Consider the following 57,671-nt stretch of genomic DNA (forward strand, 5'->3'; position numbering starts at 1 on the left):
GGCGTCGACGAGTGCCTTGGCCTTGGCGCCCACGTCACCGTTCACACCGACCGCCGCAGCGACCCGGAGTGCGCCGCGCGCGTCGACTGCGGGGTCGTAGATGCCGGCACGGATCGCGCCGGTGCGGGTGAGGACGCCGGCAAGAGTCCCGTCTTCGTTGACGATGACCGCCAGCGGATCGTGCTTGGTTTCGAGCAGTTCGAAGACCTCACGCGGTGTGGCGGTGACCGGGGCCGTGACGAAGTCGGTGATCGCGACGGTACGTAGGCGAGTGAACCGATCGACATCCGCGCAGGCAGCCTCCGTGACGACACCGAGAGGCTTACCGTCCTCGACCACCACGACCGCGCCGTGAGCACGCTTGGGAAGCAGCGCCAGCGCATCGGAGACGGCGTCGTCCGGACTAAGCGTGACCGGCGTATCGGCGACGAGGTGGCGGCTCTTGACGAACGCCACGGTCTCGGCGACAGCTTCGGTGGGGACGTCCTGCGGAATGATGACCAGTCCGCCGCGGCGGGCGACAGTCTCCGCCATGCGGCGGCCGGCGACTGCGGTCATATTGGCGACCACGACGGGAATGGTCGTTCCGGATCCGTCGGAAGAATTGAGATCGACGTCGAACCGAGAGGTGACCTCGGTCCGGTTAGGGACGAGGAAGACGTCGTCGTAGGTCAGGTCGTATGGGGGGCGTTGCCCTTCGAGGAACTGCACGTTTCACGAGCCTACCGTCGATTCCGCCGTAGCGCCCTCGGTATCGCGCGCTTGTGAGCGGGAAAGGGCGATCGTGGTCATGATCATGACGGCGACGGCGCACCCGATGAGAGCAATTCCGGGACCGTCGACGCGGAGGCGTTCGTCGAGCACTGTCATCCCCAGGAAGATGGCCGCGATCGGCTCGCCGATCGTCAGGGCGGGTAGCGACGCCGACAGCGGCCCGACCTGGAACGCGCGCTGTTGCAGGTAGACCCCGATTGCGCCCGAGGCGATCAGCGCCCACGTCTGCCATGCCGAAATCACCCCGACGACGCCGTGGCCGAGTAGGTCGGTGACGTACTTGGTGAATGCGACGGCGACGCCGTAGAAGATGCCTGCCGCAGAGCCGAGAAGCAGTGCGCGCCAGCCGCCGTCGAGTTTGGACAAGCCGCCGACAGTTGCGGCCACGGCCACTGCGACCGTAATCGTCAGGGGCACAGCCCAATCCGACCATGGAGCATTGCTGTCTCCCTCGGTGGGATCGCCGACGACGAGGAAGATCGCCAAGGAAATCGCGAGCATGATCGCCAGTGACCACGCGGAACGGGTGATGCGGATTCCCGAGAATTTGGCCGAGAGAGGCAGCGCGAACAGCAACGAGGTCACGATCAGCGGCTGCACCACCAACACCGAACCCAACGACAGTGCAACGGCCTGCATGACGTACCCGCCGCCGTCACCGATCAGCCCGGCCCACCACCGAGGACTGCGAATCAACGACGCCACCAACGCCTCGCCCTCGGGAACCGCGGACGCCGCCCGTTGCTGAGCGACCGAAGCGCACGCGAAGAGCAGTGCAGCGAGAAGTGCGCAGAGAACCGAGATCAGTGGAAGATCACCCATTCCCTCAGTGTGCGCGCTTGCCCGCCCGATTTCCGGCAGACGGCTTTCCTGCGCCGGGTGCGCCGCGACGCGGGGTCAAGCCCTTGGACGCCAGACGCTCCGAACGGGTCGGGACCGGAGTGCCGTCCGCACGGATCTTCTTCACACTCTTCGGATCGGTGACGCGCCGCGAGGAGGCGGCGCGCTTGTCGCCGTCCTTCTTCATCCGGCCTCCGGCAGCGGTCCGGCCTGCAGTGTCGTGTTCCTGACGGCCACGCTTGGCGGTGTGCTTGACGGCAACCGTCGTATCGGGAGCCTCGACCGGAATTCCCGTCGGCTCCATCGCACCGGTGATGCGCGTGAGTTCAAGATCGTCAGGACGAACCCGCACACCGTGAACCTTGATGCCTGCCTGCTTGGTCAACTTCTCGACCGAATCACGTTCTTCGTCGGTGACGATGGTGACGACGACGCCCGATTCGCCGGCGCGTGCCGTCCGGCCGGCCCGGTGCAGGTAGTCCTTCGCCTCGGCCGGGGGATCGACGTGAACGACGAGCGTCACGTCGTCGACATGGATTCCGCGCGCGGCGACATCGGTGGCGACCAGGACCGGTGTTGTCCCGTCGGAGAACGACGCGAGGGTCTTGGTCCGATTGTTCTGCGTCTTGCCGCCGTGCAGAGCCCCGGCCGAGACGCCGATCAAATGCAGTTGCTGCGCAAGACGATCCACACCGTGCTTGGTCTTGACGAACATGATGGTCCGCCCCGCACGCGAAGCGATATGTGCGACAACGGATCTCTTGTCGTCGCGGTCGACGAAGAGCAGATGATGTTCCATGGTCGAGACGGTCGCAACCGGGGGAGCAGTCGAGTGCGACGCCGGATTGCGCAGGTAACCCGCGACCAGATCGTCGACCTTGCCGTCGAGTGTCGCTGAGAAGAGAAGACGCTGACCGTCTTTCGGAGTCGTGTCGAGAATCTTCGCAACCTCGTCGATGAAGCCCATGTCCGCCATGTGGTCGGCTTCGTCGATGGTCGTGATCACGACGTCGTCGAGAATCACCGACTTCTGCTCGAGTAGGTCGAGCAAGCGCCCGGGGGTCGCGATCAGCAGATCGACGCCGCGGGCAAGGATGTCGGCCTGACGCTTGATCGGAACGCCCCCGACCGCATTTGCCACACGCAAACCGATCTCGGTAGCGGCGTCGTCGAGTGCCTTGTGGATCTGGATCGCCAGCTCACGGGTGGGAGCGAGCACCAAACCGCGCGGACGATTCCGCTTGCTCGCCCCACCCTTGAGGCGCACCAGCATCGGAAGCCCGAAGGCCAGAGTCTTTCCGGAACCCGTCGCACCGCGCCCGAGTACATCCCGACCGGCAAGAACATCGGGGATGGTTGCCGACTGAATGGGGAAGGGGGCATCGATGCCGCTTCGGCGCAACGCGTGCACCATCACGGCGGGGATTCCGAGGTCGACGAACGAACGCCCTTCGGTCGAGGTGGGCGAGTCGATCGTCGATTCCTGCATTTGTCCAGGCTACCGGGTATCGGTAGACGCAGATGACCGCATCTACCGATACCCGCTGTGAATCAGGCCTCGATTTCGCTGCGGTCACCGCTCCACAGTGTGTGGAACTTGCCCGGCTTGTCGATGCGCTCGTAGGTGTGCGCGCCGAAGAAGTCGCGCTGACCCTGAGTCAGGGCGGCCGGCAGACGCTCCGCGCGGAGACCGTCGTAGTACGACAGCGAGGACGCGAACGCAGGTACCGGAATGCCGAGCATCGTCGCGGTGGCGACCACGCGGCGCCAGCTGTCGATGCCTGCCTCGATGGCCTCGCGGAAGTACGGCGCCAGAATCAAGCTCGGCAGGCTCGGATCGGCGTCGAACGCGTCCTTGATGCGGTTGAGGAACTGCGCACGGATGATGCAGCCACCGCGCCAGATCGTCGCCAGGTCGGCAGGCTTGAGGTTCCAGTCGTACTCGGCGCTGCCGGCAGCGATCTGATCGAAGCCCTGCGCGTACGCCACGATCTTCGACGCGTACAGCGCGGCCTGGATGTCGGCGGCGAACTGCTCGGCGTCAGCAGGCTTGTCGCCGAGAGAGCCGGCAGCCAGACCCTGCGCCTGAGCTGCGGCGCGCTGATTGCGGCTACCGGACAGTGCGCGAGCGAATACGGCCTCGGCGATACCGGTGACCGGCACGCCCAGATCCAGAGCGGACTTGACCGTCCAGCGGCCCGTGCCCTTCTGCTCGGCAGCGTCGACGATGACGTCGACCAAAGGCTTGCCCGTCTCGGCGTCGACCTGGCGGAGCACCTCGGCGGTGATCTCGATCAGGTAGGACTCGAGGGTGCCCTTGTTCCACTCGGTGAAGACGTCGGCAACCTGACCGGCGTCGTAGCCCAGAGCGTCGCGGAAGAGGTTGTACGCCTCGCCGATGAGCTGCATGTCGGCGTACTCGATGCCGTTGTGCACCATCTTGACGAAGTGACCGCTGCCGTCGGGGCCGATGTGCGTGCAGCACGGGGTGCCGTCGACGTGAGCGGAGATGGACTCGAGAAGCGGGCCGAGAGCCTCGTAGGACTCCTTCGGGCCGCCCGGCATGATCGACGGACCGTTGAGTGCGCCTTCTTCGCCACCGGAGATACCGGCGCCGACGAAGTGCAGTCCGCGGGCGCGGATCGCCGCTTCACGACGGATCGTGTCGGTGTAGAGCGAGTTGCCACCGTCGATGATGATGTCGCCGGGCTCCATGGCGTTTGCGAGCTCTTCGATGACAGCATCGGTCGGGGCGCCGGCCTTGACCATGATCAGGACGCGTCGCGGCTTCTGAAGTGCGGCAACAAACTCCTCGACGGTCTCGGTGCGCACGAAATCGCCCTCGGAACCATGCTCGGCGATCAGGGCATCGGTCTTCGCGATGCTGCGGTTGTGCAGGGCAACGGTGTGACCGTGGCGGGCGAAATTGCGGGCAATATTCGAACCCATGACGGCCAGGCCGGTGACGCCGATCTGAGCTCGGGGTGATTCGGTGCTAGTGGTTGACATGCTTACAGCTTTCCCTCTCGGTCCGCGGCTGTGAAATCCTGCGCTGTGCGCAGCCGAAAACGGTGCGGCCGCGACGCGCGTGAACATCAGACCGTGCATACAAAACACGGATGCAGATCACTTTAATTGCAGTGACCTGCATCCGTCTCGATACAGCTTCCGGCACAGCCGGAAGGTTCTCAGTGTTCAGTTGTCGAGCCGCAGCTCAGCGCAGGTATTACCGCTGATCGCGCTTCGGGCCGTCGAATCCGTCATAGCTACGACGGTCGGTGCGGCTGCGGAAGCCGCCACCGCTGGTCGAGGCTGCACGGTTGTCGCCGCCTTCGCGGTTTCCCTGGTATCCACCGGAGGAGCGGTTGCCCTGGTAGCCGGTCGAGGGGCGGCTGTCGCGATCGCCGTACGAGCGGTTGTTGTCGCGGTTGCCCTGGTATCCACCACCGGACGAACGGTTGCCCTGGTATCCGCCGCGGCTCTCGCCGTCACGGCTTCCCTGGTATCCGCCCGACGAGCGGTTGCCCTGGTAACCCGTCGACGGGCGGCTGTCGCGGTCTCCGTAGGACGGACGGCTGTCACGGTTGCCCTGGTAACCACCGCTGGAGCGATCACCCTGGTATCCACCACCGGACGAACGGTTGCCCTGGTATCCGCCGCGGCTCTCGCCGTCGCGGTTGCCCTGGTAGCCACCCGAAGAGCGGTTTCCTTGGTATCCGGTCGAGGGGCGGCTGTCGCGGTTGCCCTGGTAACCACCACTGGAGCGATCACCCTGGTATCCGCCGCGGCTCTCGCCGTCGCGGTTGCCCTGGTAGCCACCCGAAGAGCGGTTGCCCTGGTATCCACCGGACGAGCGGTTGCCCTGGTATCCGCCGCGGCTTCCACCACGATCACCGAAGGAACGCTCGCCACGAGAAGAGCTCTCGCGCAACGGTTCTCCGGTCGGCTTCTTGGCGCCGGTGATGCGAGCAAGTTCAGCAGAACCCGGGGTGACGGCAACGGCTGCGGCATTGACGCCGGCCATACCGGTCAGACGCTTGAACTGACGCTTCTGGTTCGGCAGCACGATGGCGACAACGGTGCCCTTCTCGCCGGCGCGAGCGGTACGACCAGCACGGTGCAGGTAGTCCTTGTGGTCGGCCGGGGGATCGACGTGAACGACGAGGTCGATGCCGTCGACGTGGATGCCGCGTGCTGCGACGTCCGTTGCGACGAGGACCGGGGTGCGGCCGTTCTTGAAACGCTCGAGGACGCGGGTGCGCTGGTTCTGTGCCTTGCCGCCGTGAAGCGACTCGGCAGCGATGCCGACTGCGCGGAGGCGGTCGGTGATTCCCTCGCAACCGAGCTTGGTGCGGGCGAACATGATGGTGCGTCCGTCGCGGGCACCGATCTCGGCGAGAACGGAATCCTTCTGTCCACGATCGACGAGGAGAACGTAGTGCTCCATCGTGTCGACGCTTGCGCGGCCGTCTTCGGTGGAGTGGGTGACGTGGTTGGCCAGGAACTGACGAACCAGCGACTGGACCTCACGGTCGAGGGTTGCCGAGAACAGCAGACGCTGTCCGTCTGCGGGGGTCTCACCGAGGATCGAGCGAACCTCGGGCAGGAAGCCCATGTCTGCCATCTGATCGGCTTCGTCGAGTGCGGTGATTTCCACCGAGTCGAGGATGCAGGTGCCCTGACGCAGGTGGTCGCCGAGACGACCCGGCGTTGCGACGAGGACGTCTACGCCGCGTCGGAGCTGATCGACCTGCTTGGCGAACGGCGTTCCACCGACAGCGGGACGAACCGTGAGTCCGAGTGCGCCGGCGTAGGAGTTGAGGGAGTCGACCACCTGGAAAGCAAGCTCACGGGTGGGGACGAGCACGAGTGCGCGGGGACGCTTGGCGGCCGGGCGATCTTCGTGGCGTGAGAGGCGGGTCAGCATCGGCAGGCCGAAGGCGAGGGTCTTGCCCGATCCGGTCTGTGCGCGGCCGAGAACGTTGGTTCCGGCGAGCGCGTCCGGGATGGACTGCGCCTGGATGGGGGACGGGACGGTGATGGAGTTGCGCGCCAATGCGGCAACAAGCTGCTCGGGCAGGCCGATCTCGGCGAAGGTGATACCCGGCTCGGTGGCGACTGCTTCTTCGGCAGCGGGGGTGTTGACGGTGGGGTCTTCGATGTTCTCGGAAGACGACATTTGGACAGCGTTGGTCACGCGGAAACCTCTCCGGACTACGGGCACGTCGCGGAGCGGAAGAAGCCATGCTGAAATACACGACACAGTTCGCAAAGGGACGAGCCAGGGCACATGTCACCTGGCAATCCGAACGCATACTGCGGGGAATTGGGCTGTGTGCCGTTATATGTTGACGGACCACGATGGTGGCCGTGATCCACTCTACGCCACCGGGGACACCGAAGTCAGGTAGCCCCGCCTGTGACCTGCACTACTACACGGGGTTACGCAGGTCAAGACTCAGTATGCGTTGAAAAGCAGTCGAAGTTCGGTGAGCCAGGGCACAGCCACCGCAACCGTGGGAACAACGAGAATCGCGACCGCCCCGAGATACGCAAAAACTGCGATGCGGGGATCTGCGTCGTCGGCCGAGAGGCGTTGCACTCGGATGAGCGTCGACGGCCCGCCCGCTGCCATTGCCCCGCGGGGTGCCGTCGATCCGGCACACGCGACAAGCGCCCGCGCGAGGGGAGTGGGACCGGTAGCCCGCACGGCTGAATCGTCGGCGAGCAACTCCACCAGTAGCTGCACCGATCCCAGGGCCGACTTGCTACGAACGAAACGGGGGAACGCGTGGTTGACGGCAGTGAAAGCCTCGAGGACCAGATCGTGACGAGCTCGCAGGTGGGAACGCTCGTGCGTCAGGATGGCTTTGACCTCGGCATGATCGAGGTTCTGCAGAGTGCCTTGACTGAGAACCACGCGTTGACGCAGACCTGGCAGGCAGTATGCGATCGGTTCGTCGACGTCCAGTACCCGCAGATCGGGTGTGCGTTCCACCGACGCGGGCATGGCGCAGTCGTCGAGAAGGTCCACCAACACGCGGTGACGTGCACGGCGACGTCGGGTTCTCACAGCGACCTGGATGATCGAGAAGATCAGCTTCGCGCCGATCAGAAGCGTCAGGGCAAAAACAACCACGTACAGAATCCACAGCGGGAGCCCGAGTGCATCGATTTCGGCGGTCGGGGCCGTCGTCGGCCTACCGTCAGTGCCGGGAACGAGCAGCTGGCTGGCAATGGCCAGGCCCGAGCTGAATGCCGACAGCACCGCAGCAATTGCGACGGCTTGCCACAGAACCAACGCCGCGCGTGGAGCGCGGTAAGGCCACGTGGAGCGGCTCAGGAGTGCGGGAACCGGACCGGCCAGCAACAAGGCAAGCAGTCCGAAAACCAGTGCAGTAGTGGCGTTCATGTCCTACACATCATGCACGACGAAATCAGTTCGGCCTAGAAATTCCGGGCTGCGCAGCCTTTTTCGCGGACTCGCGCACCTCGAGGGCAGCGAGCGCCTCGCGGAGAGCATCGGCTTCGTCAGCATTGACCTGTCCCACGAAGTGGACGAGCGCCGCAGCGCGACCGCCGGACTCCGGAGCCTGGGCCAGCGCGTCGACCATCAGACTCGCGACCAGTTCTTCGCGCTTATTGACGGGAAGATAGCGATGTGCGCGATCGTCACGCTGCTGAATCACCAGATGCTTCTTCGCCAGGCGCTGCAGAACGGTCATTACCGTCGTGTACGCCAATTCGCGATGCGTCGCGAGTGCTTCATGCACCTGTCGCACAGTTTGCGGTTCCGATGTGGACCACAAATGATCCATCACCGCGCGTTCGAGTTCACCTAGACCTGCCATTCTTCGATTCTACGGACTTCCACGACGAAATACGTACTACTGGTAGTAGTAACCACTTCGGTGGGGGTGTGGTATTGGCCATAGTGATCTGCGTGACGGTTACGGTGGTGTGAGACGACGAAAGTCCCGACAATGACGATGCCCGATAATTGCAAGCCAACAGTCGATCCGCAGAAAGTAGCCGCACGTAGATGACGATCGACAGTTCGCCGGGCACCGAAGAATCGACATCACGGGCGCGGGTAGTCACGCAGAAAGCTGCCGGCATCATCCGTTTCGGCATTCGCGACGCACCGTTGACGGTCGTTCTACTTCTCACCATGTGGATCGTGGGTGCCGCAACCGGCAGCCTCGTTCACGGACCGTCCCGCGATCTCGAGCACACGATCGGTGCCGGAATGGGCTCGATCCAGCACGGCCGCATCTGGACTCCGCTCACGTCCGTGCTGTGGGCAGGAAACCTGCTCGGGTACCTCGGCGCGACCGTGCTCCTGATCGCAGTCGCCGCACCCCTCGAACGCCGAATGGGAACGATCAAGCTTGCGATCGCCGGCGCAAGCACTCAAATCTTGGGAGTCCTGCTCGGGCTCGGCTGGGCGTCGTTTGCGAAGGTGTTCGATTCCAGTTGGGGATTCCGCCTCCACGTGGGCTCCGCGGTCGGAGCCAGTGCATGGATCGTCGGCGCTGCGATGGCCGCCAGCTCGAACATGGGCACCCTGTGGCGCCGTCGCATTCGCGTCGGAACTTTGGCGTTGACGATCACTTTGGCCTTGTTCAGTGGTCAGCTGCAAGACGTCATCCGATTCTTTGCCGCTGTGGTGGGTTTGGTGATCGGTCAGTGGATCGTCGGACGATCGGCGCGCGGTGAGCGCATCGCCGGGACACAGCGAGAGGGTCGCGTCCTGGTCGCCATCGTCGTCGCGGCGAGTGCGATCGGCCCGATGATCGCCGCGCTGTCCCCGCAGGCGGTCGGCCCACTCGCGGTCCTCCGTGACCTCTTCCGCGGAGTTCCCTGGACTGTCGCCGAGGTTCGAGAACTGTGCGAGGAGTCGTCGTCGGATCCGGACTGCCGACGAGGACTCCTCGAGCTCAGACTCTCCGGTATCGGCCCGACTCTGCTCTCGCTGATGCCGTCGATCTTCGTTCTCGTGTTGAGTGACGGGCTCCGTCGTGGCCGCAGATTCGCCTGGATTGCGACAGTGTGTGCTCAGGTAGTCCTACTCGTCCTCTCGATCGGGAACTTCGTCATCAGGTTCGTCGACGCCGTCGACAGTGACAGCTTGTTCTACGGAATCAGCGATCCGAACGTGTACCGAACTCTGGTGCCGTTCCTGACACCGCTCTTCGTACTGATCCTGCTGATCGCGACACGTCGATACTTCGACGTCGCGGCCCCGGCCAAGACATACCGACGTCTCGGTGCTGCGATCGTGACCTTGCTCGCGGTCCTCGCCGTGATCTACGTCGGCGGCGGAATGCTCGCCAGGCACGGGTTCGATCGCGAGCCCACTGTAACGATGTTGCTCGCGGACTTCCCTCAGCGCCTTGTACCGCCCGTGTACCTGCAGTTGATCGATCCGCGTCTGCTTCCCGTGGACATCGAGTCGACGTTGCTCTTCGAGTGGACCGGCGTCGTGTTCTGGGGCGTCGCCGCCGTGTTGGTGTTCGTGAGTTTCCTCAAGCCGGTCAAGACCGCCGATCCCAAAGCCGCCGAACGAGCGCGATCCATGTTGATCGCCGGTACCGGCAGCCCGTTGTCCTGGATGACGACGTGGAAGGGAAACACATACTGGTTCAGCGCGGACGGTTCGAGTTACGTCGCGTATCGCGTCATCGCCGGTGTTGCTCTCACAACCGGTGATCCGGTCGGTCCTCCAGATCGCATGCGCACGGCGATCGAGGAGTTTGCCGAGTTCGCTTCGTCGAACGGTTGGATTCCCTGCTTCTATTCAGTGACCGACGACGCCCGAAGCATCACTGATTCCATGGGCTGGAGTGGCCTGCAGGTCGCCGAGGAAACCGTGCTCGACCTCGGACAGGTCGCGTTCACAGGAAAGCGGTTCCAGGATGTGCGAACAGCACTGAACCGGGCGAAGAAGTCCGGGATCACGGCCGAGTGGATTTCCTTCCCTCATGCACCTCTCGCGATCAAGGATCAGATAGTTGCGATCTCGGAGGAATGGGTGGCGGACAAGGGGATGCCCGAGATGGGATTCACCCTCGGCGGACTCGACGAGGTCGACGACGAACAAGTGCGGTGCCTGATCGCCGTCGACGAGGATCGCACCGTGCACGGTGTCACGTCGTGGCTACCGGTGTACCGCGACGGCAAAGTCGTCGGGTGGACACTCGACTTCATGAGGCGACGCTCCGAAGGATTCCGTCCCGCGATGGAGTTCCTCATCGCCTCCGCTGCACTGAAATTGGAGGAGGAGGGCGTCGAGTTCCTCAGTCTGTCCGGTGCACCGTTGGCAACAATCGCCGGTGACTCCGAGAGGAATGCGAACGAACCGGAGGCCACGACTTTCTCGGCGATGATGGACAGCGTGCTCGACCTACTCGGTCGCACCCTGGAACCGGTGTACGGATTTCGTTCGCTGTTGGCCTTCAAATCGAAGTTCCAGCCTCGGTACGTGCCGATGCACATGACTTTCGCCGATCCAGCCGCGTTGCCGAGCATCGGGAACGCGGTCGGACGGGCGTACCTGCCGACCGTGACGATCGGTCAGGGATTCAAACTTGTTCGGACGATTCTGGGTCGCTGATTCGCGATCGTCACGCAGGCTTTGCCGGCCCGCCGACGGCGCCGAACACGTGCCGGGTGCCGATCGGAACGATCAGCGGCCGATCCGAGACGGGATCGTCGATGACCGCAGCTTCGAGACCGAACACCTCGAGCAGAAGTTCCGCGGAAATGATGTCCTTGGGGACACCAGAAGCGACGACGGCGCCGTCGCGCATCACGATCAGATGATCGCTGTATCTGACCGCGAGATTGAGGTCGTGCAGCACCATCACCACGGTGCGCCCCATTTCCTCGTGGAGTTGATCCACCAGGTCGAGGACTTCCATCGAGTGCGCGAGGTCCAGATAGGTAGTCGGTTCGTCGAGAAGCAGAATGTCGGTTCCCTGGGCGAGAGCCATCGAGATCCAGGCTCGCTGGCGCTGACCGCCGGACAATTGATCGACGGGTCGATCGGCGAGATCCGAGACACCGGTCAGCTCCAGCGCTTCGGCGACCTCGCCCTCGTCGTCCGCGGACCACTGCCTGATCCACGACTGGTGCGGGTGGCGCCCACGTGAGACCAGATCGGCGACGGTGAGTCCTTCGGGCGCAACTGGAGTCTGGGGGAGCATTCCGAGCACCCGTGCGACTTCCTTGGTCTTCATCGAACTGATCGCCTTGCCGTCCAGGACAACCGATCCGCCCTTGGGCTTGAGCAGACGACCGAGCGCACGCAGGAGCGTCGACTTGCCGCAACCGTTGGGGCCGATGACCGTCGTGATCACGCCGGTAGGGATCTCGAGATCGAGTCCGTCGACGATGATGCGGTCCCCGTACCCGAGCGTCAGGTTCTTGGCGACGAGACGCGAAGGAGTATCGGTGGACTGGGCGATGGTGGTCATGCTGTGACCTTCCGATTGTTACGAACCAACAGGTAGAGCAGGAACGGACCACCCAGTGCGGAAGTCACGATTCCGACGGGGAGTTCCACAGGCAGAATTGTTCGAGCGATGACGTCGCTGCCGACCACCAGTACAGCACCGGTCAGCGCGGACGCCACGATGGGCGGGCCGGCAGAGCGCACCAGACGCATGGCGACCTGTGGCGCAGCCAGGGCGACAAAGCCGACCGGACCTGCTGCGGCGGTTGCGATGGCGGCCAGCGCCACGGCGGAAAGCAACAGCTTGGCCTGGGAGGATTGCAAGCGAACACCGAGTGAGGTTGCGTTGTCGTCGCCCAACCGCAGTGCTCCCATGGTGAACGATGCGATCACCGCGTAGCCGCCGACTACTGCGACGGCGATGGCGACCGGCCACATCTGATTCCAGGTGGCACCGTTGAGTGAACCGTTGAGCCACACCTGTGCGCGAGAAGCATCGTTGATGTCCGCCGAGATGAGAAGCCATCCCGTCGCTGCCACGAGCATGGCGTTGATGCCGATGCCGATCAGGATGAGGCGGAATCCCTCGACGCCTTTTCGCCATGCCAGGGCGTAGATCACCACAGCTGTCAGCAGACCGCCACACAGTGCAGCCAACGGAATCCCCAGTGTGGCAAGCAGTCCCACGAACGACCCGCCACCGCCGAGCACGATGAGAGCAACCGCGGCTGCGCTCGATCCGGCCGTGATTCCGAGGATGTCGGGGCTGGCGAGGGCGTTGCGAGCGATCGTCTGGGTGACCGCACCGGCAATGCCGAGTGCCATACCGATGAAGAGTGCGGTGAGCGATCGAGGAAGTCGGAGGTCGAAGACGATCAGGTTCTGTGTCTTGCTTCCATTACCGAGCAGGACGGAAATGACATCGGGGATCGAGATCGGATAGTCGCCGCGTCCGATGTTGATGCAGAGCAGAAGGAAGAGTGCGACCGCGAGCGCAATGCACACCGACACCGCGAGTGGACGGTAGACCAGTGAGAATCCACCGATACGAATCGACTTACGTGAGGGGACGGTCCGGGGGAGTACCCGGAGTTCTTGCTTGAGCGTCACAGACTTGCCAACTTCCTGCGGCGTACGAGAGCGATGAAGAACGGGGCGCCGAAGAGGGCCAGGATGATTCCGACCTGCAACTCGCCGGGGCGCACGACTACGCGACCGATGATGTCCGCGGTGATCAGCATGACCGCACCGAGTAAGCCCGCGTACGGGACCAGCCAGCGGTAGTCGGGTCCGGTGATGGCCCGAGCCACGTGGGGGACCACCAATCCGATGAACGCGATAGGTCCACACGCTGCGGTCGCGGCGCCGGTCAGCAGGGTGATCGCGATGATGCCGAGGGTGCGACTGAACGCGATGTTCGTTCCCAACGCTTTTGCGACGTCTTCACCCAGGCTGAGGACATTGAGACCAGGCGTACTCGCCAGGGCGATGACCAAACCGAGTATCAGGAAGGGGAGGACCTGCCAGAGAACGTCGAACCCGCGACCGGACACCGACCCGACTACCCAGAAACGATAGGCGTCCAGGCTCGTCTGGTCGAGGATTATCACGGCGTTGGTCATGGCTTGCAGGAAGAACGCGACGGCCGCGCCCGCCAGAGCCAGACTCAGAGGACTTGCGCCGCCGTTTCCGATGGAGGACAAGCCGAAGACGACGATGCTGGCGACGAACGATCCTGCAAACGCGAACCAGAGGTACTGACTCGGGGCGGTGAAACCGAAGAGATAGATCGCCATGACTACGAAGAAAGCCGCGCCGGCGTTGAGGCCGAGTAATCCGGCATCTGCCAACGGGTTACGGGTGTGTCCCTGAATCAGGGCGCCGGCGATACCGAGTGCGATGCCGACGACAAGACCCAGGATGGTCCGCGGAGCGCGCAACGTTCGCACGATGATGTCCGTCTGGGTGCCGTCCGAACTGAAGATGGCGTGGAAGATCTCGGCAAACGTCAGCGGACGTGCGCCCACCGCGATGCTCGCGAGCATGACGAGCGCGAGAAGAACCGTGAGCACCGCGAGACCGATCAGCCGGCGTCGACGAGTTGCCCCGACGCTGTTGTCGCGCGCGAGTTCCTCGAACCCTTCTTCGCGCGCCGTGCTTTCACGGACCACCTCGATACCGGTTCGATCGAACGGCCTGCGCAGAGCTCGGCGAACACCGATGGGCTGCTTTGTCTTCGCGTCACGCGTGACCAGACCTACCCATCCCTTTCCCGAGGTCCGGCCTGTGGCACCTTCGCGGAATCCCAGGTTCCACACGAGGAGACCAACGGCAATGGCTATTGCCGTCCCACCGAATACTGCGCGGTCGGCTTCGCCGCCACCGTTCTCGTCTCGGAGCGACTGAACGACGTACCAGCCGACGAGCAACGGAAGCAGGAACACCCCCGCGTCGAAAATCCCAGCTAGAACACGCATTCGGACAGGAGCCGGGCCGCGCGGCACTATGCGCCGTCCGTACGTCTCGCTGGGTCCTCGGGGATGTCCGTTCCCGAGCGGTTTGATCATCGTCACTGGCGGTTCGAGCTCCTGGTCTTTGTGCGCAGGGAATTCGCATCTTAGGTTACGGAACCCTATGTGGGTGTGCTCCCTGCGGGGCAAGTTCCTGTGAATATGCGGTGCCCAGCGTCACAGTTCTTTACTCTTGAATTATGGTGAGGCTAACCTACATTAAGAACCACAAGACAACTTCGGCCGATTGGAGTGCACGGTGACAATCACCTTGACCACCCAGCATGCGGATGTTCGTGAATTCGAACTCCGGTCGAACGCATTGAGCCGCACCAGCGTTCGCCTACGAGCACTCAACCCTGACTACCCGCGCGTCTACGCGGTTGCCGCCATGTCAGGTGAAGGCAAACGGCGTTGGTGGCAGTTGAGTGAAGGCTTGTGCGGGGAGAGGGTGCATCAGATGTTCGCCCGCTCGCTCCAGGATCTCGACAGTGCCGAAGCTGCGGCGATACAGGTCGCAACATCACTGATTCACGCTGTGGTCGGCAGGGTTGCCGCATCGATCGTCTCCGAAGGTGCCGCTTGGGATCCAGGGCTCGAGAACCTGTTCATCCACATGGACAGCGACGGCGGTATCGACTGGGCCGGGGTGATCGACGAAACTCTGCGCGTTGCGCCGAACGGACGGGAGTCCGGCAGTGACGGCGTCGTCGACATGCCGTGCGAAGAAGCGCTCCTCGTCTGGACCGCGCACCGTTGCCTGACCTCGCTACGGGCGATCTACGACGCCGTCTCCAGGTGTGCGCCCGTCGACCAGTTCAGATTCTGGGGCTTGGTAGGGGAGTCGATCCTGGGCGCAGCGGCATATGTCCCCATCTTGGCCGGCGGGGGCGAATCAGCCGCTCAGCGCCGCGGGCAGGGGCTGCTGGACGCTTTTGTCGCCGCCGGACTGCCCGTGCGTGCACGCCGCAAGGTCTCGCTACGTCCTCGTTGGAACCAGTTCGACGAAGGTCTTGCTAAATTAGGTCAGCCTTGCCTATGATTGTGGAACACCGCGCGGAGAGCTACACCCCGCGAGAGTGACGAAACTGCCGGACCGCGCCGGAGTCCTGAGGGCTGCAGAGACTCCCGGTCCTTCCCACGGCGGGTTTCACATCGAATGATGTGAAACCCGCCGGTTCTTTTTCCAGACCTGATTCCAAGCTCGAGTTACCTCTCGTGTAATCAGGTAGGGAGTGGCAGCCACACCGGCGCCAGAGAATCACAGATGGAGATGGCATGGTCGACACTGCTGAGACCGCAGAGATGATGAAACGGCTCGGAACGGGCTTCGACGCCACCATCGGCCTGGAATACACCGAACTGAGCCCAGATTGCGTGCGGGCGCAATGGACCGTCAAGCCCACGCTGCACCAGCCCGCCGGGATACAGCACGGGGGTGTGTACTGCTCGGTGGTGGAGTCTCTCGCCAGCGTCGGTGGCACCGTGTGGCTGGGCGAGCGAGGACACGTGGTCGGAGTCAACAACAACACCGACTTCCTGCGCGCAACGCGGGAGGGCACTCTCACCGCTGAAGCCACCCCGATTCATCGCGGACGCACCCAGCAACTCTGGGAAGTTCGCATCACCGACGAGAACGACCGACTCGTTTCCAAGGGACAGGTTCGCCTCGCGAACATCACCGAGGTGGCGAAGATCGGAAACTGACCACGCGGCAGTCGATCGAATGACGGAGGGCGGCTGCGGAGTTGAACTCCACAGCCGCCCTCCGCCGGTCACTCAGGTGTTGATCAGCCGGCGGCCTTCTGCTGCTTGCCGGCAGCCTTCTTGGCTTCGCCATTCGAAGCGCTGCCGGACTCCGTCGCTTCCTTGTTTTTCTTCTCCAATTCGCCCATCGCGTTTCGCGCGAAGACCTGCTGCTCGGTGGACGCCATCTGAGCACGGCCACGCCCGAAGAACGTCACCGCCCATGACAACAGCGTCGAGGCACGGGAACGGAATCCGACGAGGTAGAGGAGGTGAATTGCCAGCCAGGCAACCCACCCGATGAAGCCGCTGATCTCGAGCTTGCCCACCTTGGCTACCGCGCTGAAGCGCGAGATCGTTGCCATACTGCCCTTGTCGAAGTACTTGAACGGAACTCGTTCCGACGGGGACTTGCCGTCCAGTGACGCTTTGATCTGCTTGGCCGCGTACTTGCCACCCTGCATGGCAACCTGAGCCAATCCGGGCAGCTTGTCGAGCGACATCATGTCGCCGATGACAAAGACGTTGGGGTGCCCGGGCAGAGACAAGTCGGGATTGACCATGACGCGGCCGGCGCGGTCGGTTTCTCCGCCGCTCTGTTCAGCGAGCTGCTTGCCGAGGGGACTGGCCTGCACGCCGGCGGACCACACCTTGCACTGCGACTCGATACGGCGAAGCGTGCCGTCCTTCTCCTTGATGATCAGACTGTCGTTGTCCACGTCGGTGACCATCGCGTCGAGCTGGATCTCGACGCCGAGCTTCTCGAGCGTCTCGGCAGCCTTGCGGCTGAGCTTCCCGCCGTACACGGGCAACACGGCAGGGGCGCCGTCGAGGAGCACGACGCGCGCTTCACGAGGATCGATCTTGCGGAACGCGCCGTCCAGCGTTCGACGGGAAAGCTCGGCGATCTGCCCGGCCAACTCCACGCCGGTGGGGCCGGCGCCGACAACGACGAAGGTGAGCAAGCGCGCACGCTCGGCGGGATCGTCCGACAGTTCGGCCTGTTCGAAGGCCCCGAGGATTCGTCCGCGCAGTTCGAGGGCGTCGTCGATCGTTTTCATTCCGGGGGCGAACTCCGCGAACTGGTCGTTGCCGAAGTACGACTGACCGGCACCGGCTGCCACGATCAGACTGTCGAACGGCGTAACAGTGACGCGTTCGAGCAGGCGCGAGGTCACGGTCTGATTCTCGAGATCAATGGTCTCGACCTCACCGAGCAGTACCTGTGCGTTCTTCTGCTTGCGCAGCACCAGTCTCGTGGCGGGAGCGATGTCACCGACCGAGAGGATGCCGGTCGCAACCTGATAGAGGAGCGGCTGAAACAGATGGTGGGTTGTACGCGCGATCATCGTGATGTCGGCATCGGCTTTTTTGAGAGCCTGAGTGCCGAACAATCCTCCGAAGCCGGAACCGATCACCACTACGCGGTGGCGGTGCGGTTCAACCGACTGGATGCTCATTCCGTACTCCTCGAGTTCTAGGCGACAGTCCTACGGTAGTCCCACCGCGGCCGAGCTTCTCTGCGAGCAGTCCGACGCGCGCCGGTGTGTCCGAATCGATCAAGCGGCCTCGAGGGTGATCACTCCCGAGGTGATCGGCTTGGCCGGACCCCGGGGTGATCACCACTTTGTCGAGGTGTCGGCTACTGGCGGACGGACAAGATGAACAGTGCGATGCATCCGCCGACGAAAACCAGGATCGACAGGGCCACCGAGGCATACCCGACACCCACTCCAATTGCTGCCCAGTCCATGTGCCCAACCTCTCTTACGGTGTAATCCGGGATTCAGATCACATCTGCCTAGAGACATCACACCTCATCTGTCCCAACTTTCGAAACCCGGCACGCCCAAGCGTTGACATGCAAGTAAATGCTTGCATATTGTGAAGTTGTGAACGACCGGATGAATGCAGCCTTCAAAGCACTGGCCGATCCCACACGAAGGCTTCTCCTGGACCGCTTGTTCGTAGCCAACGGTCAGTCGCTCGGTGAGCTGTGCGACAGCCTCGACATGAGTCGGCAAGCTGTCACTCAACACCTCACCATGCTCGAGGACGCCAATCTGATCAGCACGGTCCGACAGGGGAGGGCAAAGCTTCACTATCTCAATCCCGTTGCGCTCGAGGAGATTCGAGAGCGGTGGATCAACAAGTTCGAGGTACCGCGCCTTCGTGCGCTCAGTACCGTCAAAAAAATTGCGGAGGAAGCCATGACCGACAAGCCCAGTTTTGTGTACGTCACCTACATTGCGAGCACGGCGGACAACGTCTGGAAAGCGCTCACCGACGCACAGGCCACCGCAGAGTATTGGGGACACAGCAACGTCTCCGACTGGCAGCCGGGATCGACCTGGGAGCACCGTCGGATCGACGGTTCGAACATTGCCGATGTAGTCGGCACCGTAGTCGAGAGCAACCCTCCGTCGAGGTTGGTCACCACCTGGGCTGATCCGAACGGCGAACCGGGCGTCGACATCTCTCGGGTGAGTTTCGACATCGAAGCCTTCGGCGCGATCGTGCGACTGACCGTCAAGCACACCGATTTGGCGGACGAATCGGCTCGCATGGAGGTGGCCGGCGGATGGTCGGCGGTGTTGTCGAACCTGAAGTCCTACCTCGAAACCGGAAGCACTCTTCCGGTGGCGCCGTGGGAGATGCCGGCCGGCTGACGGTGATGGAACAGGACAAACGTGCTCCCTGTACTGGAGGGAATTGTCGTACTCCCGTCCGAATTGCCGGCCCAGTCCGGTCTCAACTTCGCATAAGAACCAAATTTCGGCGGGTTCAGTCTGTAAAGTTGCCGGAAGGATGCTAGCGTTTTGCCCGACATCGAGTGAGGACGACCTCGTCTCGGACGCATGGGAGAAACACTATGGGCGGCGACGCTTTTCAGAATGTTCCTGTTGATCGACGCAAGTTCGTCAAGACAGTTCTAGCGGCCTCGGCGGTAACTGTGCCTGTCGTGACGTCGATCAGCCTCGGTGGTGTGGCGCCGGCCTTTGCAGCCGGTGACACGCCGAATCTTTCCGGAGTGCCAAGTCGTGGCCAGCAGAATCCGAATCAACCAGGCGGCGAACAACCCGGCGGGAATCAGCCCGGTGGCCATACTCCGGGAGGGAACCAGCCGGGCGGAAACGAGCCGGGCAACCCCGGATCGTCCGGAAGTTCGGGGTCCTCGGGCAGTTCGGGATCGTCTGGAAGTTCCACAGGTTCCGGATCAACCGGTAGCTCTTCAGGTTCCGGTGGAACGACGACGGCTAAGCCGACCGGGCCGACTGTGCCGACGGAGCCGACCGTCCCGACTGTGCCAACCGTACCGACAGTGCCGACCACTCGCACCGAGCCGACCTTCCCGACCCCTCCGACCCAGCCGACGAATCCCACGGAACCTACGTAGCCGACACGACGCGACTGGTTCCGAGGGGGAACACCGACGATGACAGAGTTCGACGTCGCGCTACACCGCGCTCTGAAGAAGTTTCAGAGTGCGGGGTCGGTTCAGGTGCAGGAGACTCCACCGCACGGAGAACCGGCCGATCTGACTGTCGCGATCGCAACCTACGACGATTTCGACGGCGCGTACTTCACGATCCACTCGATCTTGGTCCATCATCGCGAGATTCTGGACAGAGTCGAATTCGTCTTGTTGGACAACAACCCCGAGGGGTTGCCGGCGCCGATGCTCGAATCGTTTGCGGGGTATATCGATCGGTTCCGCTACGTTCCGTTCACCGACGTTCGATCGACTGCGGTGCGGGACGTCCTGTTCCGCAAGGCAACAGGGAAGTACGTCCTGGTCCTCGACTCCCACGTGATCTTGGCACCGGGATCGTTGTCGGCGTTGCTGGCGTATTTCGATGCAAATCCGGAAACCGACGATCTGATCCAGGGGCCGATGCTCTCCCAGGATTCCTCGCACATCGCGGCCACCCACATGGACCCCAAGTGGCGCAACGGGATGTTCGGCTCGTGGGGAGTTGATTCGCGCGCGAAGCAGCACCCGGACGTGCCTTTCGAGATCGTCATGCAGGGCCTCGGCTCATTTGCCTGCAGGCGTGAGGCGTGGCCGGGACTGAACTCGCACTTCACCGGATTCGGCGGTGAAGAGGGATACATCCACGAGAAGTTCCGGATCAACGGCGGAAAGGTCGTCTGCCTTCCGACATTTGGTTGGCACCATCGATTCGAGCGCCCGGCCGGTGTCCCGTATCGAATAAACTGGGAAGATCGTGTTCACAATTACCTGCTCGGTTGGAGTGAGGTCGGTTGGGACATCGATTCACTCCATCGTCAGTTCTCCGAATACCTCGGTGATTCGTATCCCGAGATCCGTCTCCGTGCGGAGCTGAGCGTCCAGAGACCCGAGTTGGCCTTTGGTGGAGTGATCGTTCTCGGCGACGACCGCCGAGTCGCTCCGTGGCGTTCATGCCTGGCGGAGGCCGAGTCGATCGAACTGACCGTTCACCGTGCCATTCCGTCGCAGGACGACGCTCCGGATGTGTGGAGGACTGCGTCTGCGTTCGTCGCCGGAATCGACAAGGCCATTCTGTTGGCCTGGAAATCGGTAGTTTTTCTGGACGAGGCTCGCGTGATCGAACCCGCGGTTATGTACAAGCTACGGAACATCGTCGACGACCTCCCGGCCGAGGCCGATACGGCTGTCATCCACGCACACGGCGAAGATCTGGTCGGAGCTGCACTGATTGTTCGCGCGGCGACATACGGAACTTTGCGAGACGAACTCTCACGAAGGATCAACGGACCCGTGCCGTCCGACTTCTCACTGGCGGCTTATCTGCTCGAGCGAGGCGCAGTCGACGTTGTGCTCGATCGCCCACTGTCGCCTGTCCGCGTAGGGGGAGAACCCAACCCCGTTGTCGAGGATTCTGAGTCGGACCTCGGTGTTGCCGTCGTGAATCTCGATCTTGACATCGACAGATGGAAAGCGTCCTGGCATAGATTCATTCGCTTACCGCGCGTAACAGCGGTGGAAAGAGTGTCGGCTTTCGAGGACGCGATGAATCAGGACGCGGCCTTCACCGTCTCGTGGCGTCGTGCGCTCGCTCGGGCGACTGAGAAGGGCTGGGATTCGGTCCTCATCGCTGCTGACGACGTCAGTTTGCTGGATGCCGCCGCATCGATCCTTGGCCATGCCCGCGAAGAGTTGGATCACGGCGATTGGGATGTCGTCCACCTCGGACACGACCCGAAATCGAGGGACGGAGCTCTGCTCGACGGTTCGGCACTCTTGCGCACCAGTCCTGAGAACCGTGGAGTCCACGCCGTTCTCGTACATTCGCGCGCCTTCGAGCGAATTCTCGATGAGATTGCGGATCCGGAGTCAGATCCCGAAGCATTCGGACAATGGGCGGGTCACTACCGAACTCTGGGCGACTACCTGGTGGATGCGAGTGCCGGGGGAGCGCTCACGTGCCTGACGCTGTCGCCCGGAATCGCCTCCACACGCAGCCTGATTCGTTCGGGCGCAATCGAATCCGAATACTCACGACGCTTCGCACTGTGAGACCACCACCAAAACGAAATCGGATTCGCTGAATCAAGGAGATATCTTGACCGAACTACTCGAAGGTGTGAGACCGCAACGCTCTCAGACGGTGGAGAGCAACGATCTCACCGACGGTGTTGTGCTGTACGACAGCTCCAGCGAGGTTGCCCATCACCTCAACCCGGTCGCGACGTTGGTGTGGGAACTGTGTGACGGCCGGACCGTCAGCGAAATTGTCGAGGCCGTGGCAGAAGTGCTCGAGATCCCTGACGACGAGGCGAAGTCGGTAGTCAACGAGACGTACGGACAGCTGAGCACCTCTCGTCTGCTGGTGTGAGAATTCCGTGACAGGCAACCACGTACCACAATTCCGGGCGCACTACCTTTGGGTTGACGCGATTGTGCGCGGTTTCCGCATACCCGAGGTCGGTGTCGTCGAGCATCGGATTGCCAGCCCGTGGCCTGCGGACAACAACGTCGAAGTTCGGATTCAGCGGAATCGAGCGACATTCGGTCGCTGGGACGTCACCATCGAATCGACCATCGGCGGCAGCCATGAAACGCTGATCGGTCTGGACGGTCTCCAGCTCGCGGAGAGCGTGTACCGCACGGTGCACCGGGATGTCATGACGGCCGCGCACGCCCGACAGTGGACACGCCTGCACGCCGCTCTGGTCGACTGCAACGGTGTGAGAGTGGCGATCGCCGGGCATTCCGGGGCGGGCAAGACCACCTTGGCGCTCGCCCTTGCCCTGCGGGGTGCACAACTGCGTGCTGACGAAGGCGTCTTCATTCGTGGTACCGAAGCTGTGGGCTTACCACGGCGGGTTCACCTCAAAGCCGGTACGTTCGACGTCCTCCCGGAGATCAAAGCGCACGATTCGCTGTATCTTCCGTACGCCCCGCCGGTGTGGGCGTTGGACCCGTCGACCTTGCCTGCTGAACGAAACGTCAGCTCGGCGGTTCGCGGAATCGACCTGGTGCTGATCCTCGATGGATGGGACGAGGGGCCGACTCGACTCGCTCCGATGCCCGTATCCCAAGCGATACAGTCGCTGGCCGGGCAATCCGCACTGTGGTCCGACAATCACGGATTGACCCTGAGAAACATCGCTGCTCTACTCTCGAATGCCCCGTGCTACAGACTGATTCGACATCACGGCGACACCGGCGCCGACACCGTGGAGGAACTGGTGGCGTCATGCGTGACACCCGGTACCTGATTTCCATGTTGAAACCCGAGTGTGGGGCCGACGTCATCCGCTTGTGTTCGCAGCAGGATTGGCCCAGAGTCATCGACGCCGCTGTAAGGCACAAGGTATTGCCGCTGCTCGCCTCCCGAGCGGTCGAGGCCGGCTTCGCATCGGTCCTACCTGCGAGCTTCGCGGAAGTGCTGTCGGAATCCTCGGCCACCGCATCGAGTCCGGAACTGACGCTGAGCCTTGTCCATCACCGAAACACCATAAGGATCTCGGACCTCGACGCGCAGCGAGTGGAACTGCAAGAGTTGTTACACAGCAACGGATTTCCGACGGTTGCACTTAAGGGTGCCGCCCTTCTCGAGCGAAAAATCTGGCCGAACCCGGCAGCTCGACGGATGACGGACATCGACCTTTTGGTCGTCGACCCTGCACATGCCGTTCCGGCCAACGACGCGATCCTCGATTTCGGCTACCGAATGGTCCGCCCCGACGAAGTGGACTCCGACTCCATCGATCACGACGATCACCAGGAACCGGCACTCCTTCGCGACGACCGTCATGGCTCCGTCGAAATCCATTCGCACTTGCTTCCGCGGTTCGCACGTCACGCGCTGACCCGGGAGGCCGCGGTCCGAGGAATCAGCTCGGAGGCGGAAGGATCCCGCCTTGCGATGGCCGACGTGACGCTGCACGTCATCGCTCACGCGCGGCTTGCCGATCGGGCCTTGATTCGAGCCGATTTGTCGTTGAACAGTGTCTTCGACGTGGGGTACCTGCTCACTTCCGAACCGGAACTCGCTGTGACGCTCTCCAGACGCCAGTTGCCACGCGATGTCCGTCGGGCGGTGAACGTCCACTGGGCGGCGGTGGAATCGATCTTCGGCGTCAGTACCGGAATGACGACCATCTCGGCTCGTTGGTGGTGGCGATGGACGCTGTGGTTGGCGGATCGCCCACGCCTGCACTCGCTCTACCGCGATCTGGTCATGGTGCCGCTCTTTCTCGACCGTGATCGGCTTTCCATCCGGGACGGGCGCGACCTACGTGGATGGGACTTGGCCCGCTCACGCGTGTCCCACTTCGTCCGTCGTGCGAAAACTGCCGTCGAAGATGCCGGGGGAGCGGCGTGAAAGTACTGATCACGGGCGGAGCGGGATTCATCGGAAGCACCGTCGCGTCGAAGTGCGTCGACGCCGGGATCGATGTCGTGATTCTCGACAACCTGCTGACCGGCCGCGCCGAATTTGCGCACAGATTCCCGTTCTACTGCGGCGACATCGCGGACGAGAAACTGCTCGACAAGGTATTCGCAGATCATTCCGATATCGATGCGACAGTTCACTGTGCGGCCTTGATCGTGGTCGGAGATTCCGTGAGTAGCCCGGCGCGGTACTACGAGAACAACGTATCCAAGTCGCTGACGCTGGTATCGAGTGTCCTTCGGAACGGGTGTGAGCGCTTCTTGTTCAGTTCCTCTGCGGCGGTGTATGCGCCGAGCGACGGTGGGTGTGTCGACGAACGTTGGGGGATCGCACCGCAGAGTCCCTATGCGCACAGCAAGGCTCAGTTCGAAACGATGCTCGACGACATTGCGGCGGCCACTGAATTATCGGCGATATCTCTACGCTACTTCAACCCGGTCGGGGCAGATCCGGATCTGCGAAGTGGTACACCATCGGCACGCCCGACCCACGCACTCGGAAAGCTGTTCGAATCATATTCGACAGGAACGCCTTTCAGGGTTACGGGAACGGATTGGCCGACGCGCGACGGATCCGGAGTGCGTGATTACGTTCATGTCTGGGACCTTGCAGACGCTCATGTTCGAGCACTGAAAAGGTTCGACCGGGTCACCGCTGAATCATCACGCATGACTGTGGTCAATCTGGGCAGCGGGCGGGGGACGACCGTGTGGGAGCTGGTACACACATTCGAGAACGTGCTCGGCGAAGATATCGACGTGGTCGCTGCCGGCCGACGCACCGGTGACACTGCCGGCGCTTACGCATCGAACGATCGTGCGTTGCGACTACTCGGGTGGGTTCCGACATTCACCCTGGAACAGGGGATCGAGGACACCGCGCGGTGGCTGGCAGTTCGGCCGCACCTGCTCAACTCGGTGTAGCCGAACGTCAGCCCGTCGGGTCGTCGTCAACGGTGATGTTGTTGCTACGTAGCCAGAAGGTGGCGTCCGGATCCCACCCGGCGAGCACAGTGGCCCCCGCGTTGGCCGACAACGGGATCGCGACACCTGGCGTGGTCAGATAAGCCATCATGGTCAGGTGCACGGCGTCGTAATCCGCGGACACCGAAACCCAGTCCGGAATGAACCAGTCACGGTATTCACCGGTCGTGTCGTACCACACGGAGCGACGTGAAGCGGGCACTGGCAGGGGATAGGTATCGACCAGATTCGCCCAGTCCTGCGGACCGGTGATCTCGTAGATGCGGGGCGCGCCGTAGATCCTTACCGGCTGCACCCGCGCCTCGTTCGAGGAGCTGTCTTCTTCGAGAATCACCCCGAGGGCCCCGATACCGTCGCGGGCCCTGGTTGTTTCGGTTGTGCCGTTGGCAAACGGGATAGACCACCATTCGCCTCCGATGTGACGGTCCGGATCTTCGATCTGGTATTCCAGAAACTGACGTTCGTTGTCGAGTGCCTCAGCACGCCACTGTTCGAGGCCGTCTTCTGTGCGGTAAATCCGCAAGGGTAGGTCCGACCAGCCGTAAATGGGGTTTCGCTTTTCAACCAGATTCTGGTTCAGAAGGTCAGCAGGCTCGGCCCACCAGGCGGTGTGTGACGAGTCGAGAAGGGTTTGGGCGATCGGGCGCAATGCCGCGATCACCTCAGGGCGGACGAAGATCAGATCTTCTTCGTCCGGCGGCTCCCAGTAGCGTGCAAAATCTACGGCATACGCAAGACAGTGCAGAATCTCGAGTTCCGACATTTCTGCTGGCACGCGTACCCGACGTTCGCGCAGAAGCGACGGCCACGTGGTGAACCGAGGACGAGTGCAACGGAATCCATGTGGGTAAAGCTAGCGGACAAGCTGACGGGGGACGTTCGAATATCCATTATTTGACATAATGTAGATTATCGGCAAATTCTCGACCTGGCGATATCCGCCTCACGCCTGGTTCGTGCAACCTTCTTTGTTTCCGCCCACTCATGTCTGTCTGCCGGTACATTTGCCGGCTTTCCTGCGTTTCAGTCCGAGATCTGCGACCGGCTTGCACGACTCGACCATTGCGACTCCGCGATCGCCGGCTGAATTGCTGCCGATCACCGCCTGGCCTCGCCGGCGACTGCGGCTACGCCGCGCGACCTGGACATCAGGAACGACCAATACGTGCTCTGATGTGGATTGATGCCGATAAACACGTCTCACCGACTTCCGGCTACCCCACCTCAATTCGTCACTGTGACGTATTATGGTCGACAGGCTGGAGGCGAGTTCAGTTCCATTGTCATCGCCACGGACTACTATCGCCGCATGTGTTGTATTCGACCGGCCGCTTCTCATGGTCAGTGGCCGCGATGAGCGACACACCCAAGGTCGTGCATCGCTGGCTCGCAGTGCCAGACCAGTTTGACCGATTCACGCGATTCTTGCGCGACAACGGAATTCTGATGCCGACTCGGATAGGCATCGGCGTATTGGTTTTCCTCCTGGGTATCACGATTCTGCTGAAGCGACTGGGCACTCATTCGGTACAGACCATCGGATTTCCGTTGGACGTCGTCGTCGCAGTGCTTGTGATGATCGGCGGAATTGCCCTGCCTGTCGTAGCGACCACCCGTGAAAGGTCGTATTTCTTCGTCGTTGCCGGGGACTTCGCCGTTGCGGTGATCGTGCTGGCTGAGGCGAATCCGGATCAGAGATTGCTCGGATGTCTCGTCTTCGGGCTCGTCGGCTCGTACATAGCCTTCTTTCACAATCTTCGAACTCAGCTGTGGCACCTGCTGTTTTCCGGGGCGGTCATCGTTGTTGCCAGCATCGGCGTGTTCACCGATGTACCTTCTGGCCTTCCAGACGTCCTGGGGCGCATTGCCTTTGCCATTCCTGTCATCACTGTCATACCGGTGGTCACGCAGATTGCTCTGGCGCTCCTGAGCAACGACGCTCAAAGCTCAGAACTCGATCCGTTGACGGACCTGCTGAATCGGCGCGGACTCGCACGGCGGACTTCCGAACTACTGCAAGCGAAATCCAGCCTCGACCAGTCTTTGCTGGTGGTGGTGATCGACATCGACAATTTCAAACACTTCAACGACACCTACGGTCACGACGTCGGCGACCGAGTCATACTGCGCACGGCCTATCGACTACACGACTGGGCCAGATCGGACGCGGCGATAGCGCGCATCGGCGGTGACGAGTTCGTCGTCGTTCAGATGATGCCGTTGCCGTACGTCGGCGATCTACTGGCCCGGATCGCGCCCATCATGAACTCCCCTACAGGCGAACCAATCTCGACGACCAGCATCGGCATAGCCATCCACAACGGCGCCTGGCCGGACGTACAAGCAGCAGAAAGTGGCGTTCACGATCTACATCGCCTCGCCGATTCGGCGATGTACGAAAGCAAGAGAATGGGTGGAAATCACGTCCACTCCATCGTTCTCACCGATCAACAGCTACAACAGCCACAACAGTCAGGCGGTCGTTCAGTCCTCTGAATCGTCGATCAGATGCATCGCGGCTTCCTCTGCCGACGCTGCGCCGCCGTCGATTCCGACGTCTCCGGCAATGAGTTCACTTTCCTCGTCCTCGTATCTGCCCTCGTCTTCGGCAACGAGACGCCCGACCCGACGGTTACCCACTTCGTCACCGTTCGGGAATTCTTCTTCCCGTTCGAATTCGTCGGCATCGGCGGGATCCTTCAAAGGATCTCCGAGCGACGCGTACGGATCGGGTTCTTCTTCGGCCAGGCGCTCGTCGAGGGTCTCCCCCGCTGATTCCTCGCTGCCGGTCAACCCGTGGGCATCAAGTCCCAGTGGGCGTTCCGGTGGTGAGATTCCCTCGTCGAGAATGTCGTCGACGCCTCGATCGATCAGAGTGTCTTCAGGTTGAAGCTGGTCGTCGGGATCGAGACTGTAATCGCCATTGCCGGCCGCGCCGGTGTCATCCGTGTCGCTCATACGATCAACGATGCCACGGGCACACCGAGTTGGCCATGTGCCGCGCCTGCTCGATACGTCACTCCGGAGACATTCAGCACGAACGCGGGGCCGGCACTCCGTCGAATCGGTCCTGTAGGTACTCGAATGCGGTGGGCAGACCGAGGACCGCAGTGGTGAGGTGGTCCGGGCTGGGGAACAGTTGGGATTGAATCGTAGCTCCGGCGGCGCAGTACCGCGAAATCGTGTTGACCACCGAATCGATGGGGATCAGAACGTCGTCGGGCGTGTGCCATTCGAACACCGGGGCAGTCGGCACACCGGGATAGAGTTCGACGCTGTTGTCGTCCATCACCTTTCGCACTTCAGGGCTGGACAGCAAGGATGTCGACGTCGACACCTGAGAGGCACTGCGCCCGGCACCGACCCTGAGGATGTCGTTGGTGCACGCGTTGGTGAGTTCGGCCCGCATCGACCGTCCGAGGTCGTTGAGTTGGTTGCTCAGCGGCAGTAGGTCGGGATACTCGCGTTCGAGGCCCATTGCTGCGGCGAAGGCGAGGCCGAATGCCGGGTGCGGATCCTGTCCGAGGCCGTTTGCCATCTTGGACAGATTCATCGGGACGCCGCCCTCGGCTACACCGACAAGGTTGACCTCGGGTGCGTAGCTCGGGGCCAGTGCGGCCGCCCACGCGGTGGCCATGCCGCCGCCGGAGTAGCCGGCAATACCTACAGGGCTGGCGCCACTACGCAATTCGGGGACTTTCTGAACGGCGCGGATACCGTCGAGCGTGATCTGTCCGCCCAGGCGCGCGGCGCCGTACGCACTGTTGGGTCCAAGATGGTCGGGAAGGGCAATGGTCCATCCACGTTGCAGCGCGACGTTGAGGATGGGCGCTTCACGGATGACGATGTTGGGATCCGATGCGTAAAGCGCGCGAGACGGCGCACATCCCGTACCGAGTGCATTGACGATGTGCTGATACGAGAGCAACGGGCCGTCTTGTGCTTGATTCGGCGGGACCAGGATCGTGCTGACCGCGGCAATAGGCTTGTTCTCGGAGTTCGTGGACCTGTAACTGACCTGCCAGATCGCGACGCCGGGAAAGGTCATCAGGTCAGGGGCCCGGCGCACGGAGATCGGCGTGCCGGCGGTCCCCTCGGCCGCTGCTTGCGAATAGAACGGGTCCGGGTCCGGTGCCGGATATGCGGGATCGGCCTGTGCAGTCCCCCCGGAGAGCAGTGCGGCAGTCAGTGCAGCGGCAGTCAGCATCGATCCGGTAAACACGCGTGTGGTTCGCAGTTTCAACGTTTTCCCCTCGTCCGGACCCACCCGGGGTCCATCACCCTGTGTGTTTCACTCATACCCATGTCGAACCTGGTTCAGACACCCCACTGAGCGATAACTTCTCGCAATCGTACAGCTATGGTTGCCGCCGGACCTGGTTCGATCATCTGGTTGTGTTCGCAATCGACTTCGGTGACTCGGATGTCCCCTTCTACAAACCTTCGCCATTCGGCGACATCGTGTCCGTTCTCCGTAGATCTTCCCGCTACGAAGAACTCGATGGCTCCAACGTGGACAGGCGGTTGGTGCCGATTCGTCAATTCGACGGAGTGGGAGTAACCGCGACTGATCCGTGCCAGGTGCTCCGCTTCGATTCCGATTCCGGCACCCAGGGTCTGCTCCAGCAATTCCGCCGCTTCTTCGAAGGTCTCGACCGTCTTGGATCCCGCCGGCATCGCGAGCCCGGCCAGTAGTTCGGAGACCGAGAGTTCTGCGGGCTGATCGGAATCCGACGACGGATAGCTGTCGAGTATCGACAGAGTCACGTCACGTCCGCTCCGAGTGAGGCTGTGTGCCACGGCGTGTGCGATCACGCCGCCGAGCGACCAGCCGGCCAGATGGATCGGGCCGGTCGATGCCACGGCTGCAATGCGATTCGCGTAGTCGTCGGCGAGTTCGGTCAGCGAGTCGAAGCTGGGCCCGCCGCTCAGGGACGGTAGCTGAAGACCGTAGACGGGTTGATCCAGCTCGAGATGCTTGACGAATTCTGCGTAACCCCAGGACAATCCGATACCCGGATGGACGAAGAACAGTGGTGCACGATCGGATCCGGCGCGCAGCGTGATCATCGGGGCGAGAAGATCCGACGAATCGTCCGGCGAGTGTGCGTCCATTCCGTCGGCAGCCCGGGCGACTCCGGCAGGTGTCGGATCCAGGAAAAGCGATTGCAACGGCACTCGCATCCCGAGACGCTTCTCGAGTTCGATGGTGATGCGAGTGGCCACGATCGACGTTCCGCCCAGTTCGAAGAAGTCGTCGTCGACGCCGATGTGCTCGTGCCCGAGCACGGTCTCGAAGATGTCGACGACCGTTCGTTCGGTGTTGTTTGTCGGCGGTGCGTACGGGACCGTGCGTCGCTCGAAGCTCGGGGTCGGCAGTGCCTTGCGGTCCAGCTTGCCGACCGGTGTCACCGGAATGCGGTCGACGACGACGATCGCGCCGGGAACCATGTGCGCGGGCAGGCGAGAAGACAGATGGCGGCGAAGCTCCCAGTCGTCGACGGTCTGTCCTTCCACGGGCTGGATGTAGGAGGCGATCATCGTCTCCCCCGACGGCGCTTCGTGCCCGAGTGTGGCGGCGAAGTAGACGGATGGGTGTGCCATCAGGACAGAGTCGATTTCGCCGAGCTCGATGCGGAATCCGCGGACTTTGATCTGGAAGTCGCTGCGGCCCAGGTATTCGAGGGTGCTGTCGGAGCGCCAGCGCACCAGGTCGCCCGTGCGGTACATCCGCTGGCCTGGTTCGCCGAACGGATCGGCGACAAATCGGTCGGCGGTGAGGTCGGGACGATTGTGGTATCCCCGGGCGAGTCCGGGGCCGGTCACGTACAGCTCCCCGATGACTCCCACCGGCACGGGCTTGAGGTGCCCGTCGAGGACCAGTCCGGCAAAGCCGATGGCCGGTCGTCCGATGTTGATGTCCTTGCCCGGCCGCATGGGTTCACTGACGCTGGCCTGGATGGTGGATTCGGTGGGTCCGTATCCGTTGAACATGCGACGGTCGCGGCCCCAGATGTCCACGAGTTCGGGTGGGCAGGCCTCGCCACCGACTGCGAGTACGCGGAGTTCGGGTAGCGCGGAGCTTTCGATCGAGCTGAGCGCGGTCGGAGTGATGAACGCGTGTGAGACGTGTTCGTCGGCAAAGATTTCGGCCAACTCGGATCCGCCGAAGACCGTCGGTGGGATGACGACCAGGCACGCTCCGCTGCCGAACGCCATCATGAGTTCGAAGACCGAGGCGTCGAAGCTCGGTGATGCCAGGTGAGAGATCCGCGAATAGGGCTGGACGTTGAATCTCTGATGTTCCTCGGCGTTGAGGTTTGACAACCCGAGGTGGGTGACGATGACGCCCTTCGGCTTCCCGGTTGAACCCGAGGTGTAGATCAGGTACGCGGGATGCCCGTGATGCAAGGGGATCGTGCGGTCGCGATCGGTGATCGCGGCTGCGCTCTGGGCGTCGATCTCGTCGACGGTCTCGGCTTCATCGAGGACCATCCACTCGACCGTGTCGGGAAGTTGACTGCGGTGAGCGTCGTCGGTGATGCCGAGTACGGCCCGCGAATCGTCGAGCATGTGGTTGATGCGATCGTCGGGATAGTTCGGGTCGACCGGCAAGAATGCTGCACCGGTTTTCGTGACCGCCCAGATCGCGACGATCTCCGCAGTGGACCGCGGCAGACCCAGCGCCACAAAATCTTCGGGACCGACGCCGCGCCGACACAGCGCGCGCGCCAGCTTCGTCGATTCCTCGTCGAGCTCGCGGTAGGTCATCGACCTCTCGCGACTCGAGAGGGCTGGGGCATCCGGGTTCGAGGAGACTGCTTCGGCGAGGATCTCCGGCCACACCCGCGCTCGAGTCGCGGCGGCACCGGATGCCGGCACCAGGGCAGCTGTTTCATCGGCGCCGAGGATGCCGATGTCGGCGATACGTGTTGCGGGTTCGCGTCCGACAGCGTCCAGGATCAGGCGCAGTCGGTCGGCAAACCGCCGAATGGTGGCGGGTTCGAAGAGATCGGTTGCGAAGTCGAAGGCTGCGGACATCCCAGCCGGGATGCCGAACTCGTCGAACTTCTCGTCGACGATCAGCTCCAGGTCCTCCTTCGCGAATTTGGTTTCCACGGTCAGTCCGTCGATGTCGAGGCCGGGTAGGTGGAAATGTGCGGGTTCGTTGTTCTGAAGTTCGAGGGCGACCTGGAACAACGGTGAGTACGACGTGGATCTGGTTGGGTTGATGACGTCGACGAGCCGTTCGAATGGCAGGTCCGAGTTCTGGAATGCGGCCAGGTCGATTTCCCGGACGTGCTCCAACAGGTCGGCAAACGTGATGTCGGGATCGACGCTGGTTCGCAGGACCAGTGTGTTGACGAACATTCCGACGAGATGGTCGAGCGCTGCCTGACCTCGGCCGGCGATCGGTGTGCCGATGGTGACTTCGTCGGCGCCCGACAACTTGGACATCAGCACTGCGAGCGCGCCGTGCAGCGCCATGAACATCGTGACACCGTTTGCCCTGGTGAGGTCCGCGAGGGCGCGGTGGGTGTTCGCGTCGATGTCGAAGGTGAATCGGTCACCGTGGAAGGTCTGTTGCACGGGTCGCGGGTGGTCGGCGGGCAGTGCGATGACGTCGTCGAGTCCGGCGAGTTGCTCACTCCAGTAGTGCAATTGGCGACTGATGACGGATTCCGGGTCGTCTTCCGATCCGAGGACGCGATGCTGCCACAACGTGAAGTCTGCGTACTGCACCTCGAGCGGCGTCCACGTGGGCTCGGTCCCTGCCGTACGCGCCAGGTAGGCCGTCATCACGTCGCGTGCGAGCGGCGCCATCGACGATCCGTCGGCGCAGATGTGATGGACCACGACAAACAGAATGTGAACGGGTTCAGCGGTGTCGAGTCGGAACAGTGCCACGCGCAGCGGCAGGTCCACCGACACGTCGAAGCCGGTCGTGGCGAGTCGTTGCATGCGCTCCGCGAGCTCGTCCTCCCCCAACGTCATTTCACGGACCGGCGGTACTGCCTCGTCGACGGTGAGCACTTGCTGAATCGGATCGCCGCCGACGGCGGGGAACACCGTCCGCAGTGTTTCGTGCCGCTCGACGACGTCGGCGATGGCCTGTTGCATGGCCGTGACGTCGAGGTCACCGGTAAGGCGAACAGCTAGTGGGATGTTGTACGCGGCTGAGCGTGTGTCGAATTGGTTCAGGAACCACATGCGCTTCTGCGCCAACGAGAGCGGGACGCTGCCATTGCGCTCCATGGGAGTGAGCGGCACAGCGCCGACGGCAGTGACAGCGCTGGAGAGCCGTTCGGCGAGCTGAGCCGTCGTCGGTGCCTCGAACAGCACGCGCACCCCGACGTCGATGTTCAGTGCGGAGTTGAGCCGCGAGACCACGCGAGTGGCGATCAGCGAGTTGCCGCCGAGCTCGAAGAAATTGTCGTCGACGCCGACCCGTTCGACGCCGAGTACGTCGATGAACGCATCGGCGATCCGACGTTCGAGGCTGGTGCCGGGCGCCCGGAATTCCACACCGGTTCCGGTGAACTCCGGCGTCGGCAACGCTTTTCGATCGAGCTTGCCGACCGCGGTGCGCGGTAGCTCGTCGACGATCATGATGCTGGACGGAACCATGTGCGAGGGAACACGTCCGGCGAGGTGCGCGGTGATCTCTGCCCCGGTCAGCGTCGATCCTTCCTCGACGGTGAGGTAGGACGCGAGAACTGTGGCGCCGGCCGGTCCGTCGACGCCGAGTGTCACGCAATTCGTGACACTCGCCATTGCGGTGATCTGGGCGTCGACCTCGCCGAGCTCGATGCGGAATCCGCGAATCTTGACCTGGAAGTCGCTACGCCCGACGTATTCGATGGTGTGATCGCTTCGCCAGGAGACGATGTCGCCCGTGCGGTACATCCGGTCGCCTGGCTTGCCGAAGGGGTCGGCGACAAATCGCTCGCTGGTCAGGCCGGGACGCCGGTGGTATCCGCGAGCCAGGCCGATGCCGGCGATGTACAGCTCACCGGGAGCTCCGACGGGTACAGGTTGCAGGCGCGAATCGAGGATCATCTCGTGCACGCCGCGGATCGGTCCACCGATCGTGATGGGTGCGCCCACTGTCATGGGTTCGCTGATGTCTGCCATGACGGTTGTCTCGGTCGGGCCGTAGGCGTTGACGAATTCTCGTCCGGGAGCCCAGAGGCCGACGAGATGCGGCGGTAGTGTCTCTCCCCCGACGACGACGTGCCGGAACTCGTCCAGGCCGGCCGGGTCGACGGTGGCGAGTGCTGCCGTGGTGACGAACGCGTGAGTGACGTGTTCGCGGCGGATGAGACTTGCCAGTTCGGCGCCGCCGTAGATGTCGGTCGGGACGATCACCATGGTGGCTCCGACACCGAATGCCTGCAGGTACTCGAAGACGGCTCCGTCGAAGCTGGGGGTGGCGAAGTGCAGGGTTCGAGAGTGGTGATCTGCGTGGAATCGACGCTGCTGGTCGAGTGCGAAGCTGTCGAGTCCGGTGTGGGTGACGACAACTCCCTTGGGTCGGCCGGTGGATCCCGAGGTATAGACCACGTAGGCGGCGTTGTCCATGACCACCGGTGCACGCCGTTCGTCCTGGGTGATCGGCAGCGTGCAACTGGTGGCGACGTCGTCGTCGAATGCCTCTTCTCCGAGCACCAACCAGGACACGATGGGTGGAAGTGTGTCGATGGCGTCGACGACGGTCAACCCGAACAACATCTCGGAGTCGCTGAGCATGTGTTCGATTCGGTCAGCCGGATAGGTGGGGTCGACGGGGACGAACGCTGCGCCGGTCTTGGCCACCGCCCACACCGCGAGTACGGATTCGACGGACCTTTCGATGCCGATGGCAACCGACGTCTCGGGCCCGGCGCCGCGGCGAATCATGGCTCTGGCCAACTGGTTCGAGCGCCGGTCCAGTTCGGCGTAGGTCATGGAACGGCTGCCGGCCGAGAGCGCGATGCGGTCGGGATAGGTGGCAGAGACGTCGGCGAGAATCTCTGGGAGCGTTCGCGCGGAGCGCCCCGGGGAGCCGAAGACCGGCGCAAGATCACGGCTCTCGAACTCCGTGAGAACCTGCAGACGGGCCAGCGGCTGATCCGGTGCCGAGGCGAGTTGCCCGAGGACGATGCCCACGCGCTCGGTGATCTTGGCGACTTCGCGGGCGGAGAAGTGCGTCGGCAAGTACTCCATCTTCAGATTCAGCGTGTCACTTTCGGACGCCACCACGGCAATCGGATAGTGCGCCGAGTCGCGTCCGTCGATGCCGAGAACGTGCATTCCCGCGATGTCGGTTTCGGCGGTCAGGGCTGTCTCGTCGACGGGATACGACTCGAATACCGTCAGGGTGTCGAAGGAACCGGCGGCGCCGACTGCTCCGGCGATGTCCGACAGTCCGATGTGGTGGTGGTCGAGCAATGACGCTTGCTCGGATTGGACGCGAATGGCCAGTTCGGCGAGGGTTTCTCGGGCGTCGAGGCGGACTCGGACAGGCACCGTGTTGATGAACAGGCCGACTATCGATTCCACGCCGGGCACCTGTGGTGGGCGTCCTGAGACCGTTCCGCCGAAGACGACGTCGTCGCGTCCGAGAAGTTCGGCGAGCACGATTCCCCATGCCACCTGTACCAGGGTCGCCATGGTCAGGCCGCGGCTTCGCGCGAACGCTCGAAGAGTCTCGGTTCGTTCTGTCGGCAGCGAGTACGAGTGGATTTCACTTGCCACGGTTTCGGCGGCGGTGTCTGCACTCGAGAGGTGGGTGGACGTGTCGACGCCCCGTAGCGCTTCTTGCCACGCCCGTAGCGAAGTCTCGGGTTCTTGCTTCGAGATCCAGGAGAGATAGTCGCGATACGACTGAACGCGGGGCAGAATCTCGGGGTCACCGTCGGTTGCGTAGAGAGTGAGCAGGTCTCGAAGCAACAGCGGGGTGGACCAGCCGTCGAGCAGGATGTGGTGGTTCGTCACGACGAGGCGTGCTGTGTCCGGTCCGATTCGCACGAGCATGAAGCGGATCAACGGGGCTGTTTCCATGTCGAAACGATGAGCGCGATCGCGTTCGAGCAGCTGACCGAGCGCGACTTCACTGTCTTCGGCCCCGGACAGGTCGATCTCGGCCCAGCCGATGTCGACACCGGAACGGATCACCTGCAGTGCCCGCCCTCCCGGTGCGGAGACAAATCCCGCGCGCAGGCTCGGATGACGATCAACCAAGGCCTGCGCGGCGCGGCGCAGGCGCGGCGCCTCCACCCGACCCCCGAGCTCGAGGGTCAGTTGCACCATGTACGGGTCGATTTCGGTTTCGTCGAACTGGGCGTGGAAGAGCATGCCCGACTGCAGAGGTGACAGTGACCAGATGTCGGTCAGGTCGGGGAATCTGCGCTCGAGCTGTTCGATGCTCTGTTGATCCGCGGTGACGAGATCGAGATCGGTGGGCGTGAGCTCGCGCTCGGAGTGTTCCTCCACGTATTCACTCAGTGCGCCCAGTGCTCGGGCCCAGAGCTCCGCCAGTTCGGTGACTTCGGCGTCGCTGAGAATGCCGCGGGGGAAGGACCACGTAGCGCGCAGAATCGGACCGTGTGCGGTATCGGTCGTGACGGCGTTGATGTCGAGTACCGACGCGGCGGCCAATTCGCCGCTGTGCGCTTCGTCGAGGGTCACTTCCGAGATCGGCAGCCACGGCACTTCGCCGTGCTCGGGATCCGAGCCGGCAAATCGTCCGAGGTAGTTGAACGAGATCTGCGGCGTGGGCAGCTCACGAAGTTCCTCGTTTCGATCGAGGTACTTCAGGATGCCGAACCCGATTCCGTTGTCGGGCAGGCCGAGCAGCGTTTCCTTGACGAGTTTCACGGCGGAGGCGGCGGTTGATCCCCCGGCCAGTGCATCGACGACATCGAGTCCGGTGAGATCGATCCGGACGGGGAACAAGGTGGTGAACCAGCCGACCGTGCGCGAGAGGTCGGCGCCCGGTACGGCGGTCTCCTCGCGGCCGTGCCCTTCGAGGTTGACGAGCACGTCCCCGCTGCGCTGTCCGCGCGATCGACGCCAGGCGGTGACGGCAATCGCGAGAGCAGCGAGCAGCCCGTCGTTCACCGAGCCTCCGAAATGCTGAGGCACCGTCGAGATGACGTTCTCGGTCACGGAGGTCGGAACGTCGACGCTGACGCGGTCGACGGTGGCTCCGACATCGACGGCTGGGTCGAGCCCGCGTGCCCCGAGCAATGGCTCGTCGGTCCGCATTCTCGACCACAGGTCGATCTCGTCGCGTCGCTGCGCAGCGGTCTCGGCGAGCGCTGTCGCCCAGCGACGTATCGACGTTCCGCCCGGCGGAAGTATCGGTGTTTCTCCGTCGAACGCCGAGGCATAAGCAGTGACCAGGCCCGGGACGAGCATGCGCCAGGACACACCGTCGACCGCGAGGTGATGAAGGACCAGGAGCAACCGTCCGGCTTCGGCCCGGTTGCCGTTCGAGCTGACGGGATCCAACCAGACTGCGCTGATCATCTTCCCGTGTTCGGGATCGAGGCGGCTGGATGCGTCCTGCATCGCGGTTTCCGCAGCGGCGACGAATTCTTCGCCGCTGGTGGACACGATGGGGGTTCGGCGCAGGATGTCGGGGGCGGTGATGCTCCCTGGCTCGCGGATCTCGAGTTGGTGAGTCGCGGCGTCCAGGCGCGCCCGCAGCACGTCGTGACGATCGAGGATCGTTTGCAATGCTCGTTCCAGCGCGGGGCCGGAGACATCCGCGGGCAGTGCGATCAGCGCGCTCTGGCTGTAACTGCGGATCGTGCTCAGGTCACCGCGACTGCGTTCGACGAGCCACTCCATGATCGGCGTGAGCGGTAGCGGGCCGGCTCCCCCGCCGGGTAGCTCCGTGAGAACCGGTGCCGTTTCCGATGATTCGATGAGGAGCACTTTGGTGAGGCCGGCCACGGTCTTCGCTTCGAAGACGTCCCGCGGAGTGAAGACGAGGCCTGCGGACTTCGCCCGTGAGACGAGTTGGATCGACATGATCGAATCGCCGCCGAGACCGAAGAAGGAATCGTCCACTCCGATACTGCCCCGACCCAGCACCTCCGCGAAGAGGTCCGCGAGGACCGCTTCGGTAGCGGTGGCCGGCGCCCGCGTCGCCTCGGTTGGTCCCGTGACGGTGAAGTCCGGAGCCGGGAGGCTGCGTCGGTCGAGCTTTCCGTTGACCGTCAGTGGAAGCGATTCGAGGACGACGATCGCGGTGGGCACCATGTACTCCGCGAGTTCGGCGGCGACGAAGTCGGTCACCGTCGCTGAATCGACGGTACTGCCTGTTTCGGCGACCACGTACCCGACGATCCGCGGTGACGCTCCCTCTGTCCGAACAAGTGCTACCGAGGCAGCGACGCCGGGGCAGCGGAGCATTGCGGCTTCGATCTCTCCGAGTTCGATGCGGAAACCACGCACCTTCACCTGGAAATCACTGCGGCCCACGTACTCCAACTGCCCCGCGTCGTTCCACCTCGCCAGGTCCCCGCTCCGATACATTCGATCCCCCGAACTACCGAATGGATCGGGAAGGAACCGCACCGAAGTCAATGCGGGTTTTCCGAGGTATCCCCGAGTCACCTGATCACCGGCGACGTACATTTCGCCGACGACACCTGGTGGTACCAAGTTCAGTCGCCGATCGAGTACGTAGACGGACAATCCCGGTACTGCTCGCCCGATGATGCTCGCCGACGCGTGCTCGCTGTCGTTGCGGTCGAGTGCGATTCGACTGACGTGCACTGTCGTCTCGGTGATCCCGTACATGTTGACCAACGTCGGAGCCGTGTCGGCCCGCCTGTCGTACCACTTGCGCAACTGCCCGAGGTCGAGCGCTTCGCCACCGAAGACGACGTAACGCAGTGCAAGGTCGGGACCGGTGCCGTTCGGTGAGTACGCACGGTCGGCTTCGGCGAGTTGGTAGAAGGCGGTGGGCGTTTGGTTCAGGACCGTCACTCGCTCACGGCGGAGCAGTTCGTGGAACATGTCCGGTGATCTGGTCGTGTAGTAGTCGACGACGACCAGTCGGCCGCCGTGTAGCAGCGGCCCCCACAACTCCCAGACGGAGAAGTCGAATGCGTACGAGTGGAACATCGTCCACACGTCCGTGTCGTCGAACCCGAACGTCGGGGCGGTGTTGTCCATCAGAGTCAGGACGTTTCGGTGGCTGACCTGGACACCTTTGGGGCGCCCTGTGGATCCGGACGTGTAGATGATGTACGCGATCGCGTCGGGCAGAAGTGGTGTCGTCCGGTCCGCGTCGGTGATGCGATGGGGCGCGGAGTGATCGAGGCGTACCGCGATCTCCGGCGATCCGAGTTCGACGACGTCTATGCCGGATTCGATGATCTCCGAAGGTAGGTCGCTTCGGAAGTCTCCGGTCGTGACCAGGCATACCGGCCGCGCGTCGTCGAAGAGGAACCGCATGCGCTCGGCCGGGTAGGTGATGTCGACCGGCAGGTATGCCGCTCCGGTTTTGATGACGGCGACGAGGGCCAGCACGAGATCGGTGGTTCTGGGCATTGCAACAGCCACCACGGATTCCGGACCGATACCGCGGCCGATCAGGAGCCGCGCCAGGCGGTTAGCGCGCCCGTCCAGTTCGGCGTACGTCATGGCGCCGTCGCTGTCGTTGACCGCGGTCGACGACGGATGTGCTGCAACAGCCTCGAAGAATCGGTCCGCGATGTTGTCCGCTGGAGCCGGTTCGGCGTGAGTGTTCCACTCGGTCAGCATCTGTCGACGCTCGTCGGCGCTCACGACGTCGATGTCACCGGTAGGAGTCGACGGCTCTCGGGAGACCGCCTCGAGGATGGTGAGCAGTCTGCGTGAGAACGAATCGATCAAGTCACCGTCGAACAGGTCTGTGGCGTAGATGAATTCGGCGTCGATGCCATCCGTTCCGCCATCCGCGTCGTAACGCTCGGTGACCGAGAGTTGCAGATCGAACTTGGCGACGGGTAGGTCGAACTCGACTCCCGAGACCGACAGCCCCGGCAATTCGAGTTGTGGGAGTGCATTGTTGCGGAACTCGATGAGGATCTGGAACAACGGAGTGTGCGAAGTCGAGCGTTCCGGGTCGAGTGCGTCGACCAACCTTTCGAAGGGCAAATCGGTGTGCTGGAACGCGCCGAGGTCGCCTTCGCGAACCTGGGCGAGGACGTCCTCGAACGACGCGTCGGGCGTGATCTGTGTTCGCAGCACGAGAGTGTTGACGAACATACCGACCAGGTGATCGAGTTCGGCCTCGCCGCGGCCGGCGACGGGTGTCCCGATGGCGATGTCCTCGGTACCGGCCAGGCGCGCCGCAAGTACCGCCAGTGCTGCGTGCATGAGCATGAACATGGTGGTGCCGTGCTCACGTGCCAGGTCGGTCAGCGCCCGATGGGTCTGCGGCGATACCGCGAACCGGTGGACCGAGCCGACCATGGACGGCTTTGCCGGACGTGGGAACGACGTCGGCAACGCGATCGGCTCGCCCAGTCCCGCGAGTCGGTCCTTCCAGTAATCGAGCTGACGGGTCAGAGCCGAGTCCGGATCTTCCTCGGAGCCGAGCACTTCGTGCTGCCACACAGCGAAGTCGCCGTACTGCACGGCCAGTTCCGACCAGTTCGGCGCACTGCCGGCACTGCGGGCCGCGTAAGCCGCTGCCACGTCCGCTGCGAGGGGGTTCATCGAGAACCCGTCGGCGACGATGTGGTGGACGACGATCACGAGTACGTGCCTGCGCTCGTCCCCGTCGACGCGCAGGACCGCGCAGCGGATCGGAACTTCGGCCGAGGCGTCGAAGCCTGCCGAGGCCAGCTCGAGGATTCGATCGGACACTCTGGCAGCAGTGACGATTTCCGGCTCCAGGATCGGCATGACCTCGTCGCTGGACATCACCTGCTGAACCGGCTGTCCGTCGATCGAGGGGAACTTCGTCCGCAAGCTCTCGTGGCGCCCCATTACGTCCGCTACCGCGGCCTGCAATGCGGCGAAGTCCAGATCGCCGTCGAGGCGCACTGCCAGGGGAACGTTGTAGGCGGGGGACGTCACGTCGAACTGGTTGAGGAACCACATCCGCTTCTGTGCCAGTGACACGGGCAGTGGGTCCGGGCGGGATCGCCGAGTCAACGGTGGTCTGGGGTTCTCTCCGCGGCCGACGCTCTCCGCCAGACGCGAGAGCTGCCGAACTGTCGGAGACTCGAACAGTCCTCGAACGCCGATGTCGGTGCCGAGAAGTGCGTTGACGCGGGCGATGACGCGGGTCGCGGTCAGTGAGTTTCCGCCGACGTCGAAGAAGTGAGTGTCGATACCGATCGGAGACACTCCGAGCACGTCCTCGAAAACGCCCACCACCAGCCGTTCCAACTCGGTGGCCGGTGCAGTGAGTGTTTCGGCATCGGTGTCGAAACGAGGCGCCGGAAGAGCAGCCCGATCGACCTTGCCGACGCCGGTCAGCGGTAGTTCGTCGAGCACGACGACGCTTGCGGGCACCATGTGTGCCGGCAGTAGATCCCGTGCCGCCGCCCGGATGTCCTCGGCGCTCACCCGGCGTTCGTCGTCGCAGACGACATATGCCGCCAAGGCCTGCTCGTCGGAGGGTCCGCGCACCGCCAACGTGACCGCGTACTCCACGCCGGGCAGCTGACCCAACGCCGTGTCGACCTCGCCGAGTTCGATACGGAAGCCGCGGATCTTGACCTGGAAGTCGCTGCGTCCGAGGTACTCGATGGTGCGGTCGCTGCGCCAGCGCACCACGTCGCCCGTGCGGTACATCCGCTCCCCCGGCTCGCCGTACGGGTTGGCGACAAATCGTTCGCTTGTCAGTGGTGAGCGCCCGTGATAGCCGCGCGCGAGTCCGACTCCGGCGACATACAGTTCGCCGGGAACTCCGACGGACACCGGTTGAAGTCTGCGATCGAGGACGACCTCGCTGAATCCGCGGTTCGGCGGTCCGAGATAGACCTTCTCGCCGGCCGGGATGGGGTCGCTGAGGTTGCAGGAGATGGTGGTTTCGGTGGGTCCGTAGACGTTGACGAACGATCTTCCCGGCGCCCAGGTGCGCACCAGGTCCGCCGAGGGCGCCTCGCCGCCCACCGTGATGGTGGTCAGTTCGTCGATTCCCTCGGGATCCACCGACGTCAGCGCTGCAGGCGTGATGAACGCGTGGGTGACATGTCCCTCGCGGAGAACGTCGGCCAGTTCGGTTCCTCCGTAGACGGTGGTGGGAGCTACGACCAGTTCGCCGCCGACGGCGAAGGCGAGCAGGTACTCGAGAACGGAGGCATCGAAGCTCGGAGAGGCGAAATGCAGTGCGCGTGAATTCTCGGTGAGACCGTAGCGATGACGCTGTTCGTCGGCGAAGTTCTCGAGACCGGTGTGCGTGACGACGACGCCCTTGGGTCGGCCGGTCGAGCCCGAGGTGTAGATGAGGTAGGCAGTGTTCTCCAACCGCGGGGTTCCTCGACGCTCGTCCTCGCGTAGCGGCGCCGCGGATACTCCGGAGAGCCGAGCGATGCTCGTCGGGTCGTCGAGTTCGAGCCACTTCGTCACACCGCCGTCGCCGGGTCTGTGGGCAGCCGTGGTCAATCCGAGCGAGGATGCCGAGTCCTCGAGCATGAACGAGATCCGGTCACTCGGGTAGCGAGGATCGATCGGCACGAAGGCGGCGCCGGTCTTGGTGATCGCCCAGACCGCTGCGACGGATTCGAAGGAGCGTTCCACACAGATCGCCACCCGTGAGTCCGGGCCGGCGCCTTCCGAGATGAGCACGCGCGCCCACTGGTTCGACGCCTCGTCCAGCTCTCGATAGGTCATCTTTCTCTCACCACAGGACAGTGCGACCCGTTCGGGGAATCTGCTCGCGGTGTCCGAAAAGATGCGATCGAGTGTCCTGACCGAGCGGCCCTGCCGGCCGCGCGCGGGAACCAATTGCTGCACTTGCGAATCCGGCATCAGGCGCAGTTTCGCCAGCGGGAGATCCGGTTGCGCGGTGATCAGCTCGAGGGTGCGGAGCAGCCGGCCGGCGATCGCGTCGATGTCGTGATCGCCCAGGACTCCCGGGAAATACTCGAATTTGAGCCGCAGTCGCCCGTCTGCCGCAGAGGCGACGATCGCGAGTGGATAGTGCGCGGCATCCTCGGCGTCGTGGACGTCGAGAACGTGCATTCCGGCTATGTCGGTGCCGGAGGAGAGTCCACCGCGGTCGACGGGATACGACTCGAACACAGTCAGCGTGTCGAACGATGCAGCGGACCCCACAGCCGAAGTGATGTGCGAAAGCCCGACATGATGGTGATCGGACAACCGCGCCTGTTCCGCTTGGACGCGAACGCACAGCGCCGCCAGGGACTCTCTTGGATCGAGGCGAACTCGGACGGGGACGGTGTTGATGAACAAACCCACCATCGACTCGACGCCGGACACCTGGGGTGGTCGGCCGGAGACGGTTCCACCGAAGACGACGTCGTCGCGGCCGAGGAGTTCGGCGAGCACGATTCCCCAGGCCACCTGGATCAAGGAGGCTGTCGTCAGGCCACGGGAGCGGACGAATCCACGCAGAAGTTCCGTCTCACGTTCTCCGAGCGCTGTGGTCGTCGAGCGTGAGGTAGCGCCGTCCTCGTCGACGGCGTGAGTTCCGGTGAGCAGCGTCGGGTCGTCGAGTCCGCGGAGTGCTTCGCCCCAGGCCTCGATCGACACGCTGTCGTCGCGAGTGCTGATCCAGCTCAGATAGTCCCGGTAGGGGTGTACGCGTGGGATGGCACTGTGATCACTGTCTGTCGCGTAGAGCGTCAGTAGGTCGCGGACCAGCAGCGGCATCGACCATCCGTCGAGGAGGATGTGGTGGTTGGTCAGGATCAACCGATACGCGTCGTCACCGGTTCGCAGAAGCAGGAACCGCAGCAGGGGCGGAGTGGCCATGTCGAAGCCGCGGACCCGATCCGCATGGAGAAGCTCGCGTATCTCGGTCGCTTGTTCGGTGGGGGCCAACGGAGAGATGTCGATCTCGGTCCACGGCACGTCAACGTCTGCGTTGATCACCTGCACCGATCGTCCACCGGTGTCGGTCGTGAACGCCGCGCGTAGGTTCTCGTGTCTGTCGAGCAGTGCCTGTGCGGCACGGTGCAACCGGGACGCGTCGACGCCGTCGAGTTCGAGTGCGAGTTGGACGGTGTACGCGTCGACTGTGTGTTCGGCGTAGCGGGCGTGGAAGAGCAGTCCGGATTGCAGCGGTGAGAGGGACCAGACGTCGGTCAGTGTCGGGAACTCGCGCTCGAGGTGGTCGATGGAATCCTGGTCGAGGTCGATCAGGTCGATGTCGGACGGGGTGAGTCCCCCGCGTTCGCTGTGTTCGGCATAGGTGGCCAGCGCGCGCAACGCCTGCACCCAGAGGTCGGCGATGGCGCGAGCATCGCGCTCTGCCAGCACGCCGGTGGGATAGGCGATAGTGGCACCGATGTGCGGTGCGCCCGAGATCTCGGTGGTGACGACGTTGACGTCCAGGACCGAACCCACTGGCATCTCGGACCGCGCTGCCGCTTCCAGATCGACGTCCCGGGCCAGTGCCCAGTCCCCCAGTGACTCTCCTGCTTCGGTGCCGGAGAAACGGCCCAGATAGTTGAACGAGATCTGCGGTTGGCGGAGGTCTTCGAGTTCCGCTCGACCCACCTCGTCGAGGTAACGCAGAACTCCGTAGCCGATGCCGCTGTCCGGAACACCCAAGAGTTCTTCCTTGACACGCTTGAGCACCACCGCTGCCTCTGGGGCGCTGCTCAACACGTTCGCGATGTCTATGTCGGCGAGGTCGATCCGCATCGGGAAGACGCTGGTGAACCAGCCGACCGTGTGCAGGACGTCCGCACCGGGCACCACGTGAGCTTCGCGTCCGTGGCCCTCCATCGAGATGAGTACGTTGTCGGTTCGTATGCCCTGTGCCTGCCTCCACTGCGTCAGTGCCAGTGCGAGAGCAGCAACGAGACCGTCGTTGACTGATCCACCGAAAAGCGCCGGAAGCGTGGTCAGGACTGTGTCGGACAGTTCGACGGGTACGTCGGCGACAACTCGGCCGACCGAATCGAACGTGTCGAGCCGCGGGTCCAGCGGCCGGGTTCCGATCAGCGGGTCGGCACCTTCGAGTATCGAACGCCACCGGGGCAATTCGACTCTTCGATCGGGCGCGATGTCGCGGAGCGCATGCGACCAACGACGAACCGACGTGCCCGAGTACGACGGCTCCGGTTCCTCGCCTGCATCGATGCGGTGGAAAGCCGACGCAAGTTCCGGCACGAGGACGCGCCAGGAGACACCGTCGACGGCGAGGTGGTGGATCACCAGGAGCAGCCGGCCGGTGTTGCGCACGCCGGACAACCAGACGACCCGCACCATCACGCCCCGGCCGGGGTCGAGTTCTCGACGCGCACCGCCCAGTGCGTCGACGATCGCCCCGTCGAACACCGCGGTGCCCGGCTCGGCCTCTACCTCGATCACCCGGCAAATATTCTCGGCTGCAACAGATCCCGGCTCGCCGACAACAAGCCTGCGCTCGCCGTCGAGCTCGAGGCGTGCGCGAAGGATGTCGTGACGATCGAGAACAACTTGAAGAGCCGCGGTCAACTGCTCCACACTGTGAAGCCCGTGCGGCGCGTTGAGAAGAGTCGCTTGGGAGAACGAATCGAGACCTCGGAGATCGGAGCCGAGCCGGTCGAGCCACCACTGAGCCACCGGCATCAACGGCACGTGGCCCACGCCGTCTCCGGGAAGTTCCTCGAGCACCTCGGGTTCGTCGTCCTTGGTCGATGCCAGCAAAACCGCAAGACCGGCGACCGATTTCACCTCGAAGACGTCACGCGGGGTGAAGACGAGCCCGGCATCGCGGGCACGGGCGACGAGCTGAATCGACATGATCGAATCGCCGCCCATCGAGAAGAACGAGTCGTCGACGCCCACCGATTCGACACCGAGGACATCGACGAACAAGGCGGCCAGCGTGCGTTCGGTATCGGATTCGGCGGCCCGCGAGCGTGCCTGGGTTGCTCGCAAGTCGGGAACCGGCAGGGCTCGGCGGTCGAGCTTTCCGTTGGCAGTCATCGGCAGTTCGTCGAGAACGACCACGACCGCAGGAACCATGTACGGGGCCAGAGCCGAGCCCGCGAACGCGATGACGGCCTCGGGATCCACAGTCTGAGCGTCGTTGGCAGGCACGACGTATCCGACGATCCGTGCGGCGCCTCCGTCACGTTCGAGCGTGGTCACCACGGAATGTGCAACGCCGGGATAGCGAGCCAGAACTGCCTCGATCTCGCCGAGTTCGATGCGGAATCCGCGAATCTTGACCTGGAAATCGCCTCGACCCTGGTACTCGAGTTCGCCGTTCTTGTTCCACCTGGCGAGGTCGCCGGTTCGGTACATCCGTGTGCCCGCACTGCCCGCGGGATTGGGCACGAATCGTTCGGCGGTCGTGCCGGCGCGGTTTCGGTAACCGCGGGCGAGTCCGTCGCCGCTGACGTACAGCTCTCCCGTCACTCCGACCGGGACGCGGTGTAGGCGATTGTCGAGGACCCACGCGGTGATGCCTGTCGACGGGCGACCGATCGTGACTCGATCGGTCGGGGACATCGGCTCGGTGATGCTGGCGACGACCGTCGATTCGGTTGGTCCGTAGGCATTGATCATGATCCGGTGATCGCTGACCCAGGCGGCGACGAGATCGGGTGGGCAGACGTCGCCGCCGGTTCCGATGCACACCAGCTCGTTCAGTCCGCTCGGATCGACCGTGGCCAGTGCGGCTGGTGTGATGAAGGCGTGCGTGACGTGCTGGTCGGCGATCAGACTCGTCAGTTCGGTTCCGCCGATGATGCTCGGTGGGGCGATGACCATCGTGGCCCCGGCACCAACAGCCATCAGGAGTTCGAGAATCGAGGCGTCGAAGCTCGGTGAGCTGAAATGCAGCGTGCGCGAGGTCGACTCGACGCGGAAGCGACTGCGTTCCTGCTCGGCGAGTGCCGAAAGCCCACGGTGAGTGACCATGACGCCTTTGGGGACGCCGGTGGAACCGGAGGTGTAGATGACATAGGCCGGGTTGTCCAGGGACACCGCAGCCAGCAGCTCCGAGGCATCTATCCGCTGATCACCGATCTGTTCGAGGGTTGCGAGTGTCTTTGCCTGATCGAGCAGAACGGCGTCTGCCTCGTCGGGGACGACACCCACATGCTCGGCGGTGGTGAGAACGACGCCCGCTCCCGAGTCGTTGATCATGTGGTGCACGCGGTCGACGGGATACGCCGGGTCGACGGGTACGAATGCAGCGCCGGACCGGGCAACCGCCCAGATCGCGACCACGGATTCCAGTGAGCGTGGTAATGCCAGGGCGACAACGGATTCCGGACCGACCCCGCGGCTGATCAACAGTCGTGCAAGCCGGTTGGCGCGGCGGTCCAGATCGGAGTAGGTCAGATGGCGGTCGCCGAAAATCAGTGCAGCCCTCTGCGGTTCGTCGACGTACTTCCGCTCGAGCAACGTCGAGAAGTGAACCTGCTCGGGAAGTTCCGGTGCGACGGCGCGAATCGTGTCGAGATCACTCACGAGATCGATGTCGCCGACCGGCGTGTGCGGTGACTCGGTGACAGCACCGAGAATCCGAACCAGGTATCGAGCGAAACCTTCGACGGTCGACTCGTCGAACAGGGCGCTCGCGTAGGTGAACCCGGCCTCGATTCCGGCCGGCCGGCCGTCATCGTCGAAGGTCTCGGCAAGCGTGAGTTGCAGATCGAAATTCGAGACGGCGGATTCGAGTTCGAGGACCTCGACGTCCAAATCCGTCAGACGAACTGCTGGCCGAGTGGTGTTCTTGAACTCCAGCATCACCTGGAACAACGGTGAATGCGACGTCGACCGCTCCGGAGCCAGCGCATCGACGACGCGCTCGAAGGGGACGTCTGCGTGAGCGAAGGCGTCGAGGTCGGTGCTGCGAACTCTGGCCAACAGATCGGTGAACGAGGCGGCGGGGTCGACGTCGGCGCGCAGGACCAACGTGCCGACGAACATACCGACCATCGGATCCAGCAGGGCATTTCCGCGCCCGGCGATCGGTGAGCCGATCGTGATGTCTTCCATGCCGGACAATCTCGCCACGAGCACTGCGTATGCGGCGTGTACCGCCATGAACATACTGCTTCGGTGTTCGATCGCGGTTTCGCTCAGACGGCGGTGGATGCCGGCATCGATGTCGAATCGAACGACGCCGCCCGAGAGATCCTGCACACGCGGACGCGGTCGATCTGCGGGGAGCGCAAGAAGTTCGGGAACACTCGCCAGTTGACGTGTCCAGTACTCGAGCTGACCTGCAAGAGTGCTGTCCGCTTCGTCGATCCGACCGAGAGCCCTTTCCTGCCAGATGGCGAAGTCCGCGTACTGGACCGGAAGAGGAGACCAGTCGGGCGCCTCACCTCGATGCCTTGCCGAGTACGCGCTCATCACGTCGAACGCCAACGGTGCCATCGAGAATCCGTCGGCGCAGATGTGATGGACGACCACGGTCAGGACGTGATCTTCTTCGTCGACCTCGATCAGTTCCGCCCTGATCGGTGGAGCCTGCGTGACGTCGAAGCCCCTCGAGGTGAGACGTTCGATCTCCCCGAGTACCGCTTCGGCGTTTGCGGCGACAACCGGCAGCGCGCCCAACGCTTCACCGGGTTCGACGATCACCTGCGCCGGCACTCCCTCGATCATGGGAAACAGCGTGCGCAGCGATTCGTGGCGAGTAAGCACGTCGGTGATCGCGCCCTCCAACACGGCAACGTCCAACCGGCCTCTCAGCCTGATCGCTATGGCGACGTTGTACGCCGCGGACGCGACGTCGAATTGATTGACGAACCACATGCGCTTTTGTGCCAGCGACAGCGGGATCGTCTGTGGCCGCGGCAATGCCTCGAGCGGAAGGACTGCCGGTCCCCCTCGTGCCGTGGCGCACTCGACCGCCAACTGCGCAACGGTCGGCGCGTCGAACAACTCTCTGATCGACAAGTTCAACGACAGCGAATCGTTCACGCGCGCCACAGCGCGTGCAGCGACGAGGCTGTTTCCGCCGATCTCGAAGAAGTTGTCGTGAACACCGACTGCCCCAGATTCCAGAAGCTCCTCGAAGATCGCCGCCAACTGCGCTTCGAGCGGTGTTCGCGGCGCCAGATACGTCTGCGAGCTGTCGAAGCTGGGCGCGGGCAGAGCCTTCCGATCAAGCTTGCCGGTCGAACCGAGAGGGAACACGTCGAGGGCGATGACCACAGCGGGAACCATGTAGGCCGGAAGGAGACCTCTCAACTCGGTGCGTAGGCCGTCCGTGTCGATCGAAGTGCCGGTGTCGGCGATGACGTAGCCGACCAAACTGTCACCGACCACGTCGTCGTGATGGACGAGAGCAGCAGCTTGCGCGACACCGGGCAGCCTGAGCAATGCTGCTTCGACCTCGGCGAGTTCGATGCGCTGCCCGCGGATCTTGACCTGGAAATCGCGTCGACCGACATAGTCGAGCAGCCCGTCGGCGCGCCACCGGACGACATCACCGGTTCGGTACATCCGGGTGCCAGACGGGCCGTACGGGTCGGCCACGAACCTGTCGGCGGTGAGATCGCTGCGCCCGAGGTATCCACGCGCCAGTTGCACTCCCGCCAGATACAGCTCGCCGTGAACGCCGACCGGAACCGGATGCAGCCGCCCGTCGAGGACATAGAGCTGGGTGTTCCACACGGGCGCACCGATGGGAACGGTGACGGTCATGTCGGGGGTGAATTCGGCGGCGCTGACGTCGACGGCAGCCTCCGTGGGTCCGTACAGGTTGAACAGTCCCGCAGAACTCAGACGGGTGAACGCCTCCGCAGTGGTAGGCGCGAGCGCTTCACCGCTGCAGAACACCCGACGCAGGCTCGCACACTGCCCGGCAGTCGCGGCAGCGACGAATTCCGCGAGCATCGACGGAACGAAGTGCGCCGTCGTGACGCCTTTTTCGGCAATCAACGCCGACAGGTACCCGGGATCACGGTGCCCGTCCGGTTCCGCGATCACCAACTGCGCGCCGGTCTGCAGGGGCCAGAACAGTTCCCACACCGAGACGTCGAAGGTCACCGGGGTCTTGTGCAGCACCACGTCCGACGCGTGAAGGGGGTACGTGTCCTGCATCCACAGCAGGCGATTGACGATCGAACGGTGTGATACTGCAACACCTTTCGGTCGACCCGTCGATCCGGACGTGAAGATCACGTAAGCAGCATTGTCCGGGCGGAGGGGTCCGAGCCGATCAGCGTCGGTGATCGGCGCCGTCGTGGACACCTGACGATCGAGATCGACGTCCACGATCGGGACTCGCGCGGGAAGAGCGCCGTGGTCCTGGGGCCGGCTCAGCACGCAGATCGGTTCCGCGATGTCGAAGACGTACGCGATGCGCTCGGCGGGATGATCGGGATCCACCGGGACGTATGCCGCACCGGCACGGATCACGGCGTGGACCGCGACGAGTAGTTCCGGTGACCGTCGAATCGACACCGCGACGCGCATGTCCGGGCCGACCCCGCGGGCGATGAGGGTTCTGGCAAGTTCACCGACCCTCGCGTCGAACTCCGCATAGGTCAGTGTCCGCTCGCCGAAGACCAGCGCGGCCCCCTCGGGTGTCCGGGCTGCCTGCTCCGCCACCAGGTCCGAGAGGGTGGTGATCGGTACGGCGTGTTCGGTGGCATTCCAACGCTCGAGGACCAGTTCCGCCTCGCCCGGAGCTGTGAGATCGACGTCGCCGACGACGGATTCCGGGTAGGCAGCTACCGCGTCGAGGAGCATCGTGAAGCGATCAGCGAGGCCGGACATGGTGTCCGAGTCGAAAAGCTGGCTGGCGTAGTTCAACTGGCCGTCGAGATGGTCGCCGCGGTCGGTGAGAATGACCTGAAGGTCGAACTTTGCCGCGCCCGTCGACAGTTCGTCGACCGTGACCTCGAGCTCGGGCAAAGTGACCTCGGTGGGAGCGGCGCCCTGCATCACCAGCATCACCTGGAACAGCGGCGCCTGGTTGTCTGCGAGGGATTCGACGAGTACGTCGTACGGCACTTCGGTGTGCTGCAAGGCCGCCACGTCGACGTCGCGGACGCGGGTGAGAACTTCACCGAAGGTGAGTCCCCCCTCGAGAACCGTCCTCAGCACCACCGTGTTGACGAACATTCCGACGACGTCGTCGAGAGCGCGCTCGCTCCGCCCGGCCACCGGAGTGCCGATCGTGATGTCGTTCGCTCCGGATTCTCGGCTGAGCAGGACGGCCAGCGCGGCGTGGATCACCATGAACACGCTGACGTCGCTGCGCGCCGCGATCTCGCCGACCCGGCGGTACGTCGCGGAGTCGATCCGGAAATCGAGATCGTCACCGCGCAGCGAGACACCCGCAGGCCGCGGGTGATCCATCGGCAGTTCCGCGAGCTCACCGCGTTCGGTGAGCGTGTGCGACCAGAACCGCAACTGCTCGGCAAGAATCGAATCCGGGTCGGACGCTTCACCGAGCGCTCCGCGTTGCCACTCGCTGAAATCGCCGTACTGCACTTCGAGTGGCAGCCACGCCGGCACGCGTCCGCTCGCCCGCGAGGCGTACGCCACCATCACGTCACGAGCCAGCGGCGCCATCGACAGGCCGTCTGCTGCAATGTGGTGCACGACGAGGACCAAGGTGTGCTCGCGTTCGTTCACCTCGAGCAGAGTCGCGCGGATCGGCACCGATTCGCTGACGTCGAATCCCTCTCGCGCGAGCTCACTCGCCCGCGCCGAGGTCGCTGCGGCAGGCACCGTTTCCACCTCGAGATGATCGAACATCTCGTCCACACCGAGAACGTGCTGGACGGGGCCACGCGCACTCTCGGGGAAAACGGTCCGCAAGATCTCGTGTCGAACGATCACGTCCCGCAGCGCGGTGAACAGTGCATCGACGTCGAGATCGCCGGTCATCGAAACCGCGATCGGAATGTTGTACGCCGGCGAACTCGGATCGAGTTGATTGGTCAGCCACATTCGTTGCTGCGCCAGAGATACCGGTATCCGGTCAGGGCGATCGATACGCGTCAGTGCCGGGGCACGTGTGTTCCGCGAGTCCGCGAGGTCGGCACGTGCTGCCAGAGCGGAGACGGTCGGCGCCTCGAAGAGGTCGAGAACGCTCAGCGTCGTTCCGAGAGCTCCGTTGACTCGCGACACGACGCGGGTCGCGATCAACGAGTCACCGCCGAGGTCGAAGAAACTGTCGTCTGCTCCCGCCCGGGTGATACCGAGCAGATCGCAGAACACCGCCGAAATTCGCTTCTCGGTCGAGGTCTCAGGGGCACGGTATTCAGCCGACCCGCCCACAGAATCGATGTCCGGTAACGCTTTCCTGTCGATCTTTCCTGCCGGAGTCAACGGAATGGAGTCGAGGACGACGATCCGCGCCGGAACCATGTGGGCTGCCAACGAAGATCTCGCGTGGGCGACCAGCTCGGAGTTGTCGATGTGTGTGCCCGCAGCCGCCGTGACGTACGCCGCCAACAGTGTTTCCCCACTCGGGCCCGCAACTCCGGCGGTGACTGCCTGTGCGACGCTCGGGTGGCGGCGCAGCACGTCGTCGATCTCGCCGAGCTCGACGCGGAAACCGCGGATCTTGATCTGGAAGTCGCTCCGGCCGAGGTACTCCAGCTCACCCTCGCCGTTCCACCGCGCGAGGTCACCCGTGCGGTACATGCGCTCTCCCGCAACACCGTTGGGGTCGGCAACAAATCGTTCGGCCGTAATCGTGGCACGCGCGTGGTACCCGCGCGCCAAACCGACACCGCTCACATAGAGCTCGCCGGCGACACCGATCGGCACCGGTTGAAGCCGCGAGTCCAGGAGGACGGTTGCGGCTCCGCGCATCGGCTTCCCGATGGTGACGGGAACATCGCTGCTCAGCGGTCCGGTCAGAGTGGCGACGACGGTGGTTTCGGTCGGTCCGTACGCGTTGAACATCGAGCGTCCGTGTGACCACTGATCCACCAGCGCGGGTGAGCATGCGTCGCCGCCGGTCACGACCACTCGTAGATCCGGTAGGCCGGCGGGATCGACTGTTGCCAGCGCGGCCGGGGTGACGAAGGCGTGGGTGACCCGTCCGATACGCATCACCTGTGCCAGTTCGTCGCCGCCGTACACGGTGGGCGGCGCGATCACCATCGTTGCCGCGCCCCCGAAGGCAAGGAGGAGTTCGAGGACCGAAGCGTCGAAGCTCGGCGACGAGAAATGCAGGGTGCGGTCTCCAGGTTCGACTCCGAACCTGACTCGTTCTTCGTCGGCGAAGCTGCTCAGCCCGCGGTGACTGACCACGACGCCTTTGGGGACACCAGTGGAGCCGGACGTGTAGATGAGGTATGCCGGATCGTCGTAGCTCAGGCGCGTACGCCGCTCGGCGTCGTCGACCGGTGCATCGGAATGGTGCGAGGTGTCCAGTTCGTCGAGGAGCAGCCAATCCACCGAATCGGCGAGCCCGCCGTGGTGCTCCCCCACACTGATTCCGACTACAGCTCCCGAATCGGTGAGCATGTGCCGAATACGATCCTCGGGGTAGTGCGGATCGATCGGGAGGAAGGCACCGCCGGTCTTGGCCACCGCCCACGTCGCGGTCACCGATTCGAGAGACCTCGACAGCGCAAGGGCGACATAGGTGCCGGGGCCGACTCCCCTGTTGATCAGTTCACGGGCGAGTGTGTTCGACTCGGCGTCGAGATCCCGGTAGCTCACCTCACGATCACCGAAAACGAGCGCTGGGGCATCGGGGTTCACAGCCGAGGCACGGCGGAGAATATCGGGGAGGGTCAACGGGGAGGACGCGGTCGCTCCCCGCGCCGGTACCAGGGACTCGCGCTCGAAGTCGTCGAGGAGATCGAGGTCTCCGACCGGCGTTCGCGGGGCTGCTGCTGCGCCTGCAAGGATCCGCACCAGTCGCGAGAGGAAGGCTCGGACCGTGGATTCGGCGTAGTGCTGCGTGGAGTACGCAACCTCGAGGGCGCCGGTATCTGCGTGGACGTCGATCGCCACGTCGAGGCCGACAATCGTGGTCTCCTGCGAGCCGTCGTTGAGGTGGACGTGCAACTCGGGCAGTGCGGGGACACCTGCCGCCGATCGAATCGACAACGTATCGCGTTCTCGAGCAAGAGAACTCACGAACTCGTCGAACGGCGCCGCCGGATCGACCTCGCAGCGCAGGGGCAAGGTTCCCCACTCGGTCCTCGTTCCGATCAGCACGTCCCGGCGCTCGGTCGATCTCGACAGCAACGAAGCAAATGCGGCATGGACAACGGCAAAGAGGGAGACGCCTTCCGTGCGCGCAAGTTCGGCGACCGCGGGATCGAGTGGGACGCTCAGCCGATTCGTACCGGTGGGCTCCGATTCGGCGTCGATTCGCTCGAGGCCCAGTGTCTCGAGGTCCAGTGTGGAGCCCTCGTCGGAGTCCCCCAGGTATCTCGCCCAGAACCGCTCGAGTTCCCTGCGCTGTGCACTGCGCGCCCCTGCCTCGGCACTTGCCGGATGAATCCGGTTCATCGGCGTACCGGCCGGTGCTGCTGTCAGTTCTGCGACCAACTCGGTGAACGCCCGGTGGTGCTCGGCCAGTTCGTCGTGTCCGTAGCGATTGGGGTTTCCGCGAAAGTCGATCAACGTCTGCGCCGGATCGCCGCTCTGGTACACGTTGACCAGCAGATCCTCGACCGGACCCGACGTGACGATGTGATACTCACCGGTCAGTGGCCCGAGGGTTATCTCCTGCCGGAAGAGCATCACATTCATCATCGGGCCGGACAGACGCGCGTCGCCGACGGTCAGACCGGCATCACGCCGGATGTCCTCGAGGCTGCATCGCTGATGACGAAGCGCACCGAGAAGTTCGAGTTGCACGCGCCCGACCAGATCGTCGACACTTTCGTCCGGGTTTACGTGGATGTGTAGCGGCGCGACGTTGACCAGCATTCCGCCGGACCGCTGCAGCGGTGCCGTCGTCCTCGCGGAAACCGGCAGGTTGATCAGCACGTCGTCGTAGCCGGTACTGCGGGACAGGTAGCACGCCAGTGCCGAAATCAACACTGCGGCCGGAGTTGCACCGGAACGTGAATTCCACTCGTCCAAGGCAGCAAGGCTGTTCGCCGACATCGCGGCACTGACGAGTTCACTGCGTGCAGTCGGGGGTCCCTCACGGGTGGCCAACGTCGAACCGTGTTCGACGCCCGACACACGCTGGGCCCAGTACTCGCGGTCGGCTTCGAATCGGCTCGATTCGCGGTACTTCTGGTCGAGCTCGGACAGCGTCGTGACGTCGAGCGCCTTGTTCACCGCAGGCTCTCGACCTTCGACGGCTGCGGTGTAGATCGCCGCAATCCGATTGACGATCGTCATACCGCTGTATCCGTCGAGAGCGACGTGATGAATCCTGGTGTACCACAGGTAATCCCGATCACCAGTTTGAAGAATTGTCATCTCGACGAGACGATCGCGAGTCAGATCGAGCGTCGTCGCGTAATCGTTGTCCATCCACTCCGAGGCAGCCTGCCGAGGGTTCTCACGCTCGCGGAAGTCGAAGTAGTCGATGCCCGGGTCGATCGTGAAGTCCACGATCTGGCAGGGCTCCCCATCCGGGTACATCAACCGTAGAAACGGTGATTCGAACTCGTGGGCAGCCTCCACCGCGGCGCGACTGAGCAGTTGCATGTCCAAATCGCCGTGGAACTCGATGTACTGCGCGATGAAGTACGGGACCGTCGGGTGAAGTTGCTGCGCAAACCACATGCTGCGCTGCACCGCAGACAGGGGGAACGCTCCTGCCGGCAGGCTTCGCGATCCGGTGAGCGGGTCGATCCTCTTGTCGGTATCCATCACGACCACCCCCACACAGCGTTGTGACGATCAGCGTTGTCACGATCAGCGCCGGGAAGTGTGGCTCGGGGATTGAAGAGAAACATCGCACCGCCTCGATATCGAGTGGAAACCATGTGGCGATCCTGCGAGAGCGCAGCCGAAGGTCATCGACCTCGACGAAGGGTCGCTTCGAAGTCCGAACCTCCCCGAAGGTCCGAACTCAGGATCAAAATTTGTCGTCGTCAGGCGTCAGGAGCACCGCAGTGTTGCAGTGCTCGACGCAAGGCTAGAAACCGGTTGCCCACACCTGCTCTACCGGAAACGTTCGGCTTCGCGGGCAAGCTCGGTCAACCGTTCACACAACTGTGTGAGCTCTGAACTCTCTGCGCCCTCGGCAACTGCTGTCGCCACATCTTCGGCAGCGCATCGGACCTCGAACATCCGATCCACGAGTTCGACCGCTTCGACTGCGGTCAAGATGACGGCGTCAGCCGGGATCGACGTGCCCTTGACGGCATTGCGCTGCTCGTACGCACGCTGTCGACAAGACTGGCTGCAGTACCGGCGTCGACGACCGACACCGGTCACCGCGACCTCTCGACCACACCACACACACGGGTTTCCCGAACGCGCAGACTGCGGTGATCCGACGCGTGTGCTCTCAGCCATGAATCGACACTGTACTCGAGATTCGGACGCCTTCGATGAACGCGCACGGTACCCGGTAAGATGGAGAGGTTGCGTCTTCTCGCCACACGGGAACCAATCGGGTGCTCGTGGCGTTGTAGATGAGTGTGAGCGTCTACTCCCCAAGTCAGGGCGCCCACCAGCGGTGACGAACGAAGAGAGGACACCACCATGGCAGATCGCGTACTTCGAGGTAGCCGACTCGGAGCTGTGAGCTACGAGACCGACCGTGACCATGACCTCGCGCCCCGTCGTATGGCCAAGTACAAGTGCGAGAACGGCGAGATCTTCGACATCCCGTTCGCGGACGAAGCCGAGATCCCCGGCACCTGGTTGTGCCGAAACGGCCTCGAAGGCACCCTCATGGAGGGGACTGCTCCCGAAGCCAAGAAGGTCAAGCCTCCCCGCACCCACTGGGACATGCTGCTCGAGCGTCGTTCGGTCGAGGAACTCGAAGAGCTCCTCAAAGAGCGTCTCGATTTGCTGAAGGCCAAGCGTCGCGGCGCATGAACTAGCACTTCGATCAAGACCGTCCGGTTCTACACCGGGCGGTCTTTCTCGTTCTTCGGGGAGTGATCGTTCACAAGTCGACGTCATACTTCGGCCCTTCTTCGACGTGGCAACTTCAGGATGCTTCGCGGTCCTCAAAGACACTTCAGGGCAACGTCATTCAGCATCCAGGCGCACTCGCGGGCCGACAGTGCGCAAATCCTGGACTTGCGCTGGAGAACCATCGGCGCTGCTTCGTGCACCAGTGTGAGCTGTATCCCCCACCCCGCGACACACCAAACTTCGGTACACCAAACTTCGATACGGAGTGAACTGGTAGCCCAGTCACTCGGCCGGGTTGCTTGCCAAGTGACGATGGCAAGCAACCCGGCCGACTGGG

Annotated in this window: 28 protein-coding genes; 11 read left to right on the forward strand and 17 right to left on the reverse strand. The window is 63.4% G+C overall.

Going from position 1 to position 57,671, the window contains the following annotated elements:
• The 7 genes from YH3_RS29850 to YH3_RS29880 all read right to left on the reverse strand — a co-directional run.
• Window positions 1-711: IMP dehydrogenase (locus YH3_RS29850; protein ID WP_154100382.1), on the reverse strand; the 711-nt coding region annotated here is incomplete at its 3' end.
• 3 nt (window positions 712-714) lie between these two features.
• Complete coding sequence (locus YH3_RS29855) at window positions 715-1,596, reverse strand: DMT family transporter (RefSeq protein WP_003944968.1); 882 nt, start codon at window positions 1,594-1,596, stop codon at window positions 715-717.
• Window positions 1,597-1,600: 4 nt separating this feature from the next.
• Window positions 1,601-3,103 (reverse strand): DEAD/DEAH box helicase, encoded by a 1,503-nt coding sequence (locus YH3_RS29860; protein ID WP_003944962.1) that lies wholly within the window; start codon window positions 3,101-3,103, stop codon window positions 1,601-1,603.
• 62 nt (window positions 3,104-3,165) lie between these two features.
• Window positions 3,166-4,623 carry an NADP-dependent phosphogluconate dehydrogenase gene (gene gndA, locus YH3_RS29865; RefSeq protein WP_007730904.1) on the reverse strand — a complete coding sequence of 486 codons (1,458 nt, stop codon included), beginning with the start codon at window positions 4,621-4,623 and terminating at the stop codon, window positions 3,166-3,168.
• Window positions 4,624-4,840: 217 nt separating this feature from the next.
• Window positions 4,841-6,811, reverse strand: a complete 1,971-nt coding sequence (locus YH3_RS29870; protein ID WP_007730907.1) for a DEAD/DEAH box helicase — start codon at window positions 6,809-6,811, stop codon at window positions 4,841-4,843.
• 261 nt (window positions 6,812-7,072) lie between these two features.
• A complete protein-coding gene (locus YH3_RS29875; protein WP_007730909.1) occupies window positions 7,073-8,026 on the reverse strand; it encodes a M56 family metallopeptidase in 954 nt (317 codons plus the stop codon).
• Window positions 8,027-8,051: 25 nt separating this feature from the next.
• Complete coding sequence (locus YH3_RS29880) at window positions 8,052-8,465, reverse strand: BlaI/MecI/CopY family transcriptional regulator (RefSeq protein ID WP_003944876.1); 414 nt, start codon at window positions 8,463-8,465, stop codon at window positions 8,052-8,054.
• A 191-nt stretch (window positions 8,466-8,656) separates the two neighbouring features.
• Here YH3_RS29880 and YH3_RS29885 point away from each other — a divergent pair, with 191 nt between their 5' ends.
• The gene (locus YH3_RS29885; protein WP_042450926.1) at window positions 8,657-11,230 is read left to right on the forward strand and encodes a bifunctional lysylphosphatidylglycerol flippase/synthetase MprF; all 2,574 of its coding nucleotides are present in this window, start codon (window positions 8,657-8,659) and stop codon (window positions 11,228-11,230) included.
• Window positions 11,231-11,240: 10 nt separating this feature from the next.
• Here YH3_RS29885 and YH3_RS29890 read toward each other — a convergent pair whose 3' ends face one another.
• The 3 genes from YH3_RS29890 to YH3_RS29900 are packed head-to-tail and all read right to left on the reverse strand — an operon-like array spanning window position 11,241 to window position 14,637.
• Window positions 11,241-12,092 carry an ABC transporter ATP-binding protein gene (locus YH3_RS29890; protein ID WP_003945031.1) on the reverse strand — a complete coding sequence of 284 codons (852 nt, stop codon included), beginning with the start codon at window positions 12,090-12,092 and terminating at the stop codon, window positions 11,241-11,243.
• A complete protein-coding gene (locus tag YH3_RS29895; protein WP_003944960.1) occupies window positions 12,089-13,180 on the reverse strand; it encodes an iron chelate uptake ABC transporter family permease subunit in 1,092 nt (363 codons plus the stop codon). Before YH3_RS29895 ends, YH3_RS29890 begins: the two co-directional genes overlap by 4 nt.
• Complete coding sequence (locus YH3_RS29900) at window positions 13,177-14,637, reverse strand: iron ABC transporter permease (protein ID WP_073512408.1); 1,461 nt, start codon at window positions 14,635-14,637, stop codon at window positions 13,177-13,179. Before YH3_RS29900 ends, YH3_RS29895 begins: the two co-directional genes overlap by 4 nt.
• Before the next feature lie 202 nt (window positions 14,638-14,839).
• Here YH3_RS29900 and YH3_RS29905 point away from each other — a divergent pair, with 202 nt between their 5' ends.
• Window positions 14,840-15,622: a hypothetical protein gene (locus YH3_RS29905; protein ID WP_064444595.1), complete on the forward strand. Its 783-nt coding sequence runs from the start codon at window positions 14,840-14,842 to the stop codon at window positions 15,620-15,622.
• Between the two features lie 236 nt (window positions 15,623-15,858).
• A complete protein-coding gene (locus tag YH3_RS29910; RefSeq protein WP_064444596.1) occupies window positions 15,859-16,287 on the forward strand; it encodes a PaaI family thioesterase in 429 nt (142 codons plus the stop codon).
• Between the two features lie 83 nt (window positions 16,288-16,370).
• On the opposite strand, the gene YH3_RS29915 is transcribed toward YH3_RS29910, so the two are convergent.
• Window positions 16,371-17,786, reverse strand: a complete 1,416-nt coding sequence (locus YH3_RS29915; protein ID WP_064444597.1) for an NAD(P)/FAD-dependent oxidoreductase — start codon at window positions 17,784-17,786, stop codon at window positions 16,371-16,373.
• A gap of 411 nt (window positions 17,787-18,197) precedes the next feature.
• On the opposite strand from YH3_RS29915, the gene YH3_RS29920 reads away from it, so the two are divergent.
• Window positions 18,198-18,995 carry a metalloregulator ArsR/SmtB family transcription factor gene (locus YH3_RS29920; RefSeq protein WP_080712736.1) on the forward strand — a complete coding sequence of 266 codons (798 nt, stop codon included), beginning with the start codon at window positions 18,198-18,200 and terminating at the stop codon, window positions 18,993-18,995.
• A 421-nt stretch (window positions 18,996-19,416) separates the two neighbouring features.
• Here the strand turns inward: YH3_RS29920 and YH3_RS29925 are convergent, their stop codons facing one another.
• Window positions 19,417-19,710 carry a hypothetical protein gene (locus YH3_RS29925; protein WP_064444598.1) on the reverse strand — a complete coding sequence of 98 codons (294 nt, stop codon included), beginning with the start codon at window positions 19,708-19,710 and terminating at the stop codon, window positions 19,417-19,419.
• A gap of 52 nt (window positions 19,711-19,762) precedes the next feature.
• On the opposite strand from YH3_RS29925, the gene YH3_RS29930 reads away from it, so the two are divergent.
• Genes YH3_RS29930 through galE form a run of 5 tightly spaced genes read left to right on the forward strand, consistent with a single transcriptional unit; the run spans window position 19,763 to window position 25,159 of the window.
• Window positions 19,763-21,850 carry a glycosyltransferase gene (locus YH3_RS29930; protein WP_064444599.1) on the forward strand — a complete coding sequence of 696 codons (2,088 nt, stop codon included), beginning with the start codon at window positions 19,763-19,765 and terminating at the stop codon, window positions 21,848-21,850.
• Window positions 21,851-21,896: 46 nt separating this feature from the next.
• On the forward strand, window positions 21,897-22,169 hold the full coding sequence (locus YH3_RS29935; protein ID WP_064444600.1) for a PqqD family protein: 273 nt from the start codon (window positions 21,897-21,899) through the stop codon (window positions 22,167-22,169).
• 7 nt (window positions 22,170-22,176) lie between these two features.
• On the forward strand, window positions 22,177-23,055 hold the full coding sequence (locus YH3_RS29940) for a hypothetical protein (protein WP_238592727.1): 879 nt from the start codon (window positions 22,177-22,179) through the stop codon (window positions 23,053-23,055).
• Complete coding sequence (locus YH3_RS29945) at window positions 23,034-24,164, forward strand: nucleotidyltransferase family protein (protein ID WP_064444602.1); 1,131 nt, start codon at window positions 23,034-23,036, stop codon at window positions 24,162-24,164. The genes YH3_RS29940 and YH3_RS29945 overlap by 22 nt, the downstream gene beginning before the upstream one ends.
• On the forward strand, window positions 24,161-25,159 hold the full coding sequence (galE, locus tag YH3_RS29950; protein ID WP_064444603.1) for a UDP-glucose 4-epimerase GalE: 999 nt from the start codon (window positions 24,161-24,163) through the stop codon (window positions 25,157-25,159). The genes YH3_RS29945 and galE overlap by 4 nt, the downstream gene beginning before the upstream one ends.
• A 7-nt stretch (window positions 25,160-25,166) precedes the next feature.
• On the opposite strand, the gene YH3_RS29955 is transcribed toward galE, so the two are convergent.
• A complete protein-coding gene (locus tag YH3_RS29955) occupies window positions 25,167-25,994 on the reverse strand; it encodes a hypothetical protein (protein WP_238592728.1) in 828 nt (275 codons plus the stop codon).
• A 671-nt stretch (window positions 25,995-26,665) separates the two neighbouring features.
• On the opposite strand from YH3_RS29955, the gene YH3_RS29960 reads away from it, so the two are divergent.
• The gene (locus tag YH3_RS29960; RefSeq protein ID WP_230793231.1) at window positions 26,666-27,715 is read left to right on the forward strand and encodes a diguanylate cyclase; all 1,050 of its coding nucleotides are present in this window, start codon (window positions 26,666-26,668) and stop codon (window positions 27,713-27,715) included.
• Here YH3_RS29960 and YH3_RS29965 read toward each other — a convergent pair.
• The 4 genes from YH3_RS29965 to YH3_RS29980 all read right to left on the reverse strand — a co-directional run bounded on the left by YH3_RS29965 (window position 27,704) and on the right by YH3_RS29980 (window position 56,764).
• Window positions 27,704-28,177, reverse strand: coding sequence for a DUF5709 domain-containing protein (locus tag YH3_RS29965; protein ID WP_003945009.1), 474 nt, complete (start codon window positions 28,175-28,177; stop codon window positions 27,704-27,706). The genes YH3_RS29960 and YH3_RS29965 overlap by 12 nt on opposite strands.
• 73 nt (window positions 28,178-28,250) lie before the next feature.
• Window positions 28,251-29,426 carry a lipase family protein gene (locus YH3_RS29970; protein WP_054827626.1) on the reverse strand — a complete coding sequence of 392 codons (1,176 nt, stop codon included), beginning with the start codon at window positions 29,424-29,426 and terminating at the stop codon, window positions 28,251-28,253.
• 110 nt (window positions 29,427-29,536) lie between these two features.
• Window positions 29,537-56,113 carry a non-ribosomal peptide synthetase gene (locus tag YH3_RS29975; RefSeq protein ID WP_064444677.1) on the reverse strand — a complete coding sequence of 8,859 codons (26,577 nt, stop codon included), beginning with the start codon at window positions 56,111-56,113 and terminating at the stop codon, window positions 29,537-29,539.
• 294 nt (window positions 56,114-56,407) lie between these two features.
• On the reverse strand, window positions 56,408-56,764 hold the full coding sequence (locus YH3_RS29980; RefSeq protein WP_042450945.1) for a hypothetical protein: 357 nt from the start codon (window positions 56,762-56,764) through the stop codon (window positions 56,408-56,410).
• Between the two features lie 189 nt (window positions 56,765-56,953).
• Here YH3_RS29980 and YH3_RS29985 point away from each other — a divergent pair, with 189 nt between their 5' ends.
• Window positions 56,954-57,292 (forward strand): RNA polymerase-binding protein RbpA, encoded by a 339-nt coding sequence (locus YH3_RS29985; RefSeq protein WP_003944971.1) that lies wholly within the window; start codon window positions 56,954-56,956, stop codon window positions 57,290-57,292.
• Window positions 57,293-57,671: the final 379 nt, after the last annotated feature.

The organism is Rhodococcus sp. YH3-3, from assembly GCF_001653035.1.
Lineage (GTDB): Bacteria > Actinomycetota > Actinomycetes > Mycobacteriales > Mycobacteriaceae > Rhodococcus_F > Rhodococcus_F qingshengii.

What these genes read in the sequence shown, in the direction of transcription:
- YH3_RS29855 (WP_003944968.1), bottom strand. Translation starts at nt 1,596, where the DNA reads ATGGGTGATCTTCCACTGATCTCGGTTCTCTGCGCACTTCTCGCTGCA.
- YH3_RS29860 (WP_003944962.1), bottom strand. Translation starts at nt 3,103, where the DNA reads ATGCAGGAATCGACGATCGACTCGCCCACCTCGACCGAAGGGCGTTCG.
- gndA (WP_007730904.1), bottom strand. Translation starts at nt 4,623, where the DNA reads ATGTCAACCACTAGCACCGAATCACCCCGAGCTCAGATCGGCGTCACC.
- YH3_RS29875 (WP_007730909.1), bottom strand. Translation starts at nt 8,026, where the DNA reads ATGAACGCCACTACTGCACTGGTTTTCGGACTGCTTGCCTTGTTGCTG.
- YH3_RS29880 (WP_003944876.1), bottom strand. Translation starts at nt 8,465, where the DNA reads ATGGCAGGTCTAGGTGAACTCGAACGCGCGGTGATGGATCATTTGTGG.
- YH3_RS29885 (WP_042450926.1), top strand. Translation starts at nt 8,657, where the DNA reads ATGACGATCGACAGTTCGCCGGGCACCGAAGAATCGACATCACGGGCG.
- YH3_RS29890 (WP_003945031.1), bottom strand. Translation starts at nt 12,092, where the DNA reads ATGACCACCATCGCCCAGTCCACCGATACTCCTTCGCGTCTCGTCGCC.
- YH3_RS29900 (WP_073512408.1), bottom strand. Translation starts at nt 14,637, where the DNA reads ATGATCAAACCGCTCGGGAACGGACATCCCCGAGGACCCAGCGAGACG.
- YH3_RS29910 (WP_064444596.1), top strand. Translation starts at nt 15,859, where the DNA reads ATGGTCGACACTGCTGAGACCGCAGAGATGATGAAACGGCTCGGAACG.
- YH3_RS29915 (WP_064444597.1), bottom strand. Translation starts at nt 17,786, where the DNA reads ATGAGCATCCAGTCGGTTGAACCGCACCGCCACCGCGTAGTGGTGATC.
- YH3_RS29920 (WP_080712736.1), top strand. Translation starts at nt 18,198, where the DNA reads ATGCTTGCATATTGTGAAGTTGTGAACGACCGGATGAATGCAGCCTTC.
- YH3_RS29930 (WP_064444599.1), top strand. Translation starts at nt 19,763, where the DNA reads ATGACAGAGTTCGACGTCGCGCTACACCGCGCTCTGAAGAAGTTTCAG.
- YH3_RS29945 (WP_064444602.1), top strand. Translation starts at nt 23,034, where the DNA reads ATGCGTGACACCCGGTACCTGATTTCCATGTTGAAACCCGAGTGTGGG.
- YH3_RS29960 (WP_230793231.1), top strand. Translation starts at nt 26,666, where the DNA reads ATGCCGACTCGGATAGGCATCGGCGTATTGGTTTTCCTCCTGGGTATC.
- YH3_RS29965 (WP_003945009.1), bottom strand. Translation starts at nt 28,177, where the DNA reads ATGAGCGACACGGATGACACCGGCGCGGCCGGCAATGGCGATTACAGT.
- YH3_RS29970 (WP_054827626.1), bottom strand. Translation starts at nt 29,426, where the DNA reads ATGCTGACTGCCGCTGCACTGACTGCCGCACTGCTCTCCGGGGGGACT.
- YH3_RS29975 (WP_064444677.1), bottom strand. Translation starts at nt 56,113, where the DNA reads ATGGATACCGACAAGAGGATCGACCCGCTCACCGGATCGCGAAGCCTG.
- YH3_RS29980 (WP_042450945.1), bottom strand. Translation starts at nt 56,764, where the DNA reads ATGGCTGAGAGCACACGCGTCGGATCACCGCAGTCTGCGCGTTCGGGA.
- YH3_RS29985 (WP_003944971.1), top strand. Translation starts at nt 56,954, where the DNA reads ATGGCAGATCGCGTACTTCGAGGTAGCCGACTCGGAGCTGTGAGCTAC.